Origin of the sequence: Gilvimarinus sp. DA14 (assembly GCF_024204685.1) — a bacterium.
Lineage (GTDB): Bacteria > Pseudomonadota > Gammaproteobacteria > Pseudomonadales > Cellvibrionaceae > Gilvimarinus.
On the sequence record NZ_CP100350.1, the window covers coordinates 1,381,516 to 1,438,008 of the forward strand.

General features: G+C 54.0%; 58 protein-coding genes and 4 tRNA genes (2 of these 62 cut by a window edge). 18 read left to right on the top strand and 44 right to left on the bottom strand.

The window, feature by feature from the left end; all coding sequences use genetic code 11:
• On the bottom strand, nt 1-297 hold the 5' portion of the coding sequence (locus tag NHM04_RS06080; RefSeq protein ID WP_254266104.1) for an ABC transporter permease. The gene continues 477 nt to the left of window position 1, outside the view; only the first 297 of its 774 coding nucleotides appear in the window; the start codon lies at nt 295-297; the stop codon falls past the left edge of the window.
• Entirely contained in the window at nt 287-1,225 is a 939-nt protein-coding gene (locus tag NHM04_RS06085; RefSeq protein ID WP_254266105.1) for an ABC transporter ATP-binding protein, read from the bottom strand. The genes NHM04_RS06080 and NHM04_RS06085 overlap by 11 nt, the downstream gene beginning before the upstream one ends.
• A 57-nt stretch (nt 1,226-1,282) precedes the next feature.
• Between NHM04_RS06085 and NHM04_RS06090 the strand changes: the two genes are divergently transcribed.
• A complete protein-coding gene (locus tag NHM04_RS06090) occupies nt 1,283-1,687 on the top strand; it encodes a PA2817 family protein (RefSeq protein ID WP_254266106.1) in 405 nt (134 codons plus the stop codon).
• Nucleotides 1,688-1,869: 182 nt separating this feature from the next.
• On the opposite strand, the gene NHM04_RS06095 is transcribed toward NHM04_RS06090, so the two are convergent.
• The 4 genes from NHM04_RS06095 to NHM04_RS06110 form a co-directional block, all read right to left on the bottom strand.
• Nucleotides 1,870-1,945 (bottom strand) — tRNA-Gly (locus NHM04_RS06095).
• Between the two features lie 2 nt (nt 1,946-1,947).
• Nucleotides 1,948-2,023, bottom strand: a tRNA-Glu gene (locus tag NHM04_RS06100).
• 57 nt (nt 2,024-2,080) lie between these two features.
• Nucleotides 2,081-2,156, bottom strand: a tRNA-Gly gene (locus NHM04_RS06105).
• 2 nt (nt 2,157-2,158) lie between these two features.
• Nucleotides 2,159-2,234 (bottom strand) — tRNA-Glu (locus tag NHM04_RS06110).
• A gap of 248 nt (nt 2,235-2,482) precedes the next feature.
• On the opposite strand from NHM04_RS06110, the gene NHM04_RS06115 reads away from it, so the two are divergent.
• On the top strand, nt 2,483-3,247 hold the full coding sequence (locus tag NHM04_RS06115; RefSeq protein WP_254266107.1) for a hypothetical protein: 765 nt from the start codon (nt 2,483-2,485) through the stop codon (nt 3,245-3,247).
• Here NHM04_RS06115 and msrB read toward each other — a convergent pair.
• Nucleotides 3,238-3,642: a peptide-methionine (R)-S-oxide reductase MsrB gene (msrB, locus tag NHM04_RS06120; protein ID WP_254266108.1), complete on the bottom strand. Its 405-nt coding sequence runs from the start codon at nt 3,640-3,642 to the stop codon at nt 3,238-3,240. The two genes, NHM04_RS06115 and msrB, sit on opposite strands and share 10 nt — an antisense overlap.
• 103 nt (nt 3,643-3,745) lie before the next feature.
• Here msrB and NHM04_RS06125 point away from each other — a divergent pair, with 103 nt between their 5' ends.
• Nucleotides 3,746-4,960, top strand: coding sequence for a pyridoxal phosphate-dependent aminotransferase (locus NHM04_RS06125; protein WP_254266109.1), 1,215 nt, complete (start codon nt 3,746-3,748; stop codon nt 4,958-4,960).
• Between the two features lie 15 nt (nt 4,961-4,975).
• Nucleotides 4,976-5,440, top strand: a complete 465-nt coding sequence (locus NHM04_RS06130) for a hypothetical protein (protein WP_254266110.1) — start codon at nt 4,976-4,978, stop codon at nt 5,438-5,440.
• Here NHM04_RS06130 and NHM04_RS06135 read toward each other — a convergent pair.
• The 5 genes from NHM04_RS06135 to NHM04_RS06155 all read right to left on the bottom strand — a co-directional run bounded on the left by NHM04_RS06135 (nt 5,415) and on the right by NHM04_RS06155 (nt 10,169).
• Nucleotides 5,415-6,359, bottom strand: a complete 945-nt coding sequence (locus tag NHM04_RS06135; RefSeq protein WP_254266111.1) for a class I SAM-dependent methyltransferase — start codon at nt 6,357-6,359, stop codon at nt 5,415-5,417. The genes NHM04_RS06130 and NHM04_RS06135 overlap by 26 nt on opposite strands.
• Nucleotides 6,356-7,489 (bottom strand): ATP-NAD kinase family protein, encoded by a 1,134-nt coding sequence (locus NHM04_RS06140; protein WP_254266112.1) that lies wholly within the window; start codon nt 7,487-7,489, stop codon nt 6,356-6,358. Before NHM04_RS06140 ends, NHM04_RS06135 begins: the two co-directional genes overlap by 4 nt.
• A gap of 66 nt (nt 7,490-7,555) precedes the next feature.
• Nucleotides 7,556-8,695 carry a 4-phosphoerythronate dehydrogenase gene (locus NHM04_RS06145; RefSeq protein WP_254266113.1) on the bottom strand — a complete coding sequence of 380 codons (1,140 nt, stop codon included), beginning with the start codon at nt 8,693-8,695 and terminating at the stop codon, nt 7,556-7,558.
• Nucleotides 8,692-9,603 carry a 5'-3' exonuclease H3TH domain-containing protein gene (locus NHM04_RS06150; protein ID WP_254266114.1) on the bottom strand — a complete coding sequence of 304 codons (912 nt, stop codon included), beginning with the start codon at nt 9,601-9,603 and terminating at the stop codon, nt 8,692-8,694. The genes NHM04_RS06145 and NHM04_RS06150 overlap by 4 nt, the downstream gene beginning before the upstream one ends.
• Nucleotides 9,600-10,169, bottom strand: coding sequence for an elongation factor P hydroxylase (locus NHM04_RS06155; RefSeq protein WP_254266115.1), 570 nt, complete (start codon nt 10,167-10,169; stop codon nt 9,600-9,602). Before NHM04_RS06155 ends, NHM04_RS06150 begins: the two co-directional genes overlap by 4 nt.
• Before the next feature lie 203 nt (nt 10,170-10,372).
• Here NHM04_RS06155 and NHM04_RS06160 point away from each other — a divergent pair, with 203 nt between their 5' ends.
• Nucleotides 10,373-11,068 (top strand): hypothetical protein, encoded by a 696-nt coding sequence (locus NHM04_RS06160; RefSeq protein ID WP_254266116.1) that lies wholly within the window; start codon nt 10,373-10,375, stop codon nt 11,066-11,068.
• A gap of 18 nt (nt 11,069-11,086) precedes the next feature.
• On the opposite strand, the gene tusA is transcribed toward NHM04_RS06160, so the two are convergent.
• Entirely contained in the window at nt 11,087-11,329 is a 243-nt protein-coding gene (gene tusA, locus NHM04_RS06165) for a sulfurtransferase TusA (protein ID WP_254266117.1), read from the bottom strand.
• Between the two features lie 179 nt (nt 11,330-11,508).
• Here tusA and NHM04_RS06170 point away from each other — a divergent pair, with 179 nt between their 5' ends.
• Nucleotides 11,509-11,868: a hypothetical protein gene (locus NHM04_RS06170; protein ID WP_254266118.1), complete on the top strand. Its 360-nt coding sequence runs from the start codon at nt 11,509-11,511 to the stop codon at nt 11,866-11,868.
• 377 nt (nt 11,869-12,245) lie between these two features.
• Nucleotides 12,246-12,527 carry an antibiotic biosynthesis monooxygenase gene (locus NHM04_RS06175; protein ID WP_253967424.1) on the top strand — a complete coding sequence of 94 codons (282 nt, stop codon included), beginning with the start codon at nt 12,246-12,248 and terminating at the stop codon, nt 12,525-12,527.
• On the opposite strand, the gene rlmM is transcribed toward NHM04_RS06175, so the two are convergent.
• From rlmM to NHM04_RS06190, 3 genes are read right to left on the bottom strand one after another with little or no spacing between them, the layout of a single operon-like run.
• On the bottom strand, nt 12,528-13,580 hold the full coding sequence (rlmM, locus tag NHM04_RS06180) for a 23S rRNA (cytidine(2498)-2'-O)-methyltransferase RlmM (protein WP_254266119.1): 1,053 nt from the start codon (nt 13,578-13,580) through the stop codon (nt 12,528-12,530). It abuts the gene before it with no gap.
• Complete coding sequence (locus NHM04_RS06185; RefSeq protein WP_254266120.1) at nt 13,577-14,206, bottom strand: alpha/beta family hydrolase; 630 nt, start codon at nt 14,204-14,206, stop codon at nt 13,577-13,579. The genes rlmM and NHM04_RS06185 overlap by 4 nt, the downstream gene beginning before the upstream one ends.
• A complete protein-coding gene (locus NHM04_RS06190; RefSeq protein ID WP_254266121.1) occupies nt 14,199-14,435 on the bottom strand; it encodes a YheU family protein in 237 nt (78 codons plus the stop codon). Before NHM04_RS06190 ends, NHM04_RS06185 begins: the two co-directional genes overlap by 8 nt.
• Before the next feature lie 106 nt (nt 14,436-14,541).
• On the opposite strand from NHM04_RS06190, the gene NHM04_RS06195 reads away from it, so the two are divergent.
• On the top strand, nt 14,542-15,078 hold the full coding sequence (locus tag NHM04_RS06195) for a glycine cleavage system protein R (RefSeq protein WP_254266122.1): 537 nt from the start codon (nt 14,542-14,544) through the stop codon (nt 15,076-15,078).
• On the opposite strand, the gene NHM04_RS06200 is transcribed toward NHM04_RS06195, so the two are convergent.
• A complete protein-coding gene (locus tag NHM04_RS06200) occupies nt 15,064-15,819 on the bottom strand; it encodes a VIT1/CCC1 transporter family protein (protein ID WP_254266123.1) in 756 nt (251 codons plus the stop codon). The two genes, NHM04_RS06195 and NHM04_RS06200, sit on opposite strands and share 15 nt — an antisense overlap.
• Nucleotides 15,820-15,971: 152 nt before the next feature.
• Here NHM04_RS06200 and NHM04_RS06205 point away from each other — a divergent pair, with 152 nt between their 5' ends.
• The gene (locus tag NHM04_RS06205) at nt 15,972-16,850 is read left to right on the top strand and encodes a transporter (protein WP_254266599.1); all 879 of its coding nucleotides are present in this window, start codon (nt 15,972-15,974) and stop codon (nt 16,848-16,850) included.
• A 15-nt stretch (nt 16,851-16,865) separates the two neighbouring features.
• On the opposite strand, the gene NHM04_RS06210 is transcribed toward NHM04_RS06205, so the two are convergent.
• The 18 genes from NHM04_RS06210 to NHM04_RS06295 form a co-directional block, all read right to left on the bottom strand.
• Nucleotides 16,866-19,520, bottom strand: coding sequence for a nitrate reductase (locus tag NHM04_RS06210; RefSeq protein WP_254266124.1), 2,655 nt, complete (start codon nt 19,518-19,520; stop codon nt 16,866-16,868).
• Nucleotides 19,520-20,809 (bottom strand): NAD(P)/FAD-dependent oxidoreductase, encoded by a 1,290-nt coding sequence (locus NHM04_RS06215; RefSeq protein ID WP_254266125.1) that lies wholly within the window; start codon nt 20,807-20,809, stop codon nt 19,520-19,522. Before NHM04_RS06215 ends, NHM04_RS06210 begins: the two co-directional genes overlap by 1 nt.
• A gap of 221 nt (nt 20,810-21,030) precedes the next feature.
• Nucleotides 21,031-25,086: a DUF6701 domain-containing protein gene (locus NHM04_RS06220; protein ID WP_254266126.1), complete on the bottom strand. Its 4,056-nt coding sequence runs from the start codon at nt 25,084-25,086 to the stop codon at nt 21,031-21,033.
• On the bottom strand, nt 25,076-25,567 hold the full coding sequence (locus NHM04_RS06225; protein WP_254266127.1) for a PilX N-terminal domain-containing pilus assembly protein: 492 nt from the start codon (nt 25,565-25,567) through the stop codon (nt 25,076-25,078). The genes NHM04_RS06220 and NHM04_RS06225 overlap by 11 nt, the downstream gene beginning before the upstream one ends.
• The gene (locus NHM04_RS06230; RefSeq protein ID WP_254266128.1) at nt 25,557-26,309 is read right to left on the bottom strand and encodes a type II secretion system protein J; all 753 of its coding nucleotides are present in this window, start codon (nt 26,307-26,309) and stop codon (nt 25,557-25,559) included. Before NHM04_RS06230 ends, NHM04_RS06225 begins: the two co-directional genes overlap by 11 nt.
• Complete coding sequence (locus NHM04_RS06235) at nt 26,309-26,779, bottom strand: prepilin-type N-terminal cleavage/methylation domain-containing protein (protein ID WP_371872584.1); 471 nt, start codon at nt 26,777-26,779, stop codon at nt 26,309-26,311. Before NHM04_RS06235 ends, NHM04_RS06230 begins: the two co-directional genes overlap by 1 nt.
• On the bottom strand, nt 26,769-27,194 hold the full coding sequence (locus tag NHM04_RS06240) for a prepilin-type N-terminal cleavage/methylation domain-containing protein (protein ID WP_254266130.1): 426 nt from the start codon (nt 27,192-27,194) through the stop codon (nt 26,769-26,771). The genes NHM04_RS06235 and NHM04_RS06240 overlap by 11 nt, the downstream gene beginning before the upstream one ends.
• A 25-nt stretch (nt 27,195-27,219) precedes the next feature.
• On the bottom strand, nt 27,220-27,627 hold the full coding sequence (locus tag NHM04_RS17355; RefSeq protein ID WP_305881961.1) for a type II secretion system protein: 408 nt from the start codon (nt 27,625-27,627) through the stop codon (nt 27,220-27,222).
• Nucleotides 27,628-27,800: 173 nt separating this feature from the next.
• On the bottom strand, nt 27,801-28,304 hold the full coding sequence (locus tag NHM04_RS06250) for a hypothetical protein (protein WP_254266131.1): 504 nt from the start codon (nt 28,302-28,304) through the stop codon (nt 27,801-27,803).
• Between the two features lie 10 nt (nt 28,305-28,314).
• Nucleotides 28,315-29,535, bottom strand: a complete 1,221-nt coding sequence (locus tag NHM04_RS06255; RefSeq protein ID WP_254266132.1) for a type II secretion system F family protein — start codon at nt 29,533-29,535, stop codon at nt 28,315-28,317.
• A 2-nt stretch (nt 29,536-29,537) separates the two neighbouring features.
• Nucleotides 29,538-31,274, bottom strand: coding sequence for a GspE/PulE family protein (locus tag NHM04_RS06260; RefSeq protein WP_254266133.1), 1,737 nt, complete (start codon nt 31,272-31,274; stop codon nt 29,538-29,540).
• Between the two features lie 7 nt (nt 31,275-31,281).
• The gene (locus NHM04_RS06265; protein ID WP_254266134.1) at nt 31,282-32,649 is read right to left on the bottom strand and encodes a lipopolysaccharide assembly protein LapB; all 1,368 of its coding nucleotides are present in this window, start codon (nt 32,647-32,649) and stop codon (nt 31,282-31,284) included.
• Complete coding sequence (locus NHM04_RS06270) at nt 32,646-33,557, bottom strand: ExeA family protein (protein WP_254266135.1); 912 nt, start codon at nt 33,555-33,557, stop codon at nt 32,646-32,648. The genes NHM04_RS06265 and NHM04_RS06270 overlap by 4 nt, the downstream gene beginning before the upstream one ends.
• 3 nt (nt 33,558-33,560) lie before the next feature.
• A complete protein-coding gene (gene mshL / locus NHM04_RS06275; RefSeq protein ID WP_254266136.1) occupies nt 33,561-35,291 on the bottom strand; it encodes a pilus (MSHA type) biogenesis protein MshL in 1,731 nt (576 codons plus the stop codon).
• A gap of 23 nt (nt 35,292-35,314) precedes the next feature.
• The gene (locus NHM04_RS06280) at nt 35,315-35,659 is read right to left on the bottom strand and encodes a general secretion pathway protein GspB (RefSeq protein ID WP_254266137.1); all 345 of its coding nucleotides are present in this window, start codon (nt 35,657-35,659) and stop codon (nt 35,315-35,317) included.
• Nucleotides 35,649-36,287, bottom strand: a complete 639-nt coding sequence (locus tag NHM04_RS06285) for a hypothetical protein (RefSeq protein WP_254266138.1) — start codon at nt 36,285-36,287, stop codon at nt 35,649-35,651. Before NHM04_RS06285 ends, NHM04_RS06280 begins: the two co-directional genes overlap by 11 nt.
• The gene (locus NHM04_RS06290; RefSeq protein WP_254266139.1) at nt 36,284-36,883 is read right to left on the bottom strand and encodes a hypothetical protein; all 600 of its coding nucleotides are present in this window, start codon (nt 36,881-36,883) and stop codon (nt 36,284-36,286) included. The genes NHM04_RS06285 and NHM04_RS06290 overlap by 4 nt, the downstream gene beginning before the upstream one ends.
• A complete protein-coding gene (locus tag NHM04_RS06295) occupies nt 36,883-37,797 on the bottom strand; it encodes an MSHA biogenesis protein MshI (RefSeq protein ID WP_254266140.1) in 915 nt (304 codons plus the stop codon). The genes NHM04_RS06290 and NHM04_RS06295 overlap by 1 nt, the downstream gene beginning before the upstream one ends.
• A gap of 137 nt (nt 37,798-37,934) precedes the next feature.
• On the opposite strand from NHM04_RS06295, the gene trmL reads away from it, so the two are divergent.
• The 5 genes from trmL (at nt 37,935) to NHM04_RS06320 (ending at nt 41,878) form a co-directional block, all read left to right on the top strand.
• Nucleotides 37,935-38,405, top strand: a complete 471-nt coding sequence (gene trmL, locus NHM04_RS06300; protein WP_254266141.1) for a tRNA (uridine(34)/cytosine(34)/5-carboxymethylaminomethyluridine(34)-2'-O)-methyltransferase TrmL — start codon at nt 37,935-37,937, stop codon at nt 38,403-38,405.
• Between the two features lie 51 nt (nt 38,406-38,456).
• Complete coding sequence (locus NHM04_RS06305; protein WP_254266142.1) at nt 38,457-38,903, top strand: flavodoxin domain-containing protein; 447 nt, start codon at nt 38,457-38,459, stop codon at nt 38,901-38,903.
• Nucleotides 38,885-39,421, top strand: coding sequence for a flavodoxin FldB (gene fldB, locus NHM04_RS06310; RefSeq protein ID WP_254266143.1), 537 nt, complete (start codon nt 38,885-38,887; stop codon nt 39,419-39,421). Before NHM04_RS06305 ends, fldB begins: the two co-directional genes overlap by 19 nt.
• A complete protein-coding gene (gene mnmC / locus NHM04_RS06315) occupies nt 39,418-41,448 on the top strand; it encodes a bifunctional tRNA (5-methylaminomethyl-2-thiouridine)(34)-methyltransferase MnmD/FAD-dependent 5-carboxymethylaminomethyl-2-thiouridine(34) oxidoreductase MnmC (RefSeq protein WP_254266144.1) in 2,031 nt (676 codons plus the stop codon). Before fldB ends, mnmC begins: the two co-directional genes overlap by 4 nt.
• An 85-nt stretch (nt 41,449-41,533) precedes the next feature.
• On the top strand, nt 41,534-41,878 hold the full coding sequence (locus NHM04_RS06320) for a late competence development ComFB family protein (protein WP_254266145.1): 345 nt from the start codon (nt 41,534-41,536) through the stop codon (nt 41,876-41,878).
• Nucleotides 41,879-41,920: 42 nt separating this feature from the next.
• On the opposite strand, the gene NHM04_RS06325 is transcribed toward NHM04_RS06320, so the two are convergent.
• The gene (locus tag NHM04_RS06325) at nt 41,921-42,550 is read right to left on the bottom strand and encodes a DUF502 domain-containing protein (RefSeq protein ID WP_254266146.1); all 630 of its coding nucleotides are present in this window, start codon (nt 42,548-42,550) and stop codon (nt 41,921-41,923) included.
• 74 nt (nt 42,551-42,624) lie between these two features.
• Between NHM04_RS06325 and NHM04_RS06330 the strand changes: the two genes are divergently transcribed.
• The 4 genes from NHM04_RS06330 to NHM04_RS06345 all read left to right on the top strand — a co-directional run bounded on the left by NHM04_RS06330 (nt 42,625) and on the right by NHM04_RS06345 (nt 45,545).
• The gene (locus NHM04_RS06330) at nt 42,625-43,407 is read left to right on the top strand and encodes a glutaminyl-peptide cyclotransferase (protein ID WP_254266147.1); all 783 of its coding nucleotides are present in this window, start codon (nt 42,625-42,627) and stop codon (nt 43,405-43,407) included.
• Between the two features lie 76 nt (nt 43,408-43,483).
• Nucleotides 43,484-44,236, top strand: coding sequence for a fumarate/nitrate reduction transcriptional regulator Fnr (gene fnr / locus NHM04_RS06335; protein WP_254266148.1), 753 nt, complete (start codon nt 43,484-43,486; stop codon nt 44,234-44,236).
• Nucleotides 44,233-44,814, top strand: a complete 582-nt coding sequence (locus NHM04_RS06340) for a DUF4202 domain-containing protein (RefSeq protein WP_254266149.1) — start codon at nt 44,233-44,235, stop codon at nt 44,812-44,814. Before fnr ends, NHM04_RS06340 begins: the two co-directional genes overlap by 4 nt.
• 197 nt (nt 44,815-45,011) lie before the next feature.
• The gene (locus NHM04_RS06345; RefSeq protein WP_254266150.1) at nt 45,012-45,545 is read left to right on the top strand and encodes a hypothetical protein; all 534 of its coding nucleotides are present in this window, start codon (nt 45,012-45,014) and stop codon (nt 45,543-45,545) included.
• Here the strand turns inward: NHM04_RS06345 and NHM04_RS06350 are convergent.
• From NHM04_RS06350 to NHM04_RS06385, 8 genes are all read right to left on the bottom strand, one after another.
• Nucleotides 45,535-45,903 carry a hypothetical protein gene (locus tag NHM04_RS06350; protein WP_254266151.1) on the bottom strand — a complete coding sequence of 123 codons (369 nt, stop codon included), beginning with the start codon at nt 45,901-45,903 and terminating at the stop codon, nt 45,535-45,537. The genes NHM04_RS06345 and NHM04_RS06350 overlap by 11 nt on opposite strands.
• Before the next feature lie 111 nt (nt 45,904-46,014).
• Nucleotides 46,015-46,965: a rhodanese-related sulfurtransferase gene (locus NHM04_RS06355; protein ID WP_254266152.1), complete on the bottom strand. Its 951-nt coding sequence runs from the start codon at nt 46,963-46,965 to the stop codon at nt 46,015-46,017.
• A gap of 110 nt (nt 46,966-47,075) precedes the next feature.
• Nucleotides 47,076-47,387 carry a BolA family transcriptional regulator gene (locus NHM04_RS06360; protein ID WP_254266153.1) on the bottom strand — a complete coding sequence of 104 codons (312 nt, stop codon included), beginning with the start codon at nt 47,385-47,387 and terminating at the stop codon, nt 47,076-47,078.
• A 49-nt stretch (nt 47,388-47,436) separates the two neighbouring features.
• Nucleotides 47,437-50,565, bottom strand: a complete 3,129-nt coding sequence (locus NHM04_RS06365) for an efflux RND transporter permease subunit (RefSeq protein WP_254266154.1) — start codon at nt 50,563-50,565, stop codon at nt 47,437-47,439.
• Nucleotides 50,558-51,691 carry an efflux RND transporter periplasmic adaptor subunit gene (locus tag NHM04_RS06370; protein WP_254266155.1) on the bottom strand — a complete coding sequence of 378 codons (1,134 nt, stop codon included), beginning with the start codon at nt 51,689-51,691 and terminating at the stop codon, nt 50,558-50,560. Before NHM04_RS06370 ends, NHM04_RS06365 begins: the two co-directional genes overlap by 8 nt.
• Nucleotides 51,692-51,838: 147 nt before the next feature.
• Nucleotides 51,839-54,976: an efflux RND transporter permease subunit gene (locus tag NHM04_RS06375; protein ID WP_254266156.1), complete on the bottom strand. Its 3,138-nt coding sequence runs from the start codon at nt 54,974-54,976 to the stop codon at nt 51,839-51,841.
• 16 nt (nt 54,977-54,992) lie between these two features.
• Nucleotides 54,993-56,042: an efflux RND transporter periplasmic adaptor subunit gene (locus NHM04_RS06380; RefSeq protein ID WP_254266157.1), complete on the bottom strand. Its 1,050-nt coding sequence runs from the start codon at nt 56,040-56,042 to the stop codon at nt 54,993-54,995.
• A 208-nt stretch (nt 56,043-56,250) separates the two neighbouring features.
• Nucleotides 56,251-56,493, bottom strand: partial view of a diacylglycerol kinase gene (locus NHM04_RS06385; RefSeq protein WP_305881962.1) — the 3' portion only. Its footprint extends 111 nt past the window's final position; the window shows 243 of its 354 coding nt (coding positions 112-354); its start codon lies off the right edge, out of view; its stop codon occupies nt 56,251-56,253.

Below are 56,493 nucleotides of genomic sequence, written 5' to 3' on the forward strand. Positions count from 1 at the left end.
CGACACCAGCAATTCCTCAATCGAGCGCTGGAATTTTGCGCTAAAGAATGACGACACAACGTTTGAGTAGGAGTTGGTCAGCACCGACATCATAATTAAACCAGGCACTACAAATTGCATATAGCTTATGCCATCCATGGTGCCGACCCGCGAGCCAATCAATTTGCCGAATATCACGAAGTACAGCGACATAGTAATTACTGGAGGCAACAGAGTTTGCACCCAGATACGAGAAAAACGCTTTATCTCTTTGCGAACAATGGTGGCAAGCGCCACCAACTGAGCATTAAACTCCATTCGCCACCTCCGCACGACTACTGGCCACCAGCGACACAAACAGCTCTTCCAAACGATTGGCCTTATTGCGCATACTGACTACCTCTACCCCCTGGTGAGTGAGCGCAGCAAACAAATGATTGAGACTCTGACCTTTTTCCACTTCCACCTCAAACGAATGCTCGTCTAACCACTCTACCGCGTGGCCAGGTAATTCAGGGGCTGACTTTAAGTCCCCCGCCACATCAAAAATAAACACTTCTTTATTCAGACGCTTCAGCAGTGATTTCATACTGGTGTTTTGCACGATCTCTCCATGATCGATAATCGCCACATTACGGCACAGACTTTCGGCTTCTTCCAGGTAGTGAGTGGTGAGAATAATCGTCGTGCCCTGGGCGTTAATTTCCCGCAAAAAGTCCCACATGGAGCGGCGCAATTCGATATCCACTCCAGCGGTAGGCTCATCAAGAATTAATACCTTCGGCTCATGCACCAATGCGCGGGCGATCATCAGGCGCCTTTTCATACCGCCTGACAGCATGCGCGCGGGCGTGTCCCGTTTATCCCACAGCCCCAGTTTCTTTAGATATTTGTCGGCCTGCTCGGCCGCCTTAGCACGCGGCAGCCCGTAGTAGCCGCCCTGCTGCAAAACAATATCGCGTACTTTCTCAAACTGGCTAAAGTTAAATTCCTGCGGCACCACACCCAGCTCTTGCTTGGCAGAGGAAAAGTCGGTGTCGATATCGTGTCCAAATACGCTCACCTGTCCCGAACTCTTACGAACCAGCGAGCAGATAATGCCAATGGTGGTAGATTTACCGGCCCCATTTGGCCCCAACACGGCAAAAAAATCGCCGGCCTGGACTTCCAGGGATATCCCCTTAAGCGCCTCAAAATTATTGCCGTAAGTTTTGCGCAGATTTTTAATCGCAAGCGCAGCTGTCATAATGACCCCTGAATTGACTTACTAACTAGATGACTGAACTCACTCTCTGGAGCCGAAATGTCGAACACCAGTGCCGCCGATACCTATCGCCAAGCCATGCAACAATTGCTGGCGCGGTTTATTTACGCCGTGCAGCAGCAACCGCCGTTTATTCATGACGACTGCGACCAAGATGCCCTGCAGTACTTGCAGCAATTAGAGTCGCTGCCCCAACTCAGCGGCATTGAATACGCCGAAACAGGTCAACTGCTGATGTGCCGCACTGTGGCAGCTTACCCACATTTGACACCGCTACTGCCACGCGATTTGCTCTGGCACTTCGGCGGCGACTGTCTGCACTATATGCCCGATGAGGAAATTGAGAAATTTCAGCAACTGGATGAACAACTGCACGAGTCTATAGCCACAGAACAGGCCTTTGACTACGAACAGGAGCGCACCCGGGTATTAGGTCTGCACTGAGGCGGGGGAGTATAACAGCTGAACGCTGAACGCTGAACGCTGAACGCTGAACGCTGAACGCTGAACGCTGAACGCTGAACGCTGAACGCTGAACAGCGTTGGTGTTCGCGCCGCAGCCGTCAAATACTGGCAGTCGCTCAAACCAAAAAAGGGCCAGCGCATGGCGCTGGCCCTTTCGAATTTGGAGCGGAAAAGGAGGCTCGAACTCCCGACCCCAACCTTGGCAAGGTTGTGCTCTACCAACTGAGCTATTTCCGCAATGGCGTCCCCTAGGGGAGTCGAACCCCTGTTACCGCCGTGAAAGGGCGGTGTCCTAGGCCTCTAGACGAAGGGGACTTAGGACTTAACCTATCTCTCTTTTAACTTTGACACTGCCGCCCCCAAAAGGGGGAATGGAGCGGAAAAGGAGGCTCGAACTCCCGACCCCAACCTTGGCAAGGTTGTGCTCTACCAACTGAGCTATTTCCGCAATGGCGTCCCCTAGGGGAGTCGAACCCCTGTTACCGCCGTGAAAGGGCGGTGTCCTAGGCCTCTAGACGAAGGGGACAAGCGTCTCGTCAAAAGAGGGGCGCATTCTAAGTAGACCAACGCCAGCTGTCAACACTTTCGTAACGATTTTTTTTAAGAGCTTAAACAATGACTTAGAGCTGTCGGCCGAACTGCTCAAGATAACCTCAAAGCGCCTAAAAGGCGCTCAACTCACAGTCGTTAAGGCGCCCAGGCGAATAAGGTAATGCTGCGCCATAAGCCAAAATGCGATACTCTCAAGCTTTGATCGTTCACCGGTAATAGACAATGTCATCTGTATATCTGATCGCCGGGCTGGTATTTCTGCTGACCGCGCTGGTCTGCTATGTTTTTATCAACCAGCACCTGGCGAAAAAGCGCAAACAACAAAATCGCGTTCTCAGCGCGCTGCACAAGCGTCAGGCGCTCTTCAAGCATATGGCGAAGAGCTTTCCGCTTGGCTTTCTCTCCGACGATCTGCACAAGTTTGTCTACCGTATATTACTAAACACCAGCGAACAGCTTGCCAGGCTGGAGCCACAAGGCGGTCACGACGCTGAATTTCAGCTATTTAATAAGCAGATGGAGAGCCTGCCCAGCACCCAGGAGAAGGTTCGCCTGAACCCTGAGCAAGTTACCCAGACCCGGCCCCTACTGCAGGAATTACAGCGCTACATTGCCAGCCAAAGCGAAAAAGGCCGGCTACCCAAGGCCGAGTCAACCCATTACAGCACGCAAATCCGTCGCCTCTTGCTACAAAGCACCATTGACAGCTACACCCAACAAGCCAAGCAGGCGCGCAGTGAAAATAAACTGCGTCTAGCCATCCACTATTACACGCTGGCGCACAAACTACTGTTAAAAGAAGCGGCGCGGCAAAACGTTAAAAAACAGGTAGAGCAACTCAGCGCAATTATTAACAAGCTGGAGTCGGAATACAGTGAGCAGCAGGCTATCCCCGACCCCACCGCTGAGGAGGAACAAAAAACTCAGAAGCAGTGGGAAGCGTTTGACGAGGACGAAGACTGGAAGAAAAAGCAGATTTACGACTGATCGGTCTCTTCCAGCTCAATAGAAGCTGAGTTAATACAGTAGCGCAAACCCGTCGGTGCTGGGCCATCCGGAAAAACATGCCCCAAGTGGCTGCCGCAGTTTTGACACAACACTTCTGTGCGACGCATGCCGTGGCTCGCGTCAAACTCTTCGCGAATCACGCCCTCACTTGCAGGGGCGTAAAAGCTAGGCCAGCCGCAGCCTGCATCAAATTTAGTCTGCGATTCAAACAGAGGCTCTCCACAAGCGCGGCAGCGGTATTGCCCGTCGCTAAATACGTTCCAGTATTTACCGGTAAATGGGCGTTCGGTGCCCTTTTCCCGCAGTACGTAATACTCTTCGGGGGAGAGCTTTTCGCGAAAATAGCTTTCTGAGAACTTATCGGACTCGGACATAATGATTTCCTTGACACCTACGCCCGGCAAACAGGATGATTGCTACCATTTGGCGCAGAAATAGTGCGCGGGCTCAAATTATTTTGAAGGCAGTTTACTGTAAATGAATACGATTAAAAAATCCGACAAGCTCAATGGCGTGTGCTACGACATTCGCGGACCCGTACTTGAGCACGCTTATCGGCTGGAGGAAGAAGGTCACCGCATCATGAAACTGAACATCGGCAACCCAGCGCCGTTCGGTTTTTCGGCGCCCGATGAAATTATCCAAGATGTCATTTACAACCTGCCCAATGCCGAGGGTTACGTCGCCTCTCGCGGTCTATTCGCGGCGCGCAAAGCCATCATGCAAGAGTGCCAGAAACTGCGTATTCCCAACGTAGACATTGACGATATTTACCTCGGTAACGGCGTTAGCGAATTGATTGTGATGTCGATGCAAGCGCTGCTCAACAACGGCGATGAAATGCTGATTCCGGCCCCGGACTACCCTCTATGGACCGCCGCTGTAAATCTGGCGGGCGGCAAGGCCGTGCACTATTTGTGCGACGAGCAATCGGACTGGTATCCGGCCATTGACGATATTAAAGCCAAGATCACCGATAAAACCCGCGGCATTGTGTTGATTAACCCCAACAATCCCACTGGTGCGGTCTACAGCCAGGAGGTTCTCGAGCAACTGGTGAAGCTGGCCGAAGAAAAAGGCCTGATTATTTTTGCCGACGAGATCTACAGCAAGATTCTCTACGATGACACCGAATTTGTGCCCCTGGGGCGTTTAGTGCGCGATACCTTGTGCATCAGCTTCAACGGCCTGTCCAAATCCTACCGCTTAGCGGGTTTTCGCTCTGGCTGGATGATAGTCAGCGGCGCCAAACACAAAGCCAAAAACTACCTCGAAGGCATAGAGATGCTCGCCTCCATGCGCCTGTGCGCCAATGTGCCGGCCATGTACGCGGTGCAAACGGCACTCGGCGGTTATCAGAGCGTTAACGAGCTGATTATTCCCGGCGGCCGCTTGCGCGATCAGCGCGATGCAGCCTTGGCAGCGCTGGCCGACTTACCGGGTGTGAGCTGTGTAAAACCCAAGGGCGCCATGTACCTGTTCCCCAAAATCGACCTGAACCGTCACAAAATTATCGACGACCAGCAGATGGTGCTGGATTTTCTGATTCAGGAAAAAATTCTGCTGGTCCAGGGCACCGCTTTTAACTGGCCAGAGCGCGATCACTTACGCATCGTGTTCCTGCCCCGCGAAGATGAACTGACCCGCGCCATCGAGCGGTTGGGACACTTTTTAGAGCGCTACACGCAGTAACAGGCAGTAGAATCAATGGGCGACATTCATATCAGCGACTTTCATAAGGACACCGCCAAGGCGCTCAACCTGCTTTACAACAGCTTTCCCCGCAAGCTAACGCTGTTTGTAGAAGACATTGCCGGGCCGGACTCACCCGATGAGTTTGGCCTCCACAGTCCGCGGCATATGGCATGTTTAAGTGCGTTAATTTGGCTCGCCGACGAAGGCTATATCCGCTACGAAGACACTATTCGTCAGGAAGCTGTCGACCAGGTCACGCTAACTCATAAGGGTTTTACCTTACTCAGCGGTTTTATTAGTTGCCGCTCACGCCTGGCAAATCAGGCCACGCACATTAATGCTCAACTTGACCCGATACTGGACAACAGCGATATCGACGGAGATTTTGCCCCGGCCATCGACCTTGTGCGCGCCGCCCTTAAAGGTGGCTCGTCAAACGCAGTGGATGCCATTATGCAGATTCTGCTGAATCGTTAAGACCCGGATAAGCGTAGTGCAACAGTTTTAACTGTCGCGCAGGGTCGGCATCGGGAAAATCAGGCGAGCCCGGCAACCGCGCGACAAAACTAGCCTCAGGGCATTCAGCGGCAAAGACCTCAGCGATAAACTCGGGCCCCAACTCCGGGGCGTTTAAACAGGCCAATACATCGCCGCCTGCGGGCATTAGCTCGGGTAAGCGTCGCACCAGTTTGGCGTAATCGCGGCTAGCTACAAAGCTGCCTTTTTGAAAACTCGGCGGATCAAAAATCACAATATCGTAAGGTCCGGGGCGGCGCACCCGGCTCCAGGATTTTAAAATCTGCTCAGGCAGAAATTGACTGCGCTTTTTATCCAGTCCATTCAAATGATGATTATCCCGCCCGCGTGCCAGCGCCGCTTTGCTCATATCCACGTTAACTACACAGTCCGCGCCAGCTGCCACCGCCACCACCGAAAAAGCGCAAGTGTAGGCGAACAAATTGAGAATGCGCTTGCCTTCAGCGCGCTGCTCCAACCACTGTCGGCCGGGCTCCATATCGAGAAAAAAGCCCGGGTTCTGCTGTCCTTCCAGCGCCAGCTGAAATCGCAAATCACCCCGCCTGGCAAACCAGTTTGCTGGCATCTCGCCGTAAATTACTTCTGCCGGGGCACCGCTCAGGTAACGCCGCTGCAGCAATACCGCAGTGGCGGCCTTACCCAACAAAGGACTTAGCTCGGCCATCACCTGCTCCAGCTCTGTGGCCGCAGGCGTGGCAAAAAGGGTCAGCAAGATAACCGGTTGGTAGTAATCCACTACCCAGTGTTCATACCCCGGGTAACACTGGCCTCGACCGTGAAACAGGCGCCGACTGTCGGGGGCCTGCTGCGCCTCCCACTCGGCCAATAGTCGCGCCACTGGCGCAGAATCAAGTATCAAAAGGTATCTCCCACTGGGTAAAGCACTTGGGTTTGGTAGCCGGTCGTTACCGACATAACACCGGCCAGAGCGCGATCCAACTCGGGGTCGTTGGTATCCACCAACAGGGGGCGGCCATCCAGCGCTTTGAGCTTCTCCGCGGTCGCCACCACCTGAATATTCTCGCGTCCCACGCGGGCAATAATGTCGCAGGCAAGCTGCTGGTTGCCGCGCCCGAAAATATGCCCCTGCCCGCCAATGGCAGTAACAATAATAGCCACGGGGCCTAGGTGCCCATCAAGCAGGCGGCGAATATCGGCGGCACTGACATCACAGGCCAGAAGCTTGCCGTCTTGGAGAACATCCACCCCCAGCAGTGTGCCTTCGAGCCCTAGCTGCTGCAAAATGACCTGGGTAGTCGAGCCGGGGCCCAGCAAATACAGAGTGTCTGGGTTCAGGGTCTCGATGACACCATCGGCCAAGTCTAATTGAGCCAGTTCGTCCACCTGAGCCCCGGCATTTTTTACCTGCTGCAAGGCGTCGGGCATTTCTGGCACCAAAAGCTCACTGTAATGGCGCGCTTTTACCCTGCCCTGACGGAAGGCGCGCTCATCAATATCGCGCACTTCGCGCTCCACCAGTGGCGCCCACTGCCCCCGTGCCAATCGCTCCAGCACTCTGCCAGCAGCCTCGGGACTGGTAGTGTAAACGCCGGAGTGAATTTTCACCCCAGCAGGTACCCCCAGGCAGGGCAGCGACATCCCCACGGCATCGGCAATAACGCGGGCCGTGCCATCGCCACCGGCAAATACCAGTAAATCTACCTGAGCCTCCCGGAAACATTGTGCGGCGCGAAGGGTATCGTCTGCACGAGTGATTTCCCCTTTGGGTTGGCCAAGCACTTGATGGATGAATCCCATACTCTGCAGAAGGCTTTCCCCCATCGACGCAGCGAAGGTGAAAAAGCGCACATCATCGCGATAGGTGAGCAGCGGAGTAAGGGCCCGCTGCATTCGCAAAGGTGCCTGCGGCTGCACTCCGGCCTGCCGCGCCAACACAAGGGTATCGGGCGCATCGCTGCCCTTAAGGGCCAAGCTGCCGCCCAGGCCGGCACAGGGGTTAACGATTAAACCGAGGGTGAGTTTCGTCATAAATATTTCATAAACTGGCGTTAAACTGGCCGCAGATAAGCGTAACCGCGCCTCTGTCAGTCATATTCATTTGTTCAAATGAAATCCCAAAGCCGCTAGCGATTTCGCCAGCGGCTCTTTTTTTACTTTCTCGGCCACCTGGTAATTGTTAAATTCGCGCCGAATAGCATAGTGCTTACGCAGTAAATCAAACCCCTGCCCCAGGTCGACACCATGGTCGCGATTTTGCCGTGCCAGCTTGCGCATAGCGCGGTCGTCATCGTCGATATCGTAAACCTGCCCCACTAAATCGCAGATAACCGCCCAGTCTGATGCGCTCATGTCCGTATGCAACTGATTGTTCGCCACTCGGGGGGTAACGCTTTGCAGATGCGTTTTTTCAGTCAGCCCAAAGTGGCGGCAAAAAGCTTGGTAAATCATCGCCGTACCCTTGAGTTTGCCATCAAAGCTATACCCGGCTATGTGCGGCGAGCCAAGACTGACGCGATCCAGCAAGGGCAGGGAAAAGTTGGGCTCGGTCTCCCACACATCCAACACCACCTGCAAATCATCGCGCTCGCGCAGCACCTGCAGCAGAGCCTGGTTATCAATCACCGGCCCGCGACCACAATTTAGCAGTACCGCGCCCGGGGCGAGCTGCACAATTTTCTCTTTGGTCAACAAATGCCTGCTAGGATAGGGGCCTGTGGTCGTCAGCGGCGTGTGCATACTGACGATATCGGCCTGCAGCACTTCTTCCAAGTCGGTTAAATCCGGGTTATCCGCCGTAGTTAGAAAGGGGTCGTAACAACGACACTCAACCCCCTGAGCCTTTAACGCCCGGTACAGAGCGCCGCCCACATTGCCGCAGCCAATAATGCCTACTGTGCGGTTGCGCCAGTCGACATTCAGACGGCAAAGTGCGGCGTACACATACTCAACCACCGAGTTGGCATTACAACCGGGGGCGTTGGTGTAGGCGATGCTCTGTTTATGCAGGTAACTTTGGTCGAGATGGTCCATGCCAATGGTACACGTACCGACAAATTGAATATCTGACCCCGCCAAAAGCGCCTCATTGACCTGGGTTACCGAGCGTACCAACAGCGCCTGGGCGTCTCCCAGCTGCTCGCGGGTAAGTGAACGCCCAGGCAGACGGGCAACTTGCGCGTCGGCCGCAAAAAACTCTTCCACCAGAGGGATATTTTCATCGGCGATTATTTTCATTGGTATTCATCCTGTACATCTATTAAGCGCTGGGCTCGCTTGGCCACAGCGGGCCAGCCCATACGCTGGCAAAAATCGGTAAAAGCTAAGATATCCGGCACGCGACGGGATATATCGTTGCGTTCGCTTATCAGCGCCAAATCTGCTTTGAGAGTGACCAGTGACAATGCTAGCTCTATCTGCGGGGTAAACTGCGCTACTTTAACAGCCAAGGTACGAGCACCGCGAATGGGAAAATCCGCAATCTGCTGTGGATTTTGCAACAATTGCTGCAAACTCCGCCCCTGGTTTAAGAGCGCGGCGGCGGTTTTAAGGCCCACTCCGGGGACCCCGGCAATGTCGTCAGAGGGGTCACCCACCAGTGCCTGTAAGTCGGCCATCTGCGCAGATGACACTCCGAATCGGGTTTCGATATCAGCCAGGTAGTGCTTTCTATCGCCGCTGTAATCCCACAAAAAGTCCTGCTCCCGGGTCAGAACTTGCCCCAGGTCTTTATCGCGGCTGAGCAGCGCAATAGCCCCCTCGTCCGCCGCACAATCACGATAGAGACTGGCGAGTAAATCATCGGCTTCGTAGGCATCACTGGCGAAGGTGCGCAAACCCAACAATTGCGTGGCCGTTTTGCAGGCCTCTAATTGAAAGGCCAGTGCCTCGTCGGGCAGCGCCCTGGAGGCCTTGTAGTCGGGCGAGAGTTGATGGCGAAAACCAGACCCCAGGCTCTCATCAAAACAGGCGGCCACCCAGCGGGGGTTGTGCCGTTCCATAAAGCCCAGTAAAAAGTTGGTATAGCCGTAGACCGTTTCGGTGGAATAGCCATTGTCTTGGCAAAACCAATTGGGCGGCATAGAAAAATAATAGCGGAAAATGTAGATAGAGGCGTCTATCAGACACACCGGGGCGAGACTCAAAGCTTATCCCTCGCAAAGCTCCCGCTGCTTTCAAACAGCCACGGCAGGTCTACTCCCGGCCGGTAAAAATTTAACAGAGCCTGGGTAAAGCGCGCGGCGCGCGGCGCCAACCCCTGCTGATTCAAATGCTGGAGCTGACTGAAAATGGCGTCTTTAAATTCCTCTGAGGGCCCCAGGCCGAGATTAAGGTTGTCGGCACTGACCCGAAACTGGAAAACGGCGGCCGCCGAAAATACCCACTCCAGCGCCTGGGGCCTGGCTTCAACCCGCTCAAACTCGGCCTGCTGCTCCGCACTGCGCCCATCCGGCGCATACCAGTAACCGTAATCCTCCTGTTTGCGGCGCTCGAGCCCGGCGACACACCAGTGAGCGACCTCGTGCAGCGCACTGGCAAAGTAATCGTGGCTAAAGAAAATTTTGGCCGGCTGGCCTTTGCCTGCCGGCGTGTAAAGCGGCTCACTCGCGCCGCCGATCAGGCAGGTGGCTTCATCGCGTTCGAAACACTCATTAAAGATTCGAATTAAATCGCGGCAATCATGGCTAACTTGGGGGACAAAAGCAGTCAAAATCTAAAACTCGTTCGCGCTTTGCTGAGCGCTTTGGGTAAACGTCAAATCTGTTCGCGGGCAAGCAGCGGAAAAATTGCATCACAGGTATTGTGCTACGACTGTTTAGCATATACCTTATGTAGTGATGGCGCGAAATTTTCCGGCTAGCCTTCCCGACGCCGCCTTCGGCGATGTCATCGGCCTCATCCAGGAGGTGTATTATGAAGACCCCCACTAAAAGCCACAACGACAATGTCGTGGACTTTTTCTCTGGCAAATCTTACCGCGAGCTACACGACGAGCGTTTTATTCGCCTGTCGGCTGAGCTGGACGGCCTGGAAATGCTCTACTCCAACGAGAGCAACCCCGACAAACTGTTTAGCCTCAAGGTGCTCGCCTGGGGTTTACGCGCCAACGGCGAAGTGGTCGGCCTGGTACCCTGGCTCAACGACATTGTGGCCTGCACCGATGTATTCGACCCGCTCAACGGTCAGTGGGAGGGATACTACGATGCAGGAATCGACGAAGTATTTTTCGACGCTCCCATGCACAAAATCATCGAGCTGGAAACCGCCGCCGAATACTACGAACTTGAGTGCGACAATGACGACGACGTAGTGCAAGAGTTGCCGGACACCATTGGCACTCACGCGGTGCTCGCCAATGAAACCACCCATCAATTAACCCTGGTGGAGGTGGTCAGCTGGCGCCTACTGCACGACGGCAACATCTACGGCATGCTTACCGATGCCAGTAAAGTCAGCAGCACGCCGGTACTGCCGGGTGATGACTGTCTCTACCCGGCGCAGTTAAACGACGAATTTCGTTACTTTTTCCAGCACCAGATTGCCAACAAAATCAAAGCCGAAGACCCGGAAGCCCTGGCAGCCATTTCCATGTTAGTGGACGAAAGTTAAGGACCTTAAACACTTAACCTACTCTTCTTTTTGCAGCCGAATGGTGTAGCTATATGCACCTTCGGCCTCGCTCTGCTCGATCAACTCATGCCCTAAAAACAAACAAAATTTGGGAATATCCCTAGTGGTGGAAGGGTCCGTGGCTTTCACTTCAATCACCTGCCCGGCCGCCATCGAGCGCACCGCCTGATGCAGCATCATCACAGGTTCGGGACAAAGCAAACCACTAGTGTCTAAAAAATTATCAATCTGTTGTTTCATAGCGTCAGATCATCTATTAATACGCGGCTGGACAGGGCAACCGTTGCTAAACTCACAGTGATGCAACTTGCACTGTTGCCCTGTCCAACCCTCTTCATATAAAACAGCGACGAGTTGTAGAACACCGCCAGGTGTGCGTTTTCATGGCGTAGCGCGTCTTTGACGCGGGAGTCTGTATCATGCCATCGCTGTATCAAAGCTCAACCGAAACGTCCGTATCCATATCCGGGCTCTACAGTCAGACCCTGCAACTGACAGCCATCATGCTGCGTGAATCCGAGCCCGCCCTCGCGCGTTCGCTGAACGAGCTGGTGCACGTACAGGATCCACATGCAGATCACCCCATTGACGGCTATTTACTCTTCGACAGTCTGGGCGCTGAACAAATCGGCAAAATAATCGCTTCCCTCACGTCTATTGGCAACAGCTGGCTTGCCGCGCCTAGCCACTCCCCCAGCTCCATGCGCTCGATGCAAGCCCTGCTTAAAGAATGGATTGAGCTTGCTGAGTGGCTGATCAAACACGGTGAAATACATTAGTGTTCATAGCCCCTAGGGCCTGTTAACACTAATTAGATGCAGCCTGTTGCGACTAAAAATTTGCCAAGCAAGGCGCGAGGAGAGTGGTTTGGTAACTCCAAATGAACGACGAGCAACGCAGAGTGGCGGATTTTTAGCCGCAACCCGAAGGGCTGGAGCCAGTTTTATCCCCAGCGTTGTTGCCGATCGCTTATTTGGAATAACCAAACTTCGCTCACGGCGCCTAGCTGGAAACAAAAGTGGCTTCCAGCAGGCGCATCTAATTAGTGTTAGCAGGCCCTAGGGTCTTTCGCCGTGACGGTTTTGCGTTACAATAAAAGTTCAGGCGCCATTGTATCGGACGCGCGCCTAAACCGGTATTAAAGGCAAGCCCAGCAATGATCTACGTTTTGGTTGAAAGACACATCGCCGACGGTATGGAAGGCAATTACGACTTAGCCGCACAACAGGCGCTGGAGGCGGCGCACCGAGCTCCGGGGTTTATCAACGGCGAAACGTTGGAAGACATACAAAGACCCAACCACCGCTATCTGTTGTCTAAGTGGCGCTCACTGCACGACTGGAAACAGTGGTACTACAGTGACGAGCGCCACGAAACGCTGAACCAGCTTAATCCCACGCTCGCCGACTTTGAGAAAATCACCCTACTGAAAAAGTAATCAGCCTGTCACGCGAATATGCCCGGTGATTTCTTCGCGGTCATGGTACAGCTGGCGAAATGCTAGCTGTACATTCAGCTCATTCTCGGCAAACAGTTCTTGCAAACGCTGTCGCAGCTTAACGACCTCAGCGTAACGTTGCTTCATGGGCAGCTTTAAATTAAACACAGCCTCGCGAAACTGGCCCTGTACCGCCCGCTCACCAATCATTTGCGCCACGCGAGCGGGCTTATCGGCAATATCACACACCAGCCAGTCCACCGGCTTTTTAGGCTGGTAAACGAACCCATCCACCACATGATGCTTCACCTGGCCGGTTTCCATCAGCGACTCTGCCATGGGGCCATTATCGACCGCATCGACAAACATGCCGCGATTGACCAACTGCCAGGTCCAGCCGCCGGGTGCAGCCCCCAGATCGATACCACGCATTCCCCCGGCCAGGCGCTCCTCCCACTCGACTGCAGGAATAAAATGATGCCATGCCTCTTCCAGCTTTAATGTCGCACGACTGGGCGCCTGCGATGGCTGACGCAGCCGCGGTATGCCCATCGCCCAGCGGGCGCTGTTTGCCACGGGAGAAACGCCCACCAGCGCTTCGGCTCCTGACAGGAACAATAAATGCAAACGCAATGGGCTGCTGGCCCTAAGTAACGAACGCGCTTTTAAACCCTGAGCAAAAGGTCTGCTGAATTTTTTACTCAAGGCAGAGAGGGACTTGCCCTCGTTGGTATCAAGGGTTTCGCTCCACCAATCGGCGCAGCTGGGCAGTTTTTCAACTTCTGCCAGTAGCGGGGTCAATCGATCTTTGGGGTCAGGCAATGCCACCGCCTGACCGGCAAACCACTGGCGAGTAAAAATTAAGCTGGCAAAATCCAGCTCGCGTATTAACTGGTAAGCGCCTTCCGGCTCGTGCGTGACATAGGTCACCAAGGCGGTGCCGGGTTCGGCCTTACTGTAGCCAAAAAAACCGGTGGCATTCGCCAGGTCGGTAATCTCGGCGGCGCACTCTTTTTCAAAGCCCGGACGACAGTGCAAATACAGGTGGTTCACAAACCTTCTCCCGTTAACATAAAGTTGGCGCTTAAGTGCGCGGCGGTTTGAATGTGGGCTTGATGGGTAAAACCGCTTTTAACCCGCGGTTTCAAGTCGTGGTCACCATCTTCGAGCCAGTGAATACTGACATTCGGCGCCAATGAATAGCCTGCCACTTCATCGCGGCAACCCAGCTTATCGCGACTGCCCTGAATAATTAGCACTGGAGAGCCCGGCTTTTGCAACGGTTCCAGGCGCAGCTTGTCTGGCTTGGCCGGCGGGTGAAAGGGATAACCCAGACAAATAACCCCCGCCTGCTGGCGCTCATTATTCAAAGTCGCCGCCATGCGCCCCCCCATGGATTTACCGCCAATAAATACCCGCTCGTTTGCCAGTTTATCGAGCACTGTGTGCCAAGCATCCAAAAGTACAGGCTGGCGATCGGGTGGGCGCTTTTTGCCGCTGCGACGACGCTCTTGCATATATGGGAATTCAAAACGGCACACACTCACCCCGGCCGCCAGCAGCGCGCTGCTAAATTGGTTCATAAATTCACTGTCCATAGGCGCGCCCGCACCATGGGCAAGGGCGAGTACGGGCGCTGCGGGGGCGGCACGCTCTAATAATAAATCTAACTCAGCCATTCATCAGCCCCATGGCCTCGGCTTCGCGCTTAGCAACCAGACTGGTGGTTTCCAATGCCGGGTCAAATACAATCACCACCTCGCCGCGTTTTAGCTGTTCGAGCAATTGTGCCACCTTGGTGGCAAGATCAATTTCCCGCTCACCGTAATCCGTGCCCTCGCGGGTAATAAATTCTTCTAACAGTGCCTGTAGAGTACTTTGGGGTAAATGCTGGTAAGGAATGATCATACTCGCCTATGATAAGGTTGTGCCTTGATGCCTTTTCCCGGCCCGGCAGAAATCAAGCTCGGTCACCGGGCAGTATGTAGCCACTGAACAACAATAAGGAAACCCTGTGAACCAGTATCTCGTTCTTACCGTTATCAGCGACGACCGCCCCGGGGTGGTACAAAAACTGGCCAAAGTGATCAGTGACCATCACGGCAACTGGCTTGAGAGCCGGATGTCGCACCTGGCGGGAAAATTTGCGGGTATTCTACAGGTTGGGGTCGCTGAGGAACATCGCCAGGCTTTGCAACAAGCTCTCAAGGCATTATCCAAGGATGGCTTACAGGTCGTGGCAGAACCGGCCAACCCCGGTGCTGCGGGGCAATATCAAGAGTTTCACTTTAGCGTAGTGGGAGCGGATCGTACCGGTATTGTGGCCGAGATTTCCCAGGCTTTTGCCGAGCGCAATATCAGCGTAGATGAACTGGAAACCGACACCTCCAGCATGCCCTGGTCCGGCGAGCCTATGTTCGAAGCCACGGGGATTATTCATGTACCTGCCGGTGTCAACCTAAACGATCTGTACGACAATCTGGATCTGATTGCCGATGAGCTCGCCATAGACGTACGCCTGGAAACGCCACCGGAATCACAGACCGCCTAACAGGTGCCCAACCCAGTAGGCAAGCATAGCCGCTCCGCCGCCGACGGCCAGCGTTTCCAAAGCTGACCACACGGGGGAGCGTTTCACCTGCGCCCCTTTAATTGCGCCAACGACTACAAAACCCACCAGTGTAAGCGCAACGCTCAAACCATAGGGCTCAGCAGAAACAGAGGGAATGAGCGCACCGATACAAAATGGCAGCAAGGGCAGCGCACCCAACAACACGAAAGCGATAAAAGTGACCCCGCCCGCATGCAGAGGTTTTTGATTCTGTAGCGACAGACCGTGCTCATCCTGCAGCATTGTATTTACCCAAAGCTGCCGATCGCGGGTAATGGTGGTCACAATATCTTCTAGCTGTGCCCCGGAAAACCCCTTGGCCGCAAATATTTGTCGCACCTCCTCTCGCTCCCCCTCAGGATAGAGGCGAATTTCTTCGTACTCCTCACGGCGAGTTTTTTCTTTAAGCTGATTGTCCGCCCGCACCCCCAAATAGTTACTGGCCCCCATGCTAAAACCGTCAGCGAGTAAATTGGCAGCGCCCAAAATAATCACTACAGCTGGTGATAACCCAGCACCTGCCACACCCGCTACAATGGCGAAGGTGGTGATCAATCCATCCGTCGCGCCGTAGATAAAATCGCGCAGATAGCTATTGCCCGGCCCATCGGATAAACGACGGGCAATAGCGTGTGGTTGATGTAGACGGATTAACTCCGCCTTAGTGCGAGTACTGGACATAGCGCTCCCTTTTACGCTAAGTATTGTGCAGTAAAACTAATAAGGCCAGTAGCCGAGGAATATGTCACATGAGCCGTAGCAATCCTTCCCGAGCAGGAGTATCTCCGCGCAGGGGCGCAACTAGGCACAAGCCTTTATCGGTTTTCTTTGTGATGACGTTGCTATGTGTTTTAGCGTCGTTGAGCCAGGCTCAGGAGCTCGCCCCCAGGGCTTATTGGCCCGCGCCCGATGGTACTAATGTTGTGGTTTTAAGTTACCAGCATTCCCAGGGAAATGTATTGGCCGACGCCTCTACCCCTATCACAGGCGCTGAAGCCAAACTCGACTTTTTATCACTCACCTACCAGCGCACATTCAATCTGCTCGGGCGTACAGGCAATCTGCAACTTAACACGCCTTTTGTCAGCGGCGAAGCACACGCCGATATCAATAATGAATTTAAACGGCGTTCAATTACGGCCGCCGCCGACCCGCGTGCACGTCTGGCCATCAATTTAGTAGGCGCTCCCAGTATGGACAGAGACGATTTCCGCTTACTGGTAGCAAACCCGGAGTTAATTGTCGGCGCCAGTATGTTAGTCAGCATTCCCACCGGAGAATATGATGGCGACCGGCTATTCAACGCAGGAAGCAACCGTTGGGCGGTAAAACCAGCGCTCGGGGCTATCCTGCCTCTGGATAATCGCTGGCTACTCGAAGGAGAGATCGGAGCCTGGTTTTACCAGGACAACGATGACTTTTCAGGCCAAACTCGTAGCCAAGAGCCCCTGTTATCATCGGAGTTTCATCTGGTTCATGTGCTGCAAAGCGGTACTTGGATTTCTTTTGATATCAACTGGTATCAGGGCGGGGCGGCGCAAGTAGGCGCGGGGCCGAAACAGACAGAGCTAAAAAATTCGCGCGCGGGCTTGACCTTTCTCAAGCCCCTGGCGAAACAGCACGCCATTCGCGGCGCCTACAGTACGGCCGTTGAATCAACCATTGCCGGGCAGTTTGACAGCCTTAGTCTGAGCTATATGTATATCTGGTGAAACGCTTACAGCAAATTAGCGCAGTAGAGCTTTTAGCTCCGGGATACACGAGCCGCAATTGGTGCCACACTTTAGCTTTTCCCCCAGGGCCTCAACACTGTTGCAGCCATTTTTAATTGCCTTGGCAATAGTGTTTTGCCCGACCTGGTAACAGGAGCACACCATAGGGCCTTCGTCTTCTACACCGCCACCGGGTATGCCCGCCAAAATGGCAAACCGCGTATTACTGTCAATTTGCTGCCCCAACTGCTGTTCCAACCAACGCATTTCGCGGGCCGTGGCTTTATCCGTAGCCGCGCTAAACACCACTTGCAATTTACCCTCAACAAACCCAGCCGCACGAAAAAACTGCTGTTGCGAGTCGTACACATCAACCCAGTCATCGATAGCGGGAAACTGACTTTTCACCCATTCGGCCCAGTCATCCGGACACTGGCCATCGGCAAGGCGGAACTTATAGCCGCCATCGAGTGTAATTTTGGCCCAATATTCGGCAGCCGGTTCAATATCATCGGCGCATACTAAAAAGCCGTTCCAGGCTTGCTTAAAAGCTTTGAGCCGCACCGGACTGTGTTTGAATTCAGGTTGCCCACAAATAGGATCAACCACCGCGTTAATCAGGGCATCGGCACAACTAGAGGCGGCGTATTTTCCGTTCCAGTGCATAGGCACAAACACTTCGCCCGGGCGCTGAGCGCTGGTGGCTTTGACGCGGCCGAAGTAGCGCTGCCCCTGATTGGACAGTACCGCCAAGTCCCCTTCTGTTAACCCAAAGCGTTCAATATCGTGCGGATTTATATCGATATAGGGCTCATCCACATGCCCCAGTAATTTAGCCGCCGTGCCGGTACGCGACATAGTGTGCCATTGATCGCGGATGCGCCCAGTGTTCAGAATCACCTGTTCAGCGCCGGGTTCATTAACCGGCAATCGCGCCTCAATAGGAATTAAACGCGCACGACCATCGGGGGTGTAAAACCGGCCATCGGCGAACAGACGGTCGGTACCGGCTGGCGCGCTGTCGGTAACCGGCCAGCGTAGCGGCGCCAAATTCTCATAGGCATTTTGTTCAATATTCGCCAGCGCCGAAATATTAAAGCCGCGACTGTGATTATTATCCAGCCCGGACAAGGCAGCGTGCTCGCGAAAAATTTCTACTTGGTGGCGATAATTAAAATGTTCGCCATAGCCTAACTTTTCGGCGAACTGACACATAATTTGCCAGTCGTGTTGCGCCTCGCCGGGTGCACTCAAAAAACCTTTTTGCAGCGAAATACAGCGTTCGGAGTTAGTAACCGTACCGTGTTTTTCGCTCCAGGTAGTCGCGGGTAAAACCACATCAGCAAGCTTCGCTGTATCGGTGTTACCAATGCAATCACTCACCATAACAAGATCGCATTTTTTTAATGCCTCACGAACCCGGCCAGCCTCAGGCAAAGTTACGGCCGGGTTGGTGGCCATAATCCACACCGCCTTAATCTGTCCCTGCTCGATGGCGCGGAACATATCAACGGCCTTTAGCCCCTCTTTGCGAGCCATATTTGGCGCTTGCCAAAAGTTTTCCACCCGCTGAATATCCTCGGGTTTGTCATAACCCATGTGCGCTGCCAGCTGGTTCGCCAAGCCGCCAACCTCACGCCCGCCCATGGCATTGGGCTGGCCGGTAATGGAAAAAGGTGTCGCCCCCACCTTGCCGATTTTGCCCGAGGCCAGGTGGCAATTAATTAGGGCATTGCCTTTGTCCACACCAGAGGAGGACTGATTAACCCCCTGCGAAAACACGGTAACAACCTTGTCATTTTGCGCAAACCACTGGTACACCTGCTCCACATCGGCGCGCTCGAGCTGGCAAAGGTGAGCCGCCGCAGTAATGTCCGGCACTTGGCCACGAGCGGCGGCCAGCGACTCGTCAAAGCCGTTGGTGTGGGCGTCGACAAACGGCCGATCAATAGCATCGTGATCAGCCAGATAGGTAAGCAGGCCATTAAAAAAGAAAGCGTCGCTACCCGGACGCAACGGCAAGTGAATATCGGCAATTTCGCAGGTCGCGGTGCGACGCGGATCCAGCACCACAATTTTCATCTCGGGCCGTTCTTCTTTGGCCTTGGCAATACGCTGGTACACCACCGGGTGGGCATAGGCGGTGTTGGAGCCCACCAGAATCAGCACATCGGTTTGCTCTAAATCCTCATAGCAGCCGGGTACGGCATCCGAGCCAAAGGCACGCTTATGAGCCACCACCGCCGAGGCCATACAAAGGCGCGAGTTTGTGTCGATATTGGCGGTGCCCACAAAGCCCTTCATGAGCTTGTTGGCCACATAGTAGTCTTCGGTTAGCAGCTGGCCTGACAAATAAAATGCCACCGCATCCGGGCCGTGCTGCTCAATAATATCGCGAAATTCAGCGGCGCCGTAATCCAGCGCGGTATCCCAATCCACCGGCTTGCCGTGTAGCATTGGGCTTAGCAAGCGGTCGGGTGAGCTCTGGGTTTCGTGCAATGACGAGCCTTTAATACACAGGCGCCCTTTATTCGCCGGGTGCTGGTTATCTCCCGCTACCGCTACGACTTGGTTATCGGCGACCGCCGCCGTTACCCCGCAACCTACGCCACAGTAACAACAGGTGGTATTGACCGTATCGGATGCTATTAACTTCTCGGGCAAATTCATTAAGCGGCCTCTGTCTCGTCACTGCTTTGGGGCTGTTCATTGGTTTGGTAAAAGGCGCGTCCCATCAATAAAAAGGGCGCGATCTCGGCCACGTCTTTTTTCTCGGTAAGCATGGAAAAGTAATCCTGACCGTCGCGAGCATCGCCGATTAATACCGCGCCCACAATGCGGTTATCGCGCAGCAATAATTTACGGTAAATACCGGCTTTATCATCTTGGTAAATAAGCTCGCGGTGTTCATCGGTGGTCAGGTACTCACCGGCGGAAAATAAATTCACCCCCGACACTTTCAACTTGGTGGGCACCGGATTATTTTCAAAAGGTAGCTTGATGTTGTGGCATAGGCGCTCGGCCAGCGTTATACACTGTTGCCAGATTGGCTCGACCAAACCAAAAGTATCGCCCTTAAACTCCACGCATTCGCCTAAGGCGCTAATGCTTTCATCTGAGGTCGCCATAAACGCGTTCACTGCCACACCGCGCTCACCTTTTAGGCCAGCTGCCAACCCTAGCTCTTTATTAGGAGTAATGCCTGTGGCAATCACACACAGCTTGCAGGATAATTCTCGACCAGATTTGAACTCAGCGCCTTTTAACTCGTGTGTGCCGGTGAAACGACTCACTTCATCGCTCAATATAAAGTCGATGTTCTTCGCTTCCAGGGCGCGCTTTAAATAACCGCCCGCTGTGGGATCGAGCTGGCGGTTTAGCAGCCAGCCCGAGCGGTGAACCAAAGTAACCCGCAAGCCTTTTAACGCCAAGCCATAGGCAGCCTCTAAACCCAGCAGGCCGCCGCCAATCACCAGCGCGTCGGTATCGGTTTTACGCCCGTGCATTTCATGAAAGCGCGCTTTATTTAGTAAGCGATCCACATCTCGCAGGGTACGAAAGCTGTAGATATTATCCAGCTGCTGGTTTTCGGCGGGGATTTTCGCCGGACGCGACCCCACGGCCAGCACCAAATGATCGTAGCGCAGGCGGTTACCTTCAGAGGTTAAAACACACTTTTGCTCCCGCTCTATTGCCTTGACCTGAACGCCACTGACAAAACGAATACCCCGATCACGATACCAGCTGCTGGGTTTACCGATAATCGCGGGCACATCGGTCTCCCCCGCAAGCACGGGCGAGAGCATTATCCGGTTATAGCTGCCCTGGCGCTCATCGCCAATGACGGTCACCTCAAAGCCGGAAATATCCCGCTTAATCAACTCGTCTAAAAAACGACCTGCAGCCATGCCGTTGCCGACTATCAGGAGCTTTTGCTTAGCTTTACTCAAACCTGCCACCTTTTGGTGCCGACCGCACCATATTTCACACCCCCAAAGCCCCATTATGACGCCACCAGCTCACCGAGAAACGCACCCAGATGGAATAAAAATACGGGCAAACGCACTTTTTTTGTGCTCATCCGCAGTGATTTTGGGAGTTAAATAGATTTGATTAGGAAGGAGCAAAAGCCAGGCCAAAAAGCTTGGCTTAGAGAGGCGGGCAAAAATCGAGCAAAAAGCTAATCCAGCACTTCGCGCCAGTAGATAATTCGATCGTGGCCGCGGTAGGAACCAAAGCGATAGGTGCCAGAAACCGATGTATCCGAGCCGGCTTCCCAATCGAACTGAAGCCAGGGGTAGTCGATCAAATCGATAGTGACATCAAACTGCCCAGTGTTACCCGCCCCCGGTGCGGAGAAATAGTGGTCGATTTCACCACCGATGAAATTGAGGTTATCCGAGTCAATGTGGCCCGGATATTCACCCCTAGTACTACCGGCGCCAATGGTTACACTGCGATTGGCATCTTCATCGATCCTGCCAGCCGGATAATCCACGGCCGCGCGGGCGATTTGCGTACAATCGTCCTGGCTATTTGTCTGCCAGCGCACACCGTTGAAGTATTCAGTCGCCAAAGGCACTGGCAGATCCAGACTTTCCGGGCCGTAGGCACTTGCTAGATTGAGCCGGCCGTAACGCAAATTCAAAAGCCCACCGATTGCCCTTGCGGAGCAATTGCCCGACGCAGTGCAATCTCCCATGGTGCCGGGGTTGATATCCGGGTCAGCGAATGGCCGCCCGTCCAACGGATCGTTCAGTGCAAGCCCAAGCTGCAACAGCGACAGCGGCGCCTCAACCGATGGACCTCGAGTAAACAATGCATCGGTTATAGAAACCGTCTTCACGCCCCCCACCCAGGGCTCTGTACCGGCACTAATGCGACTGCTCAAATCATTGCCATCGTCATCGTTTTCGGCCGTGTAGTCGACCACCGCCGTTCCGGTGTAACCAAACCCGTCGTCATAGTTGCTCAAGACTCCTACGTCCTGTCCGCGCGCCTCCAGGGTGTAGCTCAGCGAAATAGTCGGCTCGTCCATATAGGTATAACCGCCGCAACTGTTGTCGGAGCTCGAAGCGGTGACGAAATAGTTTTGCGGGTAAAACCGACCTACTGTCTCGCTTTCGGAGTAGCTGGCAATATCGCCCGAGGCCAGGTAACTGTCACCGACCAGCCTTGGAGTCAGGGTAAAACTGCCCGCCTCGTTCCAGAAAACACTGGTATTTTCGAAAGAGCCCGTGTTGGCGCCGACAATACTCATGGCCTCCGTGTTGGCAAGCGCCCCGGGATTCCCCGACGCTGGGTAAACCAACTGCTCCAGTGTCAAACGTGGCGACTGACGCGGGCTCTCGTTACCGAAATTGGGAGTGACAACCCCACTGGCGTTGCGTGATTCCACCACCACTCGGAAGGCTTCCCCTGCGGCTAAGAATCCCGGAGAACCAGACGTCGTCCTCGGGTTGGGCGTGCCGTCCAATCGCTCGATTCGCGAGGCAACCAAAGTATAGGGTCTGACGACGAACTCATCGCTGCTACCAGTCACCGTGACCGCCGGGTCCTCACCACTGGCAGGCAATGCAAGACGCGCATGCAGCCGCACTTGCCCTACATCGGAATACGCCAGCGGAACAGCGGCAAAACCTTGATTATCAAAGTTGAGATCGACGCTGGTGTAGTTGGCCACGCTGCCGGCGCTATTGGCTGCGGTGGCAGTCTCCGCGAGGATTAATGTCTGCCCCGACACGCAGTTGATTGGGTTGCGACATTCGTGGGCCAAGTCGACCTCCAGGGTTTGATTTTGCACACGCGCCTCACAAGTGCCCGTATCGGTATCGCGCTCTACAACCCTCAGCACCGGATCGGGGTCCAGCTCGCCGGCCACTTGATTAGGAATCGGGTCTGTTGTGGCGCTATTGGCGTAGAATCGAATCCCCGTGTCCTTAAAATTAAGGTCTGGATCTGCATCGGGAGCTTCACTCGCCTGGCCATCACTGACATTGATATTGAGAACCGCGGGTGTCGACTGTTGTAAATACAGTAAGATTTGTGACTCGTTGCCGTCGAAGACATAAGGCGATCCCCCAACCCAGGCGCCAGTAGCCGGCGCCGTAGCCAAATCCAAAACCGTGCCCGCCGGAGGCTCTACTGGTGTATCGGATTCGTCGAAGGCCGTAATAGTGATTGGTTCGGCCTCACAAGTTACACCTTCCCCACTGTGCTCAATGGTGTAGTAGGCAACCCGATCCACTTTACAATAATAAAGCCCCTGGCCAAGTGAGGGCGTAGAACCCCGGGCGATGGGGACGAAGCCACTGCTTGATGGGGTTTGCCAGCGCAATCGTATTTCGGCTAAGCCACCGTTTTCATAGAACTGCAAGCGCACCGGGTAAACCTGCCCAGCGGAGAGCGCTACACCAGCGCTGGTATCAGTTTGTACCGCGTGATCATTCCAGCGTTCAATCAACAATTGATTATCAACATAGAGTCTCACACCGTCATCGGAGTCGGTCTGAAACCGGTAGGTGCCCGACTCAGTGACGCGGATATACCCGCTCCACTCAACGGAGAACTGATTAGCGTTGACACTGTTGACACCGGGATTTCCCGACGCCCAATCAAAGTCCACAGGTCCATCAACCCTCGCTCCCACGACGCCACCAGAGAAGTTTGTACTGTTGTAATATTCACCCAGCAAACCACCGGTAATTTGCTCGTCATCCCCCGGACAGAGGGGCAAAAGACACTCGTGTCGCTCGGAGGCGAGCGCACTCACCTCGTCGGCGGTCAGTGCGCCCTGATAAACGCGCACCTCATCTATATCACCTTGAAAAAAATACTGCGCCGTACCCACTCGCTTGCCGATGATCAAAGGGTCAGTTGTCTGTATCAACTGAGTTCGCGAAAAACTAGTCGACCCAACCTGCCCACCGTTGACATACAGCTTCAACTCATCGCCCTCAAATACAGAGGCCACATGCACCCAATTACCACTCGCCGGAAGCGTAGCTGCGACGTCGTAACGCCCGGCATCAGTTTCTACCCTAGCCTTGAGTGAACCACCTTCAGAGAAAAGTCCCATTTGTGCACGACCACTACCGCCGCCGTGAACCGACTTTGCCATAATCTGGCGCACCCCGGTCCAGGTATCGGCCCGGACCCAAGCGCTGTAGCTCAAACCCTCAAGGCCATTGAGTAAAGGATCGTGAGGTACTCGTATATAGTCGGTACTGCCGTTAAATGCACCATAACCACAGGTGCCGGGATTACCACTCAAAGCCGGTGTCGCGTCGTCAGTCATGGCACTGACTGGGGTGCCGTGCAGCGAATTACCCGACGAATCTAAAACCTCATCCACAGCCCCAGTCCACTGGGGCTCGTCCATTTGCCAGTAGCCCGTCAACACGGCAGGGGGCTGACCACCACTACAAAAGGGCGCAAAATCCGCATCGGCCAACACACCTTGGGGATAATTAATAGTTGTTTCGTTATCCAAAGTGACGCTAGCGCCCGAAACAGCTCCCTGAATTGCGGCTCGGAAGTTTGCCTGCACGTTACCCGCCGCATAGAGAAAACCTGAGATTTCCACCTCGTTCGCCAAAGAAATATTACCGGTGCTATAGATCAGCAGCTGGTCCGGATTAAAACCTGAGGTTGCAGCCCGGAAACCGAAACTGACATTGCCATTAACAAAAATGCGGGCCGTGCCGCTACCGAGCATTTCCATGCTGGTTTCCTGCGCAACGGTCAAATCGCCGTCTATCCAGTAATCACCAGCCCTGAATCGAATGGATGAGCGATAATTGGTCGACAAGCTTTCCATCAAATAAAGCCCATCGGTGGTAGTAAAGGTTAACTGCCGCTCTTGCCTCACATTGATATTGCGGTAGTCGCCAGCGGCGACATTGGTGTTGTTACCCACCGGCCCGGTCGCATTAACATTGCCCTCCGAGCCGCTGCCAACAACGAATGAGGGACTGCTGGTCGCCGCCGGCGTCCCGCTCGCCTGGCAGGTTCCGCCGGCACAGGTAACCTCGTTCGCAGTATTTAGGTTGACCGTATCGATTTGCGAGCCACCGCCGTTAACCTCGCTTCGAAAACGGAGCGTAACAGTACCGTTGTTGGAATGGCTCTGAACACCGCTGGTAAAAATATCCTCACAAGCCTGGGCCCAGGCCAACGAGGGCAGCAGCAAGCTACCGAGTAGGCACCATCGTGCGGTTACACCTCTAAGGAGCATAGGCCTCCACCTCCAGAGTGCGCACAGCGGATGTACTGCCACTGCCACACTGGCCCACACTGGTTAACTGATAGAAGCTCTCTGCCGATACGCCCGTGGGGCCGTAGTTAGCATTAACGCTAGCGTCACAAGTGGATGCCGTATCGTAACGACATACGCAAGAAACCGATGCCGAGCACTGATTCAAGCCGTCATCAACAAAATTCAAATTAAGAGTCATAGTGCTGCAGCGGTTATCTATCGCCTGCCGATCGGAGTCGTCAGGAAAAAAAAGGCTGGCCATAGCGCGCTGCGCACCGCTTTCGGCCGCGTAAAAGCTCTGGACACTGATCACCTCTTGCACGGCGGAGATATTACTACTGGCCGTCACACGCCACAGAGCCAAGGCCATAACACTGAGGCCAACCAACAAAAAAATAGCGAAGGGCAATAAAAAGCCGCCCTGCCGGTTGAGCTCCAACGAAGGTGCACTAAGGAACATTTCGAAGCGCCACCTCTTGAAAAAACTCCGCCCGCTCTCCACCCTCGCTGAAACCCAGGTTGATACTCACGAGAAAATTGTTTTCTGCCGTATTCCCGCTAATCACGAACGGATCGGCTGCACTGGCGCTTGCATTTCGTGCCATCAGGCTGTGACCTGCCGCCAACGCAACGGCACCGTCCTGCGGGTCAAGATCTTGGTAAAAACGCAGCTCACTATTCACCAGGCAAAAAGCCTGGGGCTGCCCCACCAGGTAGAACCGCTGAGATTCCGAGTTTCGTTGCCATTGGTGAGCGCTAAAGTCTACCTGCGTGGCGGCGACAGACGCCACCACTGCCAAAGAATCAGGTGAAGCACCGTAAATTTCCAACGGACTTAACGCACCAATAGACAGGTATTCGGCTTGATCAAAATCCACTGTAAAAGGACTGGTCTCAATGCTGCTGATGGCGGTATCGGTGGGGACCGGCTGTAAATAAAAACCGCCGGCAGCCAGAGGCAGGAACTGCAGGCAATCGCCTCCGTTAGTAATGCGTAAACTGTAGGGCATGGCACCGCGTAGCTGTCGACTGATTCTTTCAATGGCTTGACGACCGGTCGCTGCCAGTCTGGCCCGGTTTTGGGATTGATCGTAAGACTCGACCGCACTAACGATAAACTGCGAACCTATAACACTCACAATTCCCAAAATAACGATGACCGTTATCAGCTCGATAAGTGTAAACCCCCGCATGCTACGCATCAGAAATTTACCCGATAGGCGGTGAGCGTCAGCGTTTCACCGTCACTGCTAGTAACCGTAACGCTAATCCTCTTAGCTGCGGAGCCATCTAAGGTTGTGGTTTGTACCGCAACATTGCGACTGTAACCGGGCGACGGCGTGTCTCCAAAGCCAGCGTAATCATCAACATCATCCAAATCGGCTTCTGGCACATTAGTGCAGACTAAGCCGCTAATGCTATCGCAGGCAGGAACGCCGCCAGAAGGGGTAGCTTCGTCATAGCGAAGCGCCATAACGCGATCGAGCTGCGCCTGCGCCAGTTCCAACATGCGCACCCGTTTTATCGGGTCGACGCTGTTAACCACCGCTATTTGATACACGCCCGTCAGGCCCGCTAGGGCGACCGAGATAATCACAATAAATACGATTAACTCAACCAAGCTGACGCCCTGCTGAAGAACACGTGATCTTGTCTCGTCTCTAATACGCATAACCACTGGGCTCAATGGTTATTGTGGCCGAGGTACTACCTTTTTGCAGGGTTACCTGTTCCGGTTCAGTGAGGCCAACAATGGCCCCCAACTTATTGTAGGCAAAGCTCAAGGTGTTAGTTGCGGTTACGCCTGACGCAAAAGCCCGAGGGTAGGCATCCTGATGAACGATTATGTCATTGCCACCGCGTGCGACGGAAACGCTACCGGTATTAATCTCAAGGGAAATATCACTTTGAGCCATGGCTTTTTGCTGAGCAAAAAATAAAGCCGCGATAAGATCATCGCGGCTTGATTGCACGGCGGCTATATCGCCGTCGGGCATGCGGGCGGAGATTGTGATTCCGATAACGCCTAGAATCACAATAATGGCGATTAGCTCAATAAGCGTAAAGCCCGACTGGCCCCTTGCCATAACATACCTAACACAATTTCAGATTTTAAGGGGTTGTATTTGGAGCCGCAGCGTAAGCAATGAATTCCGCAGTCAATGTATTATCGGTTTCACTAGTCAAAGTACATGTAGTGCCTTCTTCGGTAGCCGTTGCAGCGGTAATAGTGTACTTATCTGTGTCCAGTGGGGGTTGCAACAAATCACCCACATCGGTGCAGTTTGTCACTTCTATTACTGGAGTATCGATAGTCAAACCTGCGTCTTCGGCAATATTATTCGCGTGATTTAGAGCAGAAGCGCTAGATAACCCGCCAGCAACACCTTGAATAGCCGCCTCCTCGGCAGCAGTGGACAAATCCACAAAACGCGGTACAGCGGTGGCCGCCAAAATGCCCAAAATCACAATAACGGCAATCAGTTCAATCAGGGTAAAACCACTTTGTTGGTGTTTCATACTATCTCTCCAGTGTTAAAAAATTTGGCGGAGCGTCTCCTTACCCCTACTGACCTGCACCCCTTGCTGCCAGAATCTTGACGGCTTTAATCGCGCGATATGTTAACAGACAAATAATGTGCCAAATAGAACTAACTGTTTCTGTCTGTGGCAATAATCACACTATCTACATCCTAAGTGGTATCGCCATCAGGCAAAACAAGTGTCACCTCACCACTTATTTGATCGTAGTCAAAATAACCCCGACTTTCCTCGCCCGCCTCTGCAAAATAGCGGCAAATTCCACCGGAAACTTCACGCCCCTGAACGCGCCAAAGGCGCGCGCTGGTCGATTGATATTGCATCAGTCCCTGCCACAACCTGTGACAGCGGCGGGCGTTTCCCGCACCCCCGGCCTGCACGCGCGGCCTGTCTTGTGCATCGCGCGGCCAGCCAGATGCGGTGAACTGCAAATCGACGCTGTCGTAAGTCATGGTCAGCCCAGGTTTGACCTGTAGGCGCCACAAAGTGTGTGCCGCACGCAACGATTGTCGAAAACTATCGGCCTGTAGTTGCAGTGCCTGGATCTGAGCCTGCAGCAAAAGCCGCTGATACACGCCGGAAATTTGCCACAGCAGCAGTACGGCAATTAGCGAAATCAGAGCCAGCTCTAGCCAGCGGCGGTCTCGGCGCGTCACATAGCCCCCGCTACTTTTGAATGTTATACATCTCCCACATGGGCAAAAAGATGCCCAGTGCCAGGACCAATACGAAACCTGCCATTACGGTGATCAGTATTGGCTCAATTTTATCCGAGAGCTTTTTCACGTCGTAATCGACTTCGCGCTCGTAGAATTCGGCCACTTCAACCAGTAGGCTATCCACCTGGCCGCTCTCTTCACCGACGTTAATCATCTGCAACACCAAAGGTGTAAACATTCCGCTCATCAAATGCGTCTGATAAAGGCCTTCACCCCTTTCAATACCCGAGCGAATACCGCCAATTTTTTGCGCTAAATACTCGTTGTCTATCGCTCTGGCGCATAGGTCTAAGGCTGTGGTCAGGGGCATGCCCGCCTGCAGCATTAAACCAAAGCTGCGCGCGTAACGTGCCATAGAGGCGCGCTCGATAATATCGCCCATTATTGGCAGCCGGAGTTTCAGGCGCCCCCAGCGAAGTGCCCCGGCCTCGGTCTGCACATAGCGCCAGGCAGCCACGATCGCCGCCACCAAACCCGCTAATAAATAGGGCCAGAACTCGACAAAAAAGTTGGATAAGCCAATTAAAATACGGGTGGGCAGGGGTAATTCGGCACCAAAGCGGCTAAACATGCCGGCAAATGCGGGGATGACCTTGATATTAATAATCACCATGGCACCGGCTAAAAATAGCAACACAAACGTGGGGTAACGCAGCGCCTGGCGAATGCTGCGCACCGTTTCCAGATCGCGCTCCAGATATTCGGCAAGCTGTAAAAACGTTAAATCTAAGCGGCCACTGTTCTCGCCGACTGCCACCAGCGAAACAAATAAATGGTTAAATATTTTGGGGTGGGCTCGCATCGCCACCGATAATTCGAGCCCCGACTCCAGGCGGTCGGCGATATCGTTAAGCGCTTGCTGCAAGGTGTAGTGTTTGAGCGATGCCGCCAGCGAGCGGATGCCTTTAATCATGGGGATACCCGCCTTGATGATGGTATACATCTGCCGGCAGAACATGATTAAGTCTGTGGGTTTTACTCGGGTTTCACGGGATAGCGCTGACAGCTTCTCGCCGGTTTTGGCGCGGGCTCGGTACTCGTCAATCGTCGTGGGGATTACTCCCCTAGCCGCCAGAGTATTGGCCGCAGAGTCTGCATTAGCCGCTTCTACCTGGCCTGTGACCAGGTTACCTCGGGCGTCGCGGCCTTTGTATTCAAAGATGGCCATAGTTACTCTTCAGCAATCGATTCCGGAACTTCATCTTCCACCTGAGCACTGACGCGCATCACCTCGGCTAAAGACGTAACTCCCTGACAGGCATAGTCAAAGGCGCTAAAGCTAAGTGGACGAAAATAGGTACTGGATGCAGCGGCGACACTAAAGCGCGAAATATCGTGAGTGCGCAGCGCTTCAGCCATTTCTGCGGTGATTTCGAGCATTTCAAACACACCAATACGGCCACGGTAACCGGTGTTATGGCAGTGGGGACAGCCGCTGCCGGTTTTAAATTCTACACCGCTAATATCTTCACCGTGGGCGAGGCTGCGGGCCAATTGCATTTCGTTGGCATTTGGTGTGTGCGGCTGAATGCAACTTGTACAGATTTTTCGCACCAGCCGTTGGGCGACAATTGCTTTTAGCGCGGCAGCCACCAAATAACCGTCTACACCGATATCGATCAAGCGCATGGCCGAGGTAATGGCGTCGTTGGTGTGCAAGGTAGATAGTACCAAATGACCGGTCATGGCGGCGCGCAAAGCAATTTCGGCGGACTCGGCGTCGCGAATCTCACCCACCAGGAGAATATCCGGGTCTTGCCGCAAGGTGGCACGAAGTACGCTGCCAAAGTTTAAGCCAATTCTCTCGTGCAGCTGCACTTGATTAATCCTGGGCAGTCGGTACTCAACCGGATCTTCTACCGTAATAATTTTAGTTTCCGGCTGATTCAATTCACTCAACGCACCATACAAAGTGGTGGTTTTACCCGACCCAGTGGGGCCTGTAACCAAAACTAGGCCGTGAGGGCGGGTGATAATCTTGCGAAAGCGTTGCATCATCGGTTTGGGCATGCCTACTTGCGGCAGAGGCAGCACACCATCGCTGTGATCCAACAGCCGCATGACTACCGACTCACCAAACTGCACCGGCATAGTAGAAAGGCGCACATCTATATTTCTGCCCGATACTTTCAAGTTAAAACGGCCGTCCTGGGGAATGCGCTTTTCCGAAATATCCAAACCAGAAATTAATTTCAAACGCACTACCAGCGCCGAGGCGATGCGCTTTTCGTTCATTACCTGCTCTTGCAGCACGCCATCAATACGGTTGCGAATTCGCAACACGCTTTCGTCCGGCTCGATGTGAATATCCGAGGCGCGTGCGCTGATAGCCTCTTTGAAAATAGTCTGCAAAAGTTTTACTACTGGAGCGTCGGAGTCAGTCGCCTCTTGCACCACATCGGCCAGGTTTACCGCCGTTTCCTGCAGTTCGTCGTCCAGTTCCTCAGCCAAAGACGCGATCTCTCCGGCGCGGGTGTAGGCAATATCTAACACATCCAGCAAGTCGGACTCGCGCACCACAGCGGGCGCCACAGGTTTATCCAACTGCCGCTGGATATCATCCAGGCAGAAAATATCGGTGGGGTCTGCCATACCCAGTAAAAAGCTGTCGGCCTCTTCGCGCAAAATCATAACGCGGTAGCGGCGCGCGGTGGTCTCGGGCAAACGTTTGACCAAATCCGTATCAAAACGAAACTGCTTTAAATCCACAAATGGGATGTCCAGCTGATCCGACAGCAAGGTCAGTAACGCCATTTCATCCACAAACCCCAACTCAACCAGGGTGTGCCCCAGCTTGCGGCCGCTCAGTTGTTGCTCCTGCAGCGCGTGTTGCAATTGCGCCTCGGTGATCATCTGTTTGCTGACCAGCAAATCACCTAAACGAATTTTTTTGGGAGTCTGAACCATGACTGTCTCACTGATTGAGCTGCGCCAGACGCTGGCGGGTAAAGTTTTCGATGGTCGCGTTGCTGTCGGAAGCCGCCTGAGCGCGGCGATAAGCGGCAGCGGCAGCGCTGTAGTCGCCTTGTCGATCAAGCGCCAGGCCAAGGCCTAACCAATAGCGCGCCTTGTTGCCAAACACCTCCAACAGGCGAGTGTAGTAAATCTGAGCCTCGGCGGAGCGCTCCAGACGCTGATACAAACTGGCCATAAGCGCGCGGTACTGCTCATCTTCCGGGGAGACTTGCGCCAGTTTTGTCTCCAAAACGGCCAGTGCGCTGTCGTAATCGTCCTGCTGCTTCGCCAGCTGTGCCTGTAAATACGCCGCTTGAAGGCCAGGCAAACCATCGGCAATTAAGGCGCGCGCTGCGGCCGTATCACCCCGGGCGAGATACCATTGCTGCAAGGTGCGGCGACTTTGTTGGGGCCATTTCCCCTGCTCCTGCATAGCGCTGACAAAAGTCTGCAACTGCAGCTCTGCCTGCTGGGTTTCGCCGCGCTGGCGCAATCGCCTTGCCGCCTCTAACTGCTCGGTATCGGCCGAATCCAAGGTTTGCGTCACCGTCGCAGTTTGGCCTGCGGAGCTTTGCGTTACCGCAGGGTCGGTGGCAGGACTTGGCGATTTTGCCGCAGCAGCACGGGGCTCGGGTTCAGCGTCAGTTAGTTCGGAATCTGGGCTTGGCGTGGGGTTTTCTGACGCCGACGCGCGTGAGTCTAACCGCTGCTGCAAAAGAGCAACTCGCTCGCGCCCAGGCCAAACTCCCTGGGCCCGATCCAGCAAGTTTTGGGCATCACGATACTGGCCAGCACTGAGCTGCCGCTGCGCCAGCGTCGCGTAGCGGTCCGCAATCGCCTTCAGACCTGCAATGGCCTCAGGGTTTTGCGGCTCGATACTCAACGCCTGTTGGTAAAAAAGATAAGCACTGGCATCAATAGGCTGGGTCAACTGATCCGCCAACAACGCCGTTTTTGCTTTAATGAGATACTCCTGCAGCGCTTCTGACGGCTCGCCGCTATCGCTCGCCCCGGTTACTGTGGCATCAAGCGCAGCGATATCAATCGCAACCGGCGCGGGTTGCACGCCCGTTTGTGCCACCGGGCTGCCAGGGACGGTTTCTTCGGCAGCTGGCACAGGCTCGCCGGTCTCTGCGTTGTTGCGCGCTTGCCACAGCAGCAGAGACAAAAAGCACAAGCTAAACACGACCGCAAAACTGATCGCGGTATAGCGCCAGGCCGGATTACGACTGCGACGAGCTGTAAGGCTGACGCTGGCGCCAGCCGCTTGGCGGCGCTCGCCATCGCGAGCTTCTAAGTCACGCAACATATCGTTGACCAGACTCACTTAAACACCCCAACCCAAAGTGCTGTTGCCAGCGCTAGCGCCGCCACCGCCCCCAGGAGTATCCAGCCCCATAAGTGTCGCGCCGCATAACGGCCGCCAGCGCGCGCTTCGGAGGTATCCAACACTGCCTTGGCCATATGCCGACGCTCTATCTTACGGGCACCTTCGCCGTAGGCAGCCATCAAGGCTTTGTGGCAGAGCACGTTGATTAAGCGTGGTATTCCCCCCGAGGCTTTCGCCAGCAGGCGAACCGCGCTGTTACTAAACAGGGGCGCACCGCGATAGCCCGCCGCGGTGAGGCGTGCCTCCAGGTAATCGCCTATGTTACTAGCCGAAATAGCCTGCAAGTATTCGGAAAATACAATACGCTGTTTCAACTGGCGCAAATCCGGACGCTGCAGCACTTCATCCAACTCGGGCTGCCCCAGCAGTACTACTTGCAGCAGCTTGCGTTTGGCGGTTTCCAGGTTGGTTAGCAGCCGCAGCGCCTCAAGAGTTTCGCGGGGCATAGCCTGGGCTTCATCCACAATCAACACCACCTGGCGCTTTTCAGCGGCCAGCTCGATTAAACGCTGGTTAATATCATTCAGCAGTTTATGGGCAGGTTTATCTTCCGTGGCGACGCCAATTTCTTCGGCGAGAAACCATTTTAGTTCGTCGGGAGTTAAATAAGGGTTGGGTATATAAGCTGTAAGACACTGACCCTCAAGCTGGTCTAACAGTTTGCGCCCGAGCAAAGTCTTGCCAGTGCCCACTTCACCGACAACTTTTACAAACCCCTCACTGTGGCGCAGAGCAAGTACTATTGTGCCCAACACCTCGCGGTGACTTTGGTTGTTAAAGTAAAACTGCGTATCGGGCGTGAGCGAAAACGGCTTTTCAGTGAGACCAAAATGCTGGCGATACACGACTTAGAGCTCCTCGAGCATTTGCCGGTGTGCATCACCAATATTGTTCACCCGCTCAAGCGCGCTGTTCACTTCATTTGTCCAAGTTTCGTCGTCTGTGACTGTGGGCCGCAGCAAAATAACCAGCTCAGTTTTTTCGCTGCTGCGAGTGGTGGTGCGAAACAAAGAGCCTAACAGGGGAATATCGCCCAGCCCTGGATTCTTACCGTCTTCGTTGTTCTGAATTTCTTGCATTAAACCGCCCAGTACAATCACCTGCCCCGAACGCGCTCGCACAATGCTATCGGATTCGCGCACACCACGCAGGGCCAGCGGCAAGGCAAAATCTTCACTACCAATGGTAAAGACTTTCTGCTGATCTGTGACGTCGCTCACCACCGGATGAATATGCAAAATCACGCTGTCATCATCGGAAATCTGCGGGGTAACATCCAGCGAGATGCCGCTAAAAAATGGCGAAAGTTCAATATTTGGCGTGCTGGTAACAGCCGAGGCGTTGGCGGTGGTATTGCTGGAAATTCCGGTAATAAAGTATTCGTCCGAACCTACGCGAATGACCGCTTTTTGGTTGTTCACCGTGGAAATACGTGGGCTCGACAACACCTGCACATTGCCCTGGGTTTGCAACAGCGAAATCAGCTCCGAAATATCCGGCACCTGTAAAACAGAGGTAAACAGACGGTCCGTTTGTTTTAAAATACCGTCGGTCACTGTTTGCTGTGCACTCAAATCTCCGTTTAAGCTTTCCGTCCAGGTAATCTGGTCGTTGAGAGTACGGCCCAAGTCTCGGTTGTAACCATAGGCCAGCTGTCCGGAAATTTCGCTCCAGTCAATACCCGTGTCGTAGCCCTCGCTCAAGCGCACCTCGAGTATTTTAGCTTCCAAAATAACCTGTCGCCCCACCGATAACTCGGAGCGCTCGAGAAAATCCCGCACCGAGTTGAGTTCATGGGGCAGCGCTTTAACCACCAAGATACCCGCCTGGGGAGAGACCATCACCATTCGGTCTTCGCTTTCACCGCCAATAATAGCGGCAACGGCGGTGCGCACCGAGAGCCAAAAATCCGTTCGGTTTAGAGTTTGCACTCGCGAGCCGGGGGTCAGGGCGGTGGATCTTTCCGACGTATCACCGTCAGCCATGCTAAGCAGATTTTGCGTATCGCCGGAATTGTTGCCTATATTACCCGCCGAGCCGCTCACACCACCGCTTTGCGATTCGCCGCGGCCAATTAACACGCTGGTGTCGGAGACCCCAACCCGCTGCACATCGAGATAGTTAAGATGAAAAACTTCGGTGCGCAGATGATTCGGGTATACCGTATAAATACCGTTCTTGACTTTAAAATCGTAACCGTAAATATCCCGGGTAACGTCCAGCACCTCGGCCACACTAACATCTTTTAGGTTGAGGGTTATTTGCCCGCTGACCTCTGGATGCACCACGACATTCACACCGGTACCGTCCACCAACGAGAGAAAAAACGCGCGCGCCGGAATATCATTAACCGCAACATCAAAACGAGCCGCAGTAGACGGCGCCGCAGGGCTGTTGCTGTGCAGTTCGTTGTGCACCTCATCGGGTACGCTTACCGGTACAGGCTCATTGGCCGCAGTGGCCACCTGCGCCATTTCAGATTCGATGCTAAGGGTTTTATCCTGTGGTTGGGCGCAGGCAGCCAATAACAGCGCACCGATCAGGGCCATTGAAAACCGCCCCAAAAACTTCCAAATCATATTGTCTGTACCTTCACGCTGCATTATTGAGTCGCCTGAGATTGTGTAGTGTATGAATCCACCAACGTTAACTGCATTTGCTGCCCGTTGCGCTGCACGGTTACCGAGCGAGACGATATGTTTATCAGCTGGGTATTTTGCATCCCGGCAATTACATCGCCCTCATGCAACAATTCACCATTAATCACGGCCAATTTTCGCCCATTCCCCTGAATAATAGAGTGCAATACGAGCTCGCGCTCACTGCTGGCAACGGTGGCGGTAAGAGGCATGGTCGGGTCGCGCATGCTCTGTGCCAAAGCCTCGATCGATAACAGCAGCGCGGCCGCGATATAAACCAGAGATAAAAAGGGAACTTTACACACCAAAACGACCCTCCGCAGTGCTGAGCGTAAACAGACGAATAGTTACCTCGGCGCTGGGATAATTTGTCACCGTATAGGCCAAAGACTCCCAGTAAAAACGCTGCGACAGAGACTCTAGACGAATCAAGTAATCCAGCACCTCGAAGTAACTACCGCTCACTGTCACTTCTACGGCATGGCGGTAAACCGACGGACCCTCTTGCTCCTGTTGCGGCAAAGGCGAAGCCGCCTCGGTACGCAGCGACACCAGTGTAAGACTGCCCGTTTGTATCAGCAGCGCTTGCAGTGCTGAGGTAAGCTGCTCGACCTCAATGAGGCCCTGACTCAAGCCAGCCAATCGCTCATCGACCAACGTCAGCTCTTGCCGGGCACGCTCCAGCTGTCTTTGTTTGCCTTGCAGGGCTTCCCCACTCAACAACTTTTTAAAAGTATCTATCTGCAGTTGCAACTCGTCATTGGCTTGCTGGGTCGAATCGATCTCGCTGTGCAAAGCTTCGCGCTTTGCCGTGGCGTGGTTAAACCACAACAACTGCCAGAGACCGAAAATAACCAGCAGCGCAGCGACAAAAACGATAATGCGCTCGCGCAGGCTGAGCGCTGCGACTTTCTCATTGGCTTGGGCCCAGTTCACGGCTTCACCTCACCCTGAGTGGGTCGGCCGAGGCTAAATGCAAAAAAACTATTTTCACCGGGGGACAGGTTTAACACCCCAAAGCGAGTCAGAGAAAAGGCCTGATCACGTTCCAGTTTTTGCAAATAGGCGGGCACCGCCGCAGGCGATTTTGTCTGTCCGGACATGGTGATGTAGCGGCCGTCTTGTAAAAGTCGAAACTCGTGCAGAGCAAAGCTGCTATCGGACGCCTTTGCCAACGCCTGCAGCTGGGCGGAAAATCCACCGCTGTTGCCCAAGCTTTGATCGCCCAACAGACTTGAAAGAGATTTGCGCGCGGCTATATCGCGGCGCAGTTGATCGAGCTTACGGTCCAGCTCTGTGCTGGCCGCACCGCTACTGGCGGCTGCGAGTGAGTCCCGTTCGGCGGTCAACTGGGCCCGGCGATCCTGCAGCTGTTGTAATTGATTCTCCAGCTGGTGATTGCCCCACAGCCCCCAGGCGCTGAAAACGATCAGAAGTAAGATAAAGCCCGTCGCCAGCAACAGCATATGCCCAAGCTGCAGGGGTGAACGATCCGGCTGAAACTCGGCCTGATAAAGGTTAATGCTCTGCATCAGCTCGCTCCCTCCTGCCGCAGTGCAGCGCCCAAAGCCCGCAGACATAGCGCCTGACAACGCTCTGCTACATCAGTCTCGGCGGTGACCACCGTTTCCAGGGAAAGCAATTCACTGCGCACGCCTATGCCTTCGCGCAAGTCGCTGGTGAGTTTATCAGCCGTGAGATTGTCGCCGCAAAAATATAAACCTGATAATGGGGGCTGGCGCATCTGACGCTCAAAATAATCCATTGAGCGCTGCAGCTCTAACAGCAGCGGCTCGCTGGGTAGCTCATCAAAAATGCCGCCACGGTAGTTCAATTTAAAATTACGTGCCAAATATAACTCGCCGGCTTTTACCACCATTAAGCTACCACCGCCCGGAAAAAGGTTGACCAACCCCTGGGGGCGAGCCGTATCAACACCCTGATCCAATAACCTTGCCAGCGCCAGTTCAGGTATTTCAATAGCGCTCAGGTTGAGATCGGCTTCTTTTATCTGCTCTACCAGCGCCGCTACCGGGGCGCGCCGCGCGGCGACAACATAGGCGAGGCGCTCGTCGCCGCGACTGCAGGATTCTGGCAGCAGGAAGGCATCAATAACGGCGTCAGCCACGGGAAAGCTCACCAGATCTTTGATCTTCCAGCGAAGTGCTGAATTCAGTTCGGCGGCGGGCACATTGGGAGCATCGCCCAGCAATAGTTGATAATCGGGAGCGGCCATCACAGCGGTGACGGGCAGGCCGCGCAAATTGTATTTGGCGACGCAGTCGCACAATCGGGCGCTGATCTGATCGGGTTCGGCCGCTAAAAAGTCAGCTTGTAACAGGCGCGGTAATTGGCCCGCCACTCGCTCGACGTGGACAAAAGCTATGCCTTCGGCGGCCACCTCAATACCAACCATTTCAAAGTGTCGCTTACGGGCGCGAAACACAATCTCTGTCCCCTACTGTTCTTGAACTCTGTCCGCGAGAGTATGGCACATCTGTCCTCAAGGAATAACCTGTTATTGTATTCTACTAGTTTAGAATAAGCGGCTTTGCTCTAGCGCATCAACTCAGAGTTTATTTTATGTTCCATATCGTACTATTTGAGCCGGAAATCCCACCTAATACCGGCAATATTATCCGCCTGGCGGCCAATACCGGCTGCCAAGTGCACTTGATTGAACCGCTTGGGTTTGAACTGGACGATAAACGTCTGAGGCGCGCCGGCCTGGATTATGGCGAGTGGCGCGATATGAAAACCTACCCGAGCTGGCAGGCTTTTTTGCAAACCGCTAAACCTGAACGCATTTTTGCGCTCAGCACCAAAGGTAAAGCCTGCCCCAGTGACACTGCATTTATCGCTGGCGACTATCTATTATTTGGCCCCGAGACGCGGGGCCTACCCGCCAATATTCGCGAATCCCTGCCGCCTGAACAGGTGCTGCGTATTCCCATGTGCCCAAACAGCCGCAGCATGAATTTATCCAATGCGGTTTCGGTGATTGTCTACGAAGCCTGGCGCCAGTTAGATTACTGCGGCGCGCAGCCAACTTAACGAAAACCGGCAAAACCATTATCATGGGCGCCTTTTGGCAGGAGTCTATGTATGCCCCGCATTCAAATTCTGGTGGGTTCGGAAATGGGTACCGCCGAAATGGTCGCCGCCAGCGCCAAAGATTATCTCGAGAGCAGCGGCTTTGAGGCGATCGTTAACCCGCTGCCAGAGGTAGCGGATATCACCGATAATCCCGATGACATTCTCTTGATCTGCACCTCCAACACAGGCGCGGGCGACTTGCCCGGCAATATTCAGCCGCTGTATTTGGGGCTGACCCGCGACTTTCCCTGCATTGCCGGACGTCGCTACGGCGTTATCAATCTCGGCGACAGCAGCTACGCCACGTTTGCCGAGGCCGGCCGCGCCATTGACCACGCCATGTGCGAGCTGGGCGCCGAACGCGTGGGCGAGCCATTGGTGCTGGACGCCTGCAGCGGCGACGACCCAGAAGCCGCCGCCATAGAGTGGCTCGGACAATGGACGACCGCCCTGTGAGCCGTGCCCCTATCGCGCTGTTTTACGGCAGCTCCACCTGCTACACCGAAATGGCTGGAGAAAAGATTCGCCAAACCCTAGGCGAGTCTCTAGTGGATATTTATAACATCGCCGAAACCCCCATTATTGAGGCTAGCTTTTATCAGCTGATAATACTCGGTATGCCCACCTGGGATTATGGCGAGCTGCAGGAGGATTGGGAGGAGATTTGGGACGAGATTGACCAAGTCGACTGGCAGGGTAAAAAGGTCGCTCACTACGGTTTGGGCGATCAGGTCGGTTACCCGGAGTGGTTTCTCGACGCCATGGGCTACTTGCACGCCAAGCTTGTTGCGTTGGGAGCAACACCCTGTGGTTACTGGAGCTGCGAAGGCTACGAGTTTGAAGCCTCCAAAGCACTGACTGCCGACAACACTCTATTTGTCGGCCTGGCGCTGGATGACGAAAACGAGTTCGATCTGAGTGAAGAGCGCATCAATTTGTGGTGCGAGCAACTAAAGCGTGAATTTGGCCTGTGAAGCAAAGCTCCCACGACAGCGCCAAGCTCACCTGGGATGAACAGGGTCAGCCCCTGTCCTCCGCATTCGGCGATGTGTACTTTTCCCGCCACGATGGCTTAGCCGAAACCAGGCACGTTTTTCTAAAGCACAACCAATTGGCAGAGCGTTTTTGTCAGTTAAAAGCTGTAGCAAGCGGGCCACACCCGGTCTTTACTATCGCCGAGACCGGCTTTGGCACCGGCCTGAATTTTCTTGCCGCCTGGCAACTGTGGCAACAGCAGGCGCCATTATCGGCCAAGCTGCATTTCGTCAGCTGTGAGAAATTTCCCCTCGGCAAAGCCGATTTAGTTCGCGCATTGGGGCTGTGGCCCGAGCTTACGCCCCTGGCCAAGCAATTGATAGAGGCCTATCCGGACTACCTGCCTCCCGGTGTGCACCGCCTAAAGTTCGCTGGCGTCAGCTTAAGCTTAATTATCGCCGACGCCGCCGAAGGCTTCGCACAGTTACTGCCGAGCGGTGATTCGCGCTGGCAAACACCTAATTTCAACGTAGATGCCTGGTTTTTAGACGGCTTTGCGCCCAGCAAGAATCCGGATATGTGGTCCGACGAGCTCTTTCAGACAATCGGCGTACTGTCGGCCAAGGGCACAACCGCAGCCACTTTTAGCGCCGCCGGGGTCGTGAAGCGTGGGCTGACAACGGCGGGCTTTCGCATTCAAAAGGTGCCGGGGTTCGGCAGAAAGCGGGAAATGGTGTGCGCCTTACATGCGGGAGTGGCCGCACCCACCGAACAAGCACCATCGGCGTATCACGAACCCGGGGTTTATCACCGTATCACCCACAGCGCGAGTGCACGCACGGCCATTGTGGTTGGCGCAGGTCTTGCCGGTTGCCACACGGCCCGAGCCCTGGCCGAACGCGGCTGGCAGGTACAAGTATTAGATAGCGAACCGGCGCCCGCGCAACAAGGGTCCGGCAATCGTCAGGGCGTTCTCTACGCCAAGTTAAGCCACCGCAATGAAACACTACCCAATTTTAACTTGCACGCGCTTTTGTATGCGCAAAGGCACTACCAAGGCTACTGGCAGGCGGATCAAATTTTCGGCGATGCCTGTGGCGTTATACAGCTTGCCTGCGATGAAAAACAACAGCGCCAGTATCGGCAAATTAGCGAACAGCATCCTTTTGCTGCCTGGCTTGACGCACGCGCAGCCAGCGCCCGAGCCGGTGTCGAGCTGCCTACCGGCGGGCTTTACTTTTCCGCCTGCGGCTGGCTCAACCCACCGGCCGTTTGCCGCGCACTGCTTGAGCACCCTCTTATCGCCTTTACAGGTAATTGCGAAGTTACGGCCATAGAACGAGCTGATGCGCAGTGGCGCACCCTCAATGCGCAAGCCAACTGCAGCGCCAGTGCGGATATTCTGATCCTCGCCGGCGCGCATCAATGCCGTAACTTTTCCCAGCTAATGCACCTGCCATTAAAAGCCATTCGCGGGCAGGTGAGTCACTTGCCGGCCTCCCCCGCCAGCGAGAAGCTACAGACGGTGCTCTGCGCCAAAGGCTATATCGCGCCGGCATCGCAGCGGCAGCACAGTCTGGGCGCCACGTTCAATCTGGGCCAGACAGACACTCAGCTGCGATCCGAAGATCATGATAAAAATATCGAGCACCTCGGAGATTTCGGCGCCGAGCTGCAACACAGCTTGACCCCCATAGGGCATGAGCAACTAGACGGCCGTGCCGCCTTGCGCTGCACCACACCGGACTATTTACCCATCGTGGGCCCGGCGCCGGATGCAGCAGCGCTCGAACGCGACTTTGCACCATTAAGCAAAAACGCCAAAGCGCGCCTGAATGCCGAGGCCAGCTACTACCCGGGGTTATATCTGAACACCGGCTTTGGCTCGCGTGGCCTTGCCTACACCCCCTTATGCGCCGAATTTCTCGCGGCTCTAATCAACGCCGAACCACCACCTCTGCCTCGGCAGCTATCCCAGGCGCTGCACCCTGCCAGATTCATTCTCCGCGATTTGATCCGACGTTGAATAAGGCTGCCGCGGCTGATCTATACTGATTAAGCCAAAGCAGCAACTCACTGCTTTCACGCTCATATCACTACGGGGATTCACTATGCTTGCCACAACCGCTCGCCCAAACCCTAACCGCCGGGAGGACGTCGACAACATTCACAATTACTACGAAAGACATGTTATTGAGGCCATACTGGAAGCCAGTGAGAGAGCCCGCCAGGGCGATCGGGACTTTCTTGCCGACGTCGCCTGCGTTGCCCTTAACCACCTGCCGCCAAAGTATATTCGTCACGATGTAGATATGAGCTTTTTTATGTCGCCGCAAGAACTCGAAGAGGTGAACGACAAGATAGCGCGCGCCGTAAACCATGCTATTAGCTACGTCAGTGAACGCGAAACCGAGAACAGTGCCAAAGACAGCGAAACCGAGCCAACAAATACTTGAGCGGCCAGCCACTCGGTAGGCTTGGCCGAGAATCATTCATCGCTATTTCGCGGGCGGCTCAAGCGGTGCCTGCATGATAATTTGCGAGCCACTGCCACAGGCAATCACAGTGCGCATTGCCGCCTCGACCGAAATATCGGGCAACAAAGTGACGCAATCGCCAGGCAAATGGTAGACAAACCCCGAAGTGGGCACTGGGGCCGTCGGGACATAAACGGTATAGCCACCGTCATTGTGTTCAGCAGTCACAATCCCGGTGACGCACACCGGACTGGAGGCGCCCATGATATACGCCCTGCAGACCTTGCCGTTGAGTAAAGAGGCGTTGCCCTCGCCTCCCATAATTTGCACCACCATCTCTTTGATGGTGCTGTAGCCAGGCGCGAGACGCGACAAGACACCATCGACAAGTCGTTGCAACCAGCGTCCCACGCCGGTTTTTACCAATAAACCAATACAGAAGCAGCCACTTAAAACCAATGCTACACCGAGGATGTCAGCGGTGTAATCATTCACGGTGACATAATTAGCCAGCCAAGCGCTAAGCGGCGCCGTCAGATCAACAATTACCCCCACCAGCCACTGCAATAGCAAAACAAAAATCGTGATGGGCAAGACGACCGCCAGGCCGCCGAGCAGAGTGAGTATCACAAACGAGCGCAAACGCTTCATAGTAATGCCTTGTTATTTATAACCCGGTGTTTATTATGGCCAAACTGATATAGCCAGACAACGCGCGAACCCGCATGTTTTCAAATTTACGTCATCACGTTTTCTATTGTTTAACGGCCTTGATGCTGCTTAGCAAGCCCTGTTTAAGTGCCGCACCCGCGCTGGAGTACAAGCTTGTAGATTCTATTTCACGCGATCCCCGCCCTTTTACTCAGGGGCTGGAATTTGACGGTGATTTTTTGTTCGAGAGCAGCGGCCTGAGGGGCAAGTCTTATCTGATCAAGATTGACATCAGCCAGCCACGGGGGGGAAAAGTTCTCTGGCAGAGATCCCTCCCCGCCCGCTATTTCGCCGAGGGCTTAACCCAGTTTGACAAGTACATTTACTTACTCAGCTGGCAACAGCAAACCGGCTGGATAATCCGCCCCGACAACGGCGCTGTCGAGAGGCAATTTGCCTATCGAGGCCAGGGGTGGGGGCTGGCAGCGGTGGACGGCAAGCTTGTGCGCAGCGATGGTAGCGACTCACTGTTTTTTCACTCTGCGGATAATTTCGAGCTGATAAAAAAGCTAAGCGTGAAATGGGACGGTAAACCCGTGACCCGCCTAAACGAGCTGGAGTACGCCGAGGGTTTAATTTGGGCCAACATTTGGCAAAGCTCGGTAATTGTTGCGATTGAACCGGACAGCGGCCAAGTAGCGGGCTGGCTCGATTTATCCGAGCTTAGCGAGCGCGAGGCCATGGGCGATCGCGATAATGTCTTAAACGGTATCGCTTATCACCAAGCCAGCGACACTTTGTGGGTAACCGGCAAACGCTGGGCACACTACTACAAGATAAAAGTACGGCTGCCTTAAAGGCCGCAAACTTAAATACCACCACAATTTCACGTAAGATAAGGCGCTTATGCCCACCACCAACTAACCCTACACTATGCCTAACATGCAACATACCTGCACAACTCAACCAGGGCTTCGCGATTACAATCACTGCAGTAATTGTCGCCTCAACGGCATTTGCCTACCCCTGGCACTGGAGTTCTCTGACATCGACCGGTTGGACGCCATTGTGCAGCGCGGCAAACCGCTACAAAAAGGCGAAACCCTGTACCGTGCGGGCGAAGCGTTTACTGCCATTTATGCCATCCGCTCCGGCGCGGTTAAGACCTGGCGCACCAGCAGAGATGGCGAAGAACAAATCACTGGCTTTCACCTTGCAGGAGAAGTCATCGGCCTGGACGGCCCAGCCGACAACCGATATAGCAACAGCGCCCAAGCGCTGCAAACCACTTCGGTATGCGCCATCCCCTTCTCCAAGTTGGAATCCCTGAGTCGCCAGGTACCTGGCTTGCAGCGCAATTTGCTGCAACTGCTAAGCCGTGAAATCACCAGCGAGCAAAGACAGTTCGGGCTTTTAGGTCACGCCAGCGCCGATACCCGAGTCGCTGCGCTGCTGCTCAGCTTGTCAGTGCGACACGAGCGGCACAAACTGTCACCAACACAATTCACGCTTCCCATGTCTCGCGGCGACATGGCCAATTTTCTGGGGCTTACCCTGGAAACCATCAGCCGGGTTTTCGCGCGACTGCAAAAACAGAACACAATTAATGCCAAGGGCAAGGAGCTCGAGATTCTCGATTTGAACAGTCTGCGCCAGATTGCCCACAACCCTGAGGATGCCCCATGAACCAAACAGCCAAGCTAGACGCGGCGTTGGCAGATATCGATGCCGCCAACCGGCAGGATCCCAATCTCGAAGGCGACGGCACGCCCAAAGAGCTGCTATACGCCCAGCGAATGAGCGATGAACTAATGGCGTTCGCCCCTGATGCGTCTGCGAATTTGCAGATTGCGGCGCGGGCGCAGCACATTGAGCGCTGGGTAATCCCCCGTTCTGAATATCCAATGGATAAGGCTGGCTACAAGAAGTGGCGCACCCAGCTGGCTAAGCACCACGCCCAGCGTACTGTTGAGATTATGCAAGCGCACGATTTTAGCGATCAAGACTGCCAGCGTGTGGCTGATATGCTGCAAAAAAAGCGGCTCAAACTGGACAGTGAAGTACAGGCTCTGGAAGACGTTATTTGCTTAGTATTTATCAAATACTACCTGGAAGAGTTTGCCGCAAAGCACGACGATGACAAGTTGATCGATATTATCCGAAAAACCTGGAATAAAATGTCGCCCCAAGGACATGAAGCGGCTCTTAAAATAGAGCTGCCTCCGGCAATGGCGAGCCTGGTCCAAAAAGCTTTAGGAGCTTGAACCTACCTCCAGAATACAGCGGCTGATAGCCACCCCAGCCGCTGTGCTTAAAACACTTCGAAATAGCATTCCCCTAAAATCGCGCAAAATCTCATAAAAATACGTAAAATTCAGTAAAGACTTGACCCAAAATGCAAAGTCCTTTATACCCAATGTGTGAAACAAATAACAAAAAAGATAAACAGGGTGATGCTCTTATGAAAAAACTACCAATAACAGCGATATCTTTTCTTCTCGCCCTATGCGGTAGTAACTTGGCGAGTGCTTGTGACGAGGCTTGTGAAAAAAAAGCGGAAGCCGAGCATGGGGTTAAGTTTGCAAGTTACCTAAATGCCGATTTCTGCAGCAGCACACGGGCCGATTTCCTGATTCAGGACTACAAAAGTTTGGACAAGTACCGTGCCGAACAGCTGCCCAACGGCCATAAAGGCGGTATGAACAATATTCGCAAGATGCTGGAACAGCGCAAAGACTGGCTGCAAGAGTGCGACGATTACCTGCGCCTGACTAACCAGGGGCGAATTTTCCGGGATAAAGCAACCACCGATAAAATCTTTGCCGCGATCGACAAGACCAACGAAGAACTAAACAACTTGGTGTACAACGGCAACCCGGATGTGATCGTAACCAACGGCTTGGATATCGCCCAGCAGGATTTTAACCAGATGATGCAACTACTAGATCAGCACAAAACCCAACTGCAGTTGCGTGGCCAACTGGTCAATCGCTAACAGGTTGTGGCTGGCGCTTTTTTAACGACAACACTGCGCGTTTGGGCTTGCCCGGGTTTTCGGCAAACATTCGCGCTTTACGCTCCAGCTCCTGCGCGGTGCGGCTTTTCACCTTAATCGAGGCATCATCGCGACCGCCAACCTGCCCCTGAAACCCATGTTCACGGGCGGCGGCGGCCAGGGCCTCGATACCACAGCGCAACAATCGAGCCTGGTCAATAAAGTTCAGATTCTTGGGAAAATTGCTGGGATCTACCGACATGGGGTTTTGCGGGTCCCCCTCAACGCGAATCACACAACCGCAGTCGTGCTTCGCCTCACCGGATGTCAGGTCGACATCCCAGGTTTCAAAGTCCATTGCTCTGGCCTATTTTGAATGGAAATACCCCCCATGCCTGACGACACGGGGTTAAAAGAATAGCCCTACAGTATGACAGTTTTACGACACCGCCATCTCTAGGTCAAAGCCTTAGGCGTCATTTAACCTAGCTTTACGCTGACGCGCCGGGGGCGGCGCGCCAATATGAGCTTCGTTGCGGGCCTTAGCCAGCTCGATTTGCTTTTGCCTTTCAGCAAAACGCTTCTTTTGATCTTCACTGAGCGAATCATAGCAGCGCGGGCAGCAAACACCCTTTAAATACAGTGGCGACGCTTTCTCATCCTCAGTGATCGGATGTCGACAGCCATAACACTGGTCAAAAGAACCCTTCTCGAGATTGTGGTTAACGGCCACTCTGTTATCAAACACAAAGCACTCGCCGCGCCAAAGGCTTTCCTGCTCAGGCACTTCCTCCAGGTATTTTAAGATACCACCTTCGAGGTGATAGACCTCATCAAAACCCTGCTCTTTCATATACGCTGTGGCTTTTTCGCAGCGAATGCCACCGGTGCAGAACATGGCCACTTTTTTATGCTTTTGCGGGTCCAAGTTCTGATTTACATAGTCTGGAAATTCGCGAAAGGTCTCGGTTTCCGGATCCACCGCACGCTCGAATGAACCGATCGCATACTCGTAATGATTGCGGGTATCAACCACCAGCACGTCAGGATCGCTAATCAGTTCATTCCATTGCGCCGGTTTTACATAGGTGCCGACGATTTGCTTGGGGTCTATACCCTCAACACCCATGGTTACAATCTCTTTTTTCAGCTTTACCTTCATACGATAAAAAGGCTTGTCCTGGTGCAGAGACTCTTTGTGCTCCAAATCCGCAAAGCGCTCATCGCGCTTTAAATAATCGAGCAGCCCGTTTATACCCGCGCGGCTGCCAGAAACTGTGCCATTGATACCTTCAGCGGCCAACAGCAAGGTTCCCTTAAGCCCCAGTCGCTCGCACTCGGCCAGTAGCGGCTGGCGCAAATTCTGGTAATCGGGCAACAAAACAAATTTATACAGGGCGGCTACAACTATTTCACTCATGCTCGTGCGGTTTCCGGTCATCAATTATGAAGGTCAAAATCTGGGGGCGGGATTATAGCCGGTTGTTTTTTATACAGCCAGCCAATAACTTGATTTATCTCAACAAAGGGCTATTTTCCGCCGCCCCCCAGGCAGTTGGGAGAATCCGGCACCTGCGCCCCCTGCCACTCTTCAGGGGCATAGGTATGCAGCGCCAGAGCGTGTACCGGGCCTGCCATTTGCTCTCGCAGCGCCCCATAGACGGCCTGGTGACGCTGCACTTGCCTTTTACCAACAAAGGCCTCACTCACCAGGGTGATTTTAAAGTGAGTTTCCGAGTTAGGCGGCACACTGTGCATATGGCTTTCATTCACCACAGTTAACACCTGAGGTGAAAACTCGGCTTGCAGAGCTTTTTCGATACTGTCTTGTACGGGAGTCATAGGTACCTCATTGCTTTTAGCCTATTGTAACTCACCACTACCGCGATGCTCACTGCTCGCCGCTATCGGGTATGTGCCGTGCCAGCTCCAGTTCTTGCTCCAAACGCTGCCCCTCTGCTGCGCGCGCCTTGGACAAACGCGCCACCAACACATACACCACCGGGGTCAAATACAGGGTGAACACCGCAGCCAGACCCAAGCCGCCAAATACAACCCAACCAATGGACGTGCGCGCTTCGGACCCGGGACCGGCACTTAAAATCAAGGGCAAACCACCCAGAATTGTCGACATCATGGTCATCATGATCGGCCGTAGCCGCACTCTGGCAGCACGGGTGACAGCAGTCAAAACATCGTCACCGCGATCGCGCAGTTGATCGGCAAATTCCACCAACAAAATGCCATTTTTTGCCATCAGTCCGATCAGCATGACCAAACCAATTTGAGAGTAAACATTGATGCTGGTACCAGTAAGCAACAGGGCAAAAATCGCTGCAGCCACACCAAAGGGCACGGTTAGCATAACGATTGCCGCACTGGAGAAGCTTTCAAACTGAGCGCACAACACCAGAAAAACAACAACCAGAGCAATGATATAGGTCATCATCACCTCCTGGGAGGTTTCGTCCAGCGTCTCGGCCTCACCCAAAAAGATGATTCCGATTCCATCCGGTAGTTCGCGCTCGGCCAGGGCACGCAAATCCTGCACCGCAGACTGCAGAGGGTAACCGTCGGCCAGATCAATGTCGATTTCAATAGCTCGGCGTTGCTTGTGACGATCCAGCTCCGCAGCGACGGCCTCTTCACTGATGGTGACAACGGTAGAAAGTGGCAGCAACCGTCCCTCGCTATTGCTGACGAAAAGATTCACCAGATCACCGGGATCATTGATCTGATCGCCGGACGATTCGATGATAATGGGAACAGCCTCGTCGGCAATCGACAAATCCACCAAATCATACCCATCCACCATGGCGCGCAAGGTGGTAGAAATATTTTCTAGGGGAATATTCAAGTCCGAAGCGCGACGTCGATTGATGGTCACCGCCAGCTGTGGTTGGGTGGGCTGAAACTGAATATCCGGCTGGGACAAATTAGGCAGCTGATCTTCAATGGCGACGGCGAACTTTTCCGCGGCGGCAAAAATTTCTTTGTAATCACTACCCACTAAGGCGATTTCGATACCCCCACCCCCGCCCCATAGCCCCAGACTGTTGGTGGTAGATACCCGCACAAAAGCACCGGGAATTTCAGACATAGGGCCGCGCAACTGAGCCATCATCTCTTGTTGACTGCGCTCGCGATTCTCCCAATCAGCCAAGGGCAGAATTACCCGACCGCGGTTAGGGTCGTAGCGACCCACAATGCTAAACAGATTAGTGGCTTCACCGGACTGCAAAAGCGGTTGCACCCGCTCCTCCATGGCTGCCACCTGTCTTGCGGTATACTCCAAACCAGTGCCATCCGGTCCTGTGGCATCCACATAAATAACCCCTCGGTCTTCCTCTGGCAAGAGCTCCTGATCCACGTTGTGATACACCAGCACGGCCCCCACAATAGCCGCGCAGGCCACCAACAGCCCCAGCCAAGGATACCGCAGCACACCAGCTAACGAGCGACTGTACCACTGTGCCATAGAGTCACCCACGGCGGTTAATCGGTCGCGAATTGGATGTGGCTCATCCTTACGCTCCGGCACAATCCGCGCAGCCATTGCCGGCACGAGCGATAACGCGACAAACGAGGAGATACCCACCGCAAACGCCAATACAAAGCCAAACTCGCGAAACAAACGTCCTGCGGTGCTCGGCAGCATAGCGATAGGCACAAACACTGAAACCAGCACGGCGGTGGTGGCAATTACCGCAAAAAAGACCTGCCGCGTACCCAATACCGCCGCTGCCCGGGCACCCAGCCCCTGATGGCGCCGGCGCTGAATGTTTTCAAGCACTACGATGGCATCGTCCACCACCAATCCTGTAGCCAGCACCAGAGCCAACAAGGTAAGAATATTGAGAGAAAAGCCAAGGGCCCAAATTGCAGCCACGGTGCCAATCAGGGCAACAGGGATTGCCACGCTCGGTATCAGCGTTACCCGCAGCGAGCCGATAAACAGCCAAATGGTGACAATCACAATGCTGACTGTCAGCGCCATACTGATAAGTACCTCGCGCATGGCGCCTTTAATAAACTCGGCACTGTCTTCCGTAATAACCAGCTGCGAATCATTGAAACGCTCATTCAGACGTGCCACAGCGCTATGCACCCGCTCGGCGATATCGAGGGTGTTGGACTGTGATTGGCGCACGACCCCAAGCCCCACCACAGGTGAACCGTCCAGGCGTACATACGAACTCGTATCTTCGGGAGCAAAAAATACCTGAGCTACTTCGGCGAGACGAGTTTCCCCGCGCAGGATAATCGCCTGCAGCGCCTCTTCAGTGACGGCCGATGCATCGGCGCGAACCAATAGCTCCAAATCACCCGAGCGAAAACTTCCCGAGGGGACATCGAACGGCGCCTCGCGCAAGGCATCGGCAACATCGTTAACCGACAGCCCCAGGCTCGCCAGGCGCACGGGGTCTACCACTACCCGCAAGACTTTTTGCCGATCGCCAAACAGCACCACATCGGCGACGCCGTCAATTGAAATCAATTCGGGAATTAGATCCTGCTCCGCACGGCGGGTCATCTCCAACTCGTTCAGGCTGTCACTCACCATCGCCAGATTAATAATTGGATTGGCGTTAGGGTCTGCCTTTACCACAGTCAAAGATTCAATATCCGGCGGCAGATCACGCTCAATCTGGCTCACCGCTTCACGCACATCTGAAGCCGCGCTGTTTAAGTCCACCGTAGGCGAGAACTCTACGTGCAGTCGCATATTGTTCTCTTCGCTGGAAGAGCGGATATTGCGAATACCCGACACCCGCGCCACAGCACCTTCAACAATACTGGTTACCTCGGCGTCCATGGTTTCCGGGGACGCCCCCGGATAAACACCGCGCACCGACACCACCGGCCTGTCTACATCTGGCAGCTCGCGAACTTCAACAGCTACCACGGCGGCCATACCGGCAATGGCAATTAAAAGATTTAACACCAACACCAGAATTGGACGGCGGATACTGAGGCTCGCGATATCCTCTTTGTGCAAATTCTCGTGCTGATCAGTCACCGCTCACCTCGGCACTGTCTGCTGCGCTTGCGGCATTAGCCACAGGCACGCCATCAGCATTCACCACCTGATCCACCCGCACGGGCATCCCTTCGCGTAGCATTTGAATACCTTCCAGTACCACCAACGCTCCTTCAGGTAAGTTGACATCGACCAATACCTTACCGGCTAAACGCTGCACAATAGTGGCCACTCGCCGCTGTGCCACGCCATCGACCACTGCCCACACATAGGAGCCTCGGGCGCCCCACTGTAAAGACACCTCCGGCACCAAAGCATACTCGTTACCCAACAGGCTCAAAGCAATGCGAAAGCTCATACCCGGGCGCAGAGTGTCATCGCTGTTATCCACATGGGCGCGCACACGAAACATGCGCTCGCTGTCATCCACCCTGCTGTCAATTTCCACTACTTCGCCTGCGGCGATAGCGTCTTTTTGGCGCCAAGTAGACAACTCGATTTCCTGTCCCACATCAATTTGCCCCAGCAGTAACTCGGGCAGTGAAAATGTCACCAATAACTGGCTGCGATCATCCAATGTCGTCAAAGCCGTGCTGGTGTCCACCCAGGCACCAGGATCGATATCGGTAAAACCTACATACCCAGTGAAAGGCGCCAATACTTGCTGATAGGCGAGGTTAACCTGAGAGCGATCCACAGCAATACGGGCTCGCGCCACGGCGCTATCGGCATCGTCCAGAGCCGACTGAGTGACAGCGCCGCTGTCCTTGGTTTGACGATAGCGCTGTAACAAACGCTCGGCATCGGCAAGCTCCAACTGCGCATTGCGCAGTGCCAGGGCCTCATCGCGACTGTCCAGACTGAACAACACATCGCCCTTAGTTACTTTCTGTCCCGGTTGAATATGCACACTTTCGATCTGCCCAGCCACGCGAGGACGAATACTTACCGAGCGCAGAGCACGCGAAGTTCCAACAGCCTCTACCTCGACCCGCTCCGGCGCATAGCTAATGCGCGCTGCAATCACCGGTCGGGCTTGCGTTTCAGCTCTGGCCTGTCTCGCAGGTTCTGATTCCGAGCAACCAAGCAAGGCTAGAGCGCATAGCACCAGCAGGCCGCATACTCGCGGTACGCCCGAAACAATTTTGCGAAACAAATTCAACATATTTATAAAGCACCTTTAATGGATATTTTTATTCACATGAATTCTACGGCGGCGCCGGCGCTTGGGGCAGCGTCGCCACGTAAGGAACTGTAAAACAGGTATATTAAGGTAAAGCCCCGCAAGGCGGGACTTTATTTGCGTAGGGAACTATCCGGCCGGAGCGTCCTGACCAGACTTAGCGGGACCGCCAAAACGTTCTCGAACATGCTGCACGGCCCAATAAAACAGTGGTACCAGCAAAGTCCCCAGAATTGACGCCGCCACCATGCCTCCGAATACAGTAAAACCCAAAGAGATACGTGAGGCAGCGCCCGCACCACTAGAAAAAACCAAAGGCAGGACACCCAGGACAAAAGACAGTGCGGTCATTAACACAGCGCGAAACCGTAAATGCGCAGCATTATAGGCGGCATTAAAAATACTTTCTCCGGCGCGGCGCTGCTCCATCGCAAACTCAACAATCAAGATCGCGGTTTTAGCGGCCATACCCAACAGCAACACCATACCGATTTGTGCATAGAGGTTATTGGTCAAGCCCGCCAACTGCAGGGTAAAAAATGCTCCAAATAGAGCCAGTGGCGCCGCCATAATTACCGCCAGGGGAATGGTCCAACTCTCATACATAGCCACCAGAAACAAATAGACAAACAAAAAGGCTAACGAAAAAAGCACTGGCACCAAATTGCCTGCATCGATCTCCTGCTTCGATTGTCCCGACCACTGATAGGCAAAGCCATCCGGCAATTGCGTGTTGGCCAAATGTTCCATAGCGGCAATAGCTTGCCCTGAACTGAGCCCAGGTGCAGGGCTACCGGTTATTTTGGCCGAGCGGTACAAGTTGTAATGATTAATACTGACAGGCCCCTGTATCGGCTCGAGTCGTGCCAGCGTCAGTAACGGCACCATTTCGCCTTTGGCATTGCGCACATAATAGTGCTGCAAGTCCTCGGGTTTAAGTCGAAAAGGTCCGTCCGCCTGAATCATTACCCGGTAGGTGCGCGAGTTAAAGCTAAAATCATTGATGTAAACTGACCCCCACTGCGCCTGCAAAGTCGTGAAGATATCGCTGATGGCGATACCCTGCGCTTTGGCTTTGTTGCGATCAATATCGAGAAAATACTGCGGTACATTGGCACGAAAAGTACTGAATACTTGTGCCAGCTGTCCACCGCTATTGGCCGCGTAAACCAAACCGTTCATCGCCTGAGCCAATTCAGCCGGCGAGCGCCCGGCGGTATCTTGCAGCTGAAACTCAAAACCACTGGAAACCCCGAGCCCGGGAATAGGCGGTAAGTTAAAAGGCAGCACGCGCGCTTCGCTGATGTGATTAAACTTTGCGTACAGCTGACCCAGTATGGCTTGTACGCTTAACTCTGGTGCCTCGCGCTGTTCCCAATCGTCAAGAACGACAACGGCAAACCCATTGTTAGAACCCGGACCGGCAAGCACACTGAATCCGGCCACGGTGATAATATCCTGTACCCCGGGCTGATCCAAAGCCAGCTGCGTTACTTTATTTAGCACCAAATCGCTGCGCTGAGTGGAAGCGGCGTCGGGCAGTTGAATATCGACAAACAAGTAACCCTGGTCTTCCTCAGGCACAAAACCGCTCGGCAAGTTGATCAACAGCCAAATCAAGCCGGCCATAATTAGCACCAGAGCCACGCCACCGCGAGCCGAGCGCCTCAGTATACTACCTATTACAAGCTGATAACCTGCGGTGAGTTTGTGGATACCTTTCTCCACCGGCGCCATAAATTTTGCGGGCTTGTTTTCATCGCGTAACAATACCGAACACAGTGCCGGACTCAACGTCAGAGCATTGATTGATGAAATCAACACTGCGCAAGAAATCGTCACTGCAAATTGTTGATAGAGCACTCCGGTAATACCCGGCATAAAACTAACCGGTACAAACACAGCCAACAGCACCAGCGTGGTAGCGACAATTGGTTTTGTCACCTGCTCCATGGATTTCAGCGTGGCCTCACGCACCGAGCACTTATCCTCTTTTAACACGCGTTCGACATTCTCGATCACAATAATCGCATCATCCACCACGATGCCGATGGCCAACACCAAGCCAAACAAAGTAATTAAATTGATGGAATAGCCGAGAGCCTGCATACAGGCAAAGGTGCCGATTAACGATACCGGGATGGCAATAGAGGGAATCAACGTGGCGCGCCAGTTCTGCAAAAACAAAAATACGACGATGATCACCAAAACAACTGCTTGCAATAAGGTAACAGCGACCTCTTTTACCGAACGAGTAATAAAAACTGTCGAGTCAAAAATCAGCTTATACTCCAACCCCTCTGGCAGGTTTTCTCCAAGTACCTGCATTTGTTCTCGCACCCCAGAAGCGACCTCCAGTGCGTTGGCATCCGGCAACTGGTAAATCACCAAAAAGGCTGTATCAACACCACTTAATTGCGCATTAACACCGTAGCTGCGCGAGCCCAGCTCCACCCGCGCGACATCGCGTATGCGCACTACTGCCCCCTGGTCATCAGCGCGCAAAATAATATCGCTAAATTCATCCACCGTTTGCAGACGACCACGAGCCTGAATACTGTATTCAAACACCTGCCCTGCAGGCGCCGGGCTTTGACCCAATTTACCGGCGGCGACAATCACATTTTGCTCGCCCAACGCCTGGGTAATATCGGTTACGGTGATATTCAAAGCGCGCATACGATCGGGGTTGAGCCAAAGACGCATCGCGTAAGACTTATCGCCCATTAAATTAACTTCTGACACACCGGGCACCCGAGCCAAGGGCTCTACCAAAAAGCTGTCGGCGTAGTTGTTAAGGTACAGATCGTCAAAGTGCTCGTAACCCGGTTTAGCAACCAGATTCACCCCCATCAGCATATTGCTGGCCTGCTTGCGCACCGTAACCCCCTGCCGGGTTACTTCTTGTGGAAGTGAAGGAGTAGCGAGGGAGACACGATTTTGCACATCAACTTGCGCCATATCTTCATCGGTACCCGAGGCAAAGGTCACCGTAATGCTGGCAGAGCCATTGTTAGATGCCGTGGATTCTATGTAAATCATATTTTCCACGCCGTTAATCTGTTCTTCCAGTGGTCGCAATACTGCTTCTTCAACAACCTGCGCACTTGCCCCCGGATACACTGCCGATACTTTTACCTTGGGCGGAGCAAGACGCGGGTACAGGTTGACAGGTAAGGTGTTAACAGCGAGCAGCCCTACCAGCGTGATTACGATTGAAATGACAAAAGCAAACTTGGGACGGTATACAAACGTACGGCTGATCATAACCCCAGTCCCCGGCTTATTGGCTTTCGGGACGAATGGCCCCGGTGACTTGATCCACTTGACGCAGTACCGGCTCCACCTCTATGCCTGCGCGCACTTTTTGCAGTCCATCGATAATAATTCTGTCGCCCTGCTGCACACCTTCTTTGACTACCCACATAGGGCCCAAACGGCGGCCCATGCGGACAATGGTTTGCTCTACTTTATTATTCTGATCCAAGCGCAGCACCGAATAACCGCCTTGCCCCGTCTGCACCGCAGCCTGAGGTACCACCGGGAGATTTTCCTTGTCCCTGCCCTCCACCAACAAGGTGACGTACATTCCCGGCACCACTATGCCTTCCGGATTGGGAAATTCGGCCCGCAAACTCACTGCCCCCATGGTGGACTCAATGCGAGTGTCGGCAAAATTTAAAGTACCGGGCTCGGTGTATATCTCGTTGTTCGCCAGGCGCATGGTAATGTCGATGGGAGGGGCTTGACTTAGCTTTCCCTCTCGTTGACGTTGCTGCAAATAGGTTACGTAGGCACTTTCTTCAAATTGGAAATTGACGTAAATCGGGTCCGCTGCGGAAAGCTCTGCCAAAGGCTCACTGGCCGGCCCTACTATGGTGCCTACATCATAACGAGTTTTTCCCATAACACCGTCAAAGGGCGCCGTAATTCTGGTGTAACCCAAGTTGATCGTAGCGGTTTCCAATTGAGATTCGGCCGCTTTTAAGCCGGATTTTGCCTGACTGGCTGCGGCATTGAGTTTGTCCAAGTCCTGCTGGCTTAAAAAGCCTTCGGGTGCCAGCTGTTTGCCACGCGCTAGCTCCTTGGCGGTGCGTTCAACCTCACTGCGCGCTCGTTCTAGATCTGCCTGCGCCCCCTGAACAGCAGCCACATAAGGCGCGTCCTCAATCGCAAAAAGCAGCTGCCCCTGCTTTACACTGGCACCTTCGACAAACCCTCTCTCAAGCAGCTCACCCTCAACCCGCGCGCGTAAATCCACGGTTTTATGTGCCTCGGTGCGTCCCACAAACTCGCGGTAGGTACCCACCGGCTGCTGGACAACCTCATACACGGTAACAGTTGGCTTAACTTGTGGCGCAGCCGGAGGCTCTTTAGAACAAGAGGCTAAGAGCCCCACAACAAAGACGATAAATACGCAAAATTTTACGGCAGCGGGGGTAACCTGCCCTGGTTTAGCTGAACACATAAATCACGTCCTGATGATCAAAGGCGCGAACGCGCCGATAGTCTTAGCAAGTCTAATAGTAGCTTCTGCGCCGTCAACTTCCCAGGAATCGGTGCCAGGCAATAATCCCCCACACCACTGCCAGCAATATCAGGCTCAGCAAAACCACTGCAGAAGCGATATCTTTTGCCCGGCCGGATAACTCGTGAATCTCCGTACCTGTGCGGTCTACCACCGCCTCTACCGCCGAGTTGATCAACTCGGCAATAAGCACCCAAAACAGACTGGAAATAAGCAGCACCAGCTCAATATGGTTGTTCGCGAGCAAAAACGCACA

What these genes read in the sequence shown, in the direction of transcription:
- NHM04_RS06085 (WP_254266105.1), bottom strand. Translation starts at nt 1,225, where the DNA reads ATGACAGCTGCGCTTGCGATTAAAAATCTGCGCAAAACTTACGGCAAT.
- NHM04_RS06090 (WP_254266106.1), top strand. Translation starts at nt 1,283, where the DNA reads ATGTCGAACACCAGTGCCGCCGATACCTATCGCCAAGCCATGCAACAA.
- NHM04_RS06115 (WP_254266107.1), top strand. Translation starts at nt 2,483, where the DNA reads ATGTCATCTGTATATCTGATCGCCGGGCTGGTATTTCTGCTGACCGCG.
- msrB (WP_254266108.1), bottom strand. Translation starts at nt 3,642, where the DNA reads ATGTCCGAGTCCGATAAGTTCTCAGAAAGCTATTTTCGCGAAAAGCTC.
- NHM04_RS06125 (WP_254266109.1), top strand. Translation starts at nt 3,746, where the DNA reads ATGAATACGATTAAAAAATCCGACAAGCTCAATGGCGTGTGCTACGAC.
- NHM04_RS06130 (WP_254266110.1), top strand. Translation starts at nt 4,976, where the DNA reads ATGGGCGACATTCATATCAGCGACTTTCATAAGGACACCGCCAAGGCG.
- NHM04_RS06140 (WP_254266112.1), bottom strand. Translation starts at nt 7,489, where the DNA reads ATGACGAAACTCACCCTCGGTTTAATCGTTAACCCCTGTGCCGGCCTG.
- NHM04_RS06145 (WP_254266113.1), bottom strand. Translation starts at nt 8,695, where the DNA reads ATGAAAATAATCGCCGATGAAAATATCCCTCTGGTGGAAGAGTTTTTT.
- NHM04_RS06160 (WP_254266116.1), top strand. Translation starts at nt 10,373, where the DNA reads ATGAAGACCCCCACTAAAAGCCACAACGACAATGTCGTGGACTTTTTC.
- tusA (WP_254266117.1), bottom strand. Translation starts at nt 11,329, where the DNA reads ATGAAACAACAGATTGATAATTTTTTAGACACTAGTGGTTTGCTTTGT.
- NHM04_RS06170 (WP_254266118.1), top strand. Translation starts at nt 11,509, where the DNA reads ATGCCATCGCTGTATCAAAGCTCAACCGAAACGTCCGTATCCATATCC.
- NHM04_RS06175 (WP_253967424.1), top strand. Translation starts at nt 12,246, where the DNA reads ATGATCTACGTTTTGGTTGAAAGACACATCGCCGACGGTATGGAAGGC.
- NHM04_RS06185 (WP_254266120.1), bottom strand. Translation starts at nt 14,206, where the DNA reads ATGGCTGAGTTAGATTTATTATTAGAGCGTGCCGCCCCCGCAGCGCCC.
- NHM04_RS06190 (WP_254266121.1), bottom strand. Translation starts at nt 14,435, where the DNA reads ATGATCATTCCTTACCAGCATTTACCCCAAAGTACTCTACAGGCACTG.
- NHM04_RS06200 (WP_254266123.1), bottom strand. Translation starts at nt 15,819, where the DNA reads ATGTCCAGTACTCGCACTAAGGCGGAGTTAATCCGTCTACATCAACCA.
- NHM04_RS06205 (WP_254266599.1), top strand. Translation starts at nt 15,972, where the DNA reads ATGACGTTGCTATGTGTTTTAGCGTCGTTGAGCCAGGCTCAGGAGCTC.
- NHM04_RS06210 (WP_254266124.1), bottom strand. Translation starts at nt 19,520, where the DNA reads ATGAATTTGCCCGAGAAGTTAATAGCATCCGATACGGTCAATACCACC.
- NHM04_RS06220 (WP_254266126.1), bottom strand. Translation starts at nt 25,086, where the DNA reads ATGCTCCTTAGAGGTGTAACCGCACGATGGTGCCTACTCGGTAGCTTG.
- NHM04_RS06225 (WP_254266127.1), bottom strand. Translation starts at nt 25,567, where the DNA reads ATGTTCCTTAGTGCACCTTCGTTGGAGCTCAACCGGCAGGGCGGCTTT.
- NHM04_RS06230 (WP_254266128.1), bottom strand. Translation starts at nt 26,309, where the DNA reads ATGCGTAGCATGCGGGGGTTTACACTTATCGAGCTGATAACGGTCATC.
- NHM04_RS06235 (WP_371872584.1), bottom strand. Translation starts at nt 26,779, where the DNA reads ATGCGTATTAGAGACGAGACAAGATCACGTGTTCTTCAGCAGGGCGTC.
- NHM04_RS06240 (WP_254266130.1), bottom strand. Translation starts at nt 27,194, where the DNA reads ATGGCAAGGGGCCAGTCGGGCTTTACGCTTATTGAGCTAATCGCCATT.
- NHM04_RS17355 (WP_305881961.1), bottom strand. Translation starts at nt 27,627, where the DNA reads ATGAAACACCAACAAAGTGGTTTTACCCTGATTGAACTGATTGCCGTT.
- NHM04_RS06255 (WP_254266132.1), bottom strand. Translation starts at nt 29,535, where the DNA reads ATGGCCATCTTTGAATACAAAGGCCGCGACGCCCGAGGTAACCTGGTC.
- NHM04_RS06260 (WP_254266133.1), bottom strand. Translation starts at nt 31,274, where the DNA reads ATGGTTCAGACTCCCAAAAAAATTCGTTTAGGTGATTTGCTGGTCAGC.
- mshL (WP_254266136.1), bottom strand. Translation starts at nt 35,291, where the DNA reads ATGATTTGGAAGTTTTTGGGGCGGTTTTCAATGGCCCTGATCGGTGCG.
- NHM04_RS06290 (WP_254266139.1), bottom strand. Translation starts at nt 36,883, where the DNA reads ATGCAGAGCATTAACCTTTATCAGGCCGAGTTTCAGCCGGATCGTTCA.
- trmL (WP_254266141.1), top strand. Translation starts at nt 37,935, where the DNA reads ATGTTCCATATCGTACTATTTGAGCCGGAAATCCCACCTAATACCGGC.
- NHM04_RS06305 (WP_254266142.1), top strand. Translation starts at nt 38,457, where the DNA reads ATGCCCCGCATTCAAATTCTGGTGGGTTCGGAAATGGGTACCGCCGAA.
- fldB (WP_254266143.1), top strand. Translation starts at nt 38,885, where the DNA reads ATGGACGACCGCCCTGTGAGCCGTGCCCCTATCGCGCTGTTTTACGGC.
- NHM04_RS06320 (WP_254266145.1), top strand. Translation starts at nt 41,534, where the DNA reads ATGCTTGCCACAACCGCTCGCCCAAACCCTAACCGCCGGGAGGACGTC.
- NHM04_RS06325 (WP_254266146.1), bottom strand. Translation starts at nt 42,550, where the DNA reads ATGAAGCGTTTGCGCTCGTTTGTGATACTCACTCTGCTCGGCGGCCTG.
- NHM04_RS06330 (WP_254266147.1), top strand. Translation starts at nt 42,625, where the DNA reads ATGTTTTCAAATTTACGTCATCACGTTTTCTATTGTTTAACGGCCTTG.
- fnr (WP_254266148.1), top strand. Translation starts at nt 43,484, where the DNA reads ATGCCTAACATGCAACATACCTGCACAACTCAACCAGGGCTTCGCGAT.
- NHM04_RS06340 (WP_254266149.1), top strand. Translation starts at nt 44,233, where the DNA reads ATGAACCAAACAGCCAAGCTAGACGCGGCGTTGGCAGATATCGATGCC.
- NHM04_RS06345 (WP_254266150.1), top strand. Translation starts at nt 45,012, where the DNA reads ATGAAAAAACTACCAATAACAGCGATATCTTTTCTTCTCGCCCTATGC.
- NHM04_RS06350 (WP_254266151.1), bottom strand. Translation starts at nt 45,903, where the DNA reads ATGGACTTTGAAACCTGGGATGTCGACCTGACATCCGGTGAGGCGAAG.
- NHM04_RS06355 (WP_254266152.1), bottom strand. Translation starts at nt 46,965, where the DNA reads ATGAGTGAAATAGTTGTAGCCGCCCTGTATAAATTTGTTTTGTTGCCC.
- NHM04_RS06360 (WP_254266153.1), bottom strand. Translation starts at nt 47,387, where the DNA reads ATGACTCCCGTACAAGACAGTATCGAAAAAGCTCTGCAAGCCGAGTTT.
- NHM04_RS06370 (WP_254266155.1), bottom strand. Translation starts at nt 51,691, where the DNA reads ATGTTGAATTTGTTTCGCAAAATTGTTTCGGGCGTACCGCGAGTATGC.
- NHM04_RS06375 (WP_254266156.1), bottom strand. Translation starts at nt 54,976, where the DNA reads ATGATCAGCCGTACGTTTGTATACCGTCCCAAGTTTGCTTTTGTCATT.